Annotated in this window: 47 protein-coding genes; 32 read left to right on the top strand and 15 right to left on the bottom strand. The window is 68.7% G+C overall.

Going from position 1 to position 56,056, the window contains the following annotated elements; all coding sequences use genetic code 11:
* Nucleotides 1–452 precede the first annotated feature (452 nt).
* A complete protein-coding gene (locus J7E89_RS35305) occupies nt 453–1,667 on the top strand; it encodes a dipeptidase (protein WP_214979766.1) in 1,215 nt (404 codons plus the stop codon).
* A 177-nt stretch (nt 1,668–1,844) separates the two neighbouring features.
* On the opposite strand, the gene J7E89_RS35300 is transcribed toward J7E89_RS35305, so the two are convergent.
* A complete protein-coding gene (locus J7E89_RS35300; RefSeq protein WP_214979764.1) occupies nt 1,845–3,191 on the bottom strand; it encodes a UDP-glucose/GDP-mannose dehydrogenase family protein in 1,347 nt (448 codons plus the stop codon).
* Between the two features lie 178 nt (nt 3,192–3,369).
* On the opposite strand from J7E89_RS35300, the gene J7E89_RS35295 reads away from it, so the two are divergent.
* On the top strand, nt 3,370–4,527 hold the full coding sequence (locus J7E89_RS35295; RefSeq protein WP_214979762.1) for an acyl-CoA dehydrogenase: 1,158 nt from the start codon (nt 3,370–3,372) through the stop codon (nt 4,525–4,527).
* Between the two features lie 199 nt (nt 4,528–4,726).
* Here J7E89_RS35295 and J7E89_RS35290 read toward each other — a convergent pair whose 3' ends face one another.
* Nucleotides 4,727–5,902, bottom strand: coding sequence for a site-specific integrase (locus J7E89_RS35290; RefSeq protein ID WP_214979760.1), 1,176 nt, complete (start codon nt 5,900–5,902; stop codon nt 4,727–4,729).
* A 138-nt stretch (nt 5,903–6,040) separates the two neighbouring features.
* On the opposite strand from J7E89_RS35290, the gene J7E89_RS35285 reads away from it, so the two are divergent.
* The 13 genes from J7E89_RS35285 (at nt 6,041) to J7E89_RS35225 (ending at nt 17,564) form a co-directional block, all read left to right on the top strand.
* Nucleotides 6,041–6,583 (top strand): hypothetical protein, encoded by a 543-nt coding sequence (locus tag J7E89_RS35285; protein WP_214979758.1) that lies wholly within the window; start codon nt 6,041–6,043, stop codon nt 6,581–6,583.
* 89 nt (nt 6,584–6,672) lie between these two features.
* Complete coding sequence (locus J7E89_RS35280; RefSeq protein WP_214979756.1) at nt 6,673–6,831, top strand: helix-turn-helix domain-containing protein; 159 nt, start codon at nt 6,673–6,675, stop codon at nt 6,829–6,831.
* A gap of 888 nt (nt 6,832–7,719) precedes the next feature.
* On the top strand, nt 7,720–7,941 hold the full coding sequence (locus tag J7E89_RS42535; protein WP_214979754.1) for a helix-turn-helix transcriptional regulator: 222 nt from the start codon (nt 7,720–7,722) through the stop codon (nt 7,939–7,941).
* A gap of 48 nt (nt 7,942–7,989) precedes the next feature.
* On the top strand, nt 7,990–8,340 hold the full coding sequence (locus tag J7E89_RS35270) for a hypothetical protein (protein ID WP_214979752.1): 351 nt from the start codon (nt 7,990–7,992) through the stop codon (nt 8,338–8,340).
* Between the two features lie 14 nt (nt 8,341–8,354).
* Nucleotides 8,355–9,266: a hypothetical protein gene (locus tag J7E89_RS35265; RefSeq protein ID WP_214979750.1), complete on the top strand. Its 912-nt coding sequence runs from the start codon at nt 8,355–8,357 to the stop codon at nt 9,264–9,266.
* Nucleotides 9,267–9,765: 499 nt separating this feature from the next.
* Nucleotides 9,766–10,575 carry a histone-like nucleoid-structuring protein Lsr2 gene (locus J7E89_RS42190; protein ID WP_214979748.1) on the top strand — a complete coding sequence of 270 codons (810 nt, stop codon included), beginning with the start codon at nt 9,766–9,768 and terminating at the stop codon, nt 10,573–10,575.
* Between the two features lie 397 nt (nt 10,576–10,972).
* Nucleotides 10,973–12,331 (top strand): DUF3987 domain-containing protein, encoded by a 1,359-nt coding sequence (locus J7E89_RS35255; RefSeq protein WP_214979746.1) that lies wholly within the window; start codon nt 10,973–10,975, stop codon nt 12,329–12,331.
* 125 nt (nt 12,332–12,456) lie between these two features.
* On the top strand, nt 12,457–13,698 hold the full coding sequence (locus J7E89_RS35250) for a helix-turn-helix domain-containing protein (protein WP_214979776.1): 1,242 nt from the start codon (nt 12,457–12,459) through the stop codon (nt 13,696–13,698).
* A 195-nt stretch (nt 13,699–13,893) separates the two neighbouring features.
* Complete coding sequence (locus J7E89_RS35245; protein WP_308315707.1) at nt 13,894–14,208, top strand: hypothetical protein; 315 nt, start codon at nt 13,894–13,896, stop codon at nt 14,206–14,208.
* Nucleotides 14,205–14,435: a hypothetical protein gene (locus J7E89_RS35240; RefSeq protein ID WP_214979742.1), complete on the top strand. Its 231-nt coding sequence runs from the start codon at nt 14,205–14,207 to the stop codon at nt 14,433–14,435. Before J7E89_RS35245 ends, J7E89_RS35240 begins: the two co-directional genes overlap by 4 nt.
* Nucleotides 14,436–14,624: 189 nt before the next feature.
* A complete protein-coding gene (locus J7E89_RS35235; protein WP_214979740.1) occupies nt 14,625–14,957 on the top strand; it encodes a hypothetical protein in 333 nt (110 codons plus the stop codon).
* Between the two features lie 864 nt (nt 14,958–15,821).
* Complete coding sequence (locus J7E89_RS35230; protein WP_214979738.1) at nt 15,822–16,340, top strand: hypothetical protein; 519 nt, start codon at nt 15,822–15,824, stop codon at nt 16,338–16,340.
* Nucleotides 16,341–16,403: 63 nt separating this feature from the next.
* Entirely contained in the window at nt 16,404–17,564 is a 1,161-nt protein-coding gene (locus tag J7E89_RS35225) for an amidinotransferase (protein WP_214979736.1), read from the top strand.
* A 22-nt stretch (nt 17,565–17,586) separates the two neighbouring features.
* On the opposite strand, the gene J7E89_RS35220 is transcribed toward J7E89_RS35225, so the two are convergent.
* Entirely contained in the window at nt 17,587–18,870 is a 1,284-nt protein-coding gene (locus J7E89_RS35220; RefSeq protein WP_214979734.1) for an LCP family protein, read from the bottom strand.
* Between the two features lie 108 nt (nt 18,871–18,978).
* On the opposite strand from J7E89_RS35220, the gene J7E89_RS35215 reads away from it, so the two are divergent.
* Nucleotides 18,979–19,533, top strand: a complete 555-nt coding sequence (locus J7E89_RS35215) for an acyl-CoA thioesterase (protein ID WP_214979732.1) — start codon at nt 18,979–18,981, stop codon at nt 19,531–19,533.
* 61 nt (nt 19,534–19,594) lie between these two features.
* Here the strand turns inward: J7E89_RS35215 and J7E89_RS35210 are convergent, their stop codons facing one another.
* Complete coding sequence (locus J7E89_RS35210; RefSeq protein ID WP_214979774.1) at nt 19,595–20,956, bottom strand: LCP family protein; 1,362 nt, start codon at nt 20,954–20,956, stop codon at nt 19,595–19,597.
* A gap of 191 nt (nt 20,957–21,147) precedes the next feature.
* Between J7E89_RS35210 and J7E89_RS35205 the strand changes: the two genes are divergently transcribed.
* Nucleotides 21,148–22,164 carry a glycosyltransferase family 2 protein gene (locus J7E89_RS35205; protein WP_214979730.1) on the top strand — a complete coding sequence of 339 codons (1,017 nt, stop codon included), beginning with the start codon at nt 21,148–21,150 and terminating at the stop codon, nt 22,162–22,164.
* Nucleotides 22,165–22,247: 83 nt separating this feature from the next.
* Here the strand turns inward: J7E89_RS35205 and J7E89_RS35200 are convergent, their stop codons facing one another.
* The 5 genes from J7E89_RS35200 to J7E89_RS35180 form a co-directional block, all read right to left on the bottom strand.
* Complete coding sequence (locus tag J7E89_RS35200; protein ID WP_214979728.1) at nt 22,248–22,472, bottom strand: hypothetical protein; 225 nt, start codon at nt 22,470–22,472, stop codon at nt 22,248–22,250.
* A 285-nt stretch (nt 22,473–22,757) separates the two neighbouring features.
* Nucleotides 22,758–24,440 (bottom strand): LCP family protein, encoded by a 1,683-nt coding sequence (locus J7E89_RS35195; protein ID WP_214979726.1) that lies wholly within the window; start codon nt 24,438–24,440, stop codon nt 22,758–22,760.
* A 50-nt stretch (nt 24,441–24,490) separates the two neighbouring features.
* Nucleotides 24,491–26,239, bottom strand: a complete 1,749-nt coding sequence (locus tag J7E89_RS35190) for an LCP family protein (protein ID WP_214979724.1) — start codon at nt 26,237–26,239, stop codon at nt 24,491–24,493.
* Nucleotides 26,240–26,456: 217 nt separating this feature from the next.
* Nucleotides 26,457–27,740: an LCP family protein gene (locus J7E89_RS35185; RefSeq protein ID WP_214979722.1), complete on the bottom strand. Its 1,284-nt coding sequence runs from the start codon at nt 27,738–27,740 to the stop codon at nt 26,457–26,459.
* Between the two features lie 152 nt (nt 27,741–27,892).
* The gene (locus J7E89_RS35180) at nt 27,893–28,657 is read right to left on the bottom strand and encodes a TIGR03089 family protein (RefSeq protein ID WP_214979720.1); all 765 of its coding nucleotides are present in this window, start codon (nt 28,655–28,657) and stop codon (nt 27,893–27,895) included.
* A 139-nt stretch (nt 28,658–28,796) separates the two neighbouring features.
* Between J7E89_RS35180 and J7E89_RS35175 the strand changes: the two genes are divergently transcribed.
* The 3 genes from J7E89_RS35175 to J7E89_RS35165 all read left to right on the top strand — a co-directional run bounded on the left by J7E89_RS35175 (nt 28,797) and on the right by J7E89_RS35165 (nt 32,491).
* The gene (locus tag J7E89_RS35175) at nt 28,797–30,203 is read left to right on the top strand and encodes a peptidoglycan recognition protein (RefSeq protein WP_214979718.1); all 1,407 of its coding nucleotides are present in this window, start codon (nt 28,797–28,799) and stop codon (nt 30,201–30,203) included.
* An 85-nt stretch (nt 30,204–30,288) separates the two neighbouring features.
* Nucleotides 30,289–31,371 (top strand): NDP-sugar synthase, encoded by a 1,083-nt coding sequence (locus J7E89_RS35170; protein ID WP_214979716.1) that lies wholly within the window; start codon nt 30,289–30,291, stop codon nt 31,369–31,371.
* 94 nt (nt 31,372–31,465) lie between these two features.
* Nucleotides 31,466–32,491 (top strand): DNA-3-methyladenine glycosylase, encoded by a 1,026-nt coding sequence (locus J7E89_RS35165; protein ID WP_214979713.1) that lies wholly within the window; start codon nt 31,466–31,468, stop codon nt 32,489–32,491.
* A 506-nt stretch (nt 32,492–32,997) separates the two neighbouring features.
* Here the strand turns inward: J7E89_RS35165 and J7E89_RS35160 are convergent.
* From J7E89_RS35160 to J7E89_RS35150, 3 genes are read right to left on the bottom strand one after another with little or no spacing between them, the layout of a single operon-like run.
* Complete coding sequence (locus tag J7E89_RS35160; RefSeq protein ID WP_308315705.1) at nt 32,998–34,431, bottom strand: coenzyme F420-0:L-glutamate ligase; 1,434 nt, start codon at nt 34,429–34,431, stop codon at nt 32,998–33,000.
* Nucleotides 34,428–35,384 carry a 2-phospho-L-lactate transferase gene (gene cofD / locus J7E89_RS35155; RefSeq protein WP_214979711.1) on the bottom strand — a complete coding sequence of 319 codons (957 nt, stop codon included), beginning with the start codon at nt 35,382–35,384 and terminating at the stop codon, nt 34,428–34,430. Before cofD ends, J7E89_RS35160 begins: the two co-directional genes overlap by 4 nt.
* A 13-nt stretch (nt 35,385–35,397) precedes the next feature.
* Complete coding sequence (locus J7E89_RS35150) at nt 35,398–35,934, bottom strand: cysteine dioxygenase family protein (RefSeq protein ID WP_214979709.1); 537 nt, start codon at nt 35,932–35,934, stop codon at nt 35,398–35,400.
* A gap of 715 nt (nt 35,935–36,649) precedes the next feature.
* Here J7E89_RS35150 and J7E89_RS35145 point away from each other — a divergent pair.
* The 3 genes from J7E89_RS35145 to J7E89_RS35135 all read left to right on the top strand — a co-directional run bounded on the left by J7E89_RS35145 (nt 36,650) and on the right by J7E89_RS35135 (nt 42,477).
* Nucleotides 36,650–36,913, top strand: a complete 264-nt coding sequence (locus tag J7E89_RS35145; RefSeq protein WP_028810740.1) for a WhiB family transcriptional regulator — start codon at nt 36,650–36,652, stop codon at nt 36,911–36,913.
* A gap of 258 nt (nt 36,914–37,171) precedes the next feature.
* On the top strand, nt 37,172–40,936 hold the full coding sequence (locus J7E89_RS35140) for a glycosyltransferase (RefSeq protein ID WP_214979706.1): 3,765 nt from the start codon (nt 37,172–37,174) through the stop codon (nt 40,934–40,936).
* Entirely contained in the window at nt 40,933–42,477 is a 1,545-nt protein-coding gene (locus tag J7E89_RS35135) for a DUF5719 family protein (RefSeq protein ID WP_214979697.1), read from the top strand. Before J7E89_RS35140 ends, J7E89_RS35135 begins: the two co-directional genes overlap by 4 nt.
* A 30-nt stretch (nt 42,478–42,507) precedes the next feature.
* On the opposite strand, the gene J7E89_RS35130 is transcribed toward J7E89_RS35135, so the two are convergent.
* Nucleotides 42,508–42,984 (bottom strand): metallopeptidase family protein, encoded by a 477-nt coding sequence (locus J7E89_RS35130; RefSeq protein ID WP_214979695.1) that lies wholly within the window; start codon nt 42,982–42,984, stop codon nt 42,508–42,510.
* Nucleotides 42,985–43,305: 321 nt separating this feature from the next.
* Here J7E89_RS35130 and J7E89_RS35125 point away from each other — a divergent pair, with 321 nt between their 5' ends.
* The 6 genes from J7E89_RS35125 to J7E89_RS35100 all read left to right on the top strand — a co-directional run bounded on the left by J7E89_RS35125 (nt 43,306) and on the right by J7E89_RS35100 (nt 49,618).
* Complete coding sequence (locus J7E89_RS35125; RefSeq protein WP_214979693.1) at nt 43,306–43,680, top strand: DUF3499 domain-containing protein; 375 nt, start codon at nt 43,306–43,308, stop codon at nt 43,678–43,680.
* 60 nt (nt 43,681–43,740) lie between these two features.
* A complete protein-coding gene (locus J7E89_RS35120; protein WP_214979691.1) occupies nt 43,741–45,114 on the top strand; it encodes a phosphomannomutase/phosphoglucomutase in 1,374 nt (457 codons plus the stop codon).
* Nucleotides 45,115–45,792: 678 nt separating this feature from the next.
* Nucleotides 45,793–45,975 (top strand): Trm112 family protein, encoded by a 183-nt coding sequence (locus J7E89_RS35115; RefSeq protein ID WP_214979770.1) that lies wholly within the window; start codon nt 45,793–45,795, stop codon nt 45,973–45,975.
* Between the two features lie 193 nt (nt 45,976–46,168).
* Nucleotides 46,169–47,302: an SIS domain-containing protein gene (locus J7E89_RS35110; RefSeq protein ID WP_214979684.1), complete on the top strand. Its 1,134-nt coding sequence runs from the start codon at nt 46,169–46,171 to the stop codon at nt 47,300–47,302.
* Nucleotides 47,303–47,379: 77 nt separating this feature from the next.
* Nucleotides 47,380–48,552 carry a mannose-6-phosphate isomerase, class I gene (gene manA / locus J7E89_RS35105; protein ID WP_214979682.1) on the top strand — a complete coding sequence of 391 codons (1,173 nt, stop codon included), beginning with the start codon at nt 47,380–47,382 and terminating at the stop codon, nt 48,550–48,552.
* Nucleotides 48,553–48,649: 97 nt separating this feature from the next.
* Entirely contained in the window at nt 48,650–49,618 is a 969-nt protein-coding gene (locus J7E89_RS35100; RefSeq protein WP_214979680.1) for a cation diffusion facilitator family transporter, read from the top strand.
* An 85-nt stretch (nt 49,619–49,703) separates the two neighbouring features.
* On the opposite strand, the gene lepB is transcribed toward J7E89_RS35100, so the two are convergent.
* Entirely contained in the window at nt 49,704–50,528 is an 825-nt protein-coding gene (gene lepB / locus J7E89_RS35095; protein ID WP_308315704.1) for a signal peptidase I, read from the bottom strand.
* Between the two features lie 340 nt (nt 50,529–50,868).
* Here lepB and ahcY point away from each other — a divergent pair, with 340 nt between their 5' ends.
* Complete coding sequence (gene ahcY / locus J7E89_RS35090) at nt 50,869–52,326, top strand: adenosylhomocysteinase (RefSeq protein WP_214979678.1); 1,458 nt, start codon at nt 50,869–50,871, stop codon at nt 52,324–52,326.
* A 106-nt stretch (nt 52,327–52,432) separates the two neighbouring features.
* Nucleotides 52,433–53,047, top strand: a complete 615-nt coding sequence (locus tag J7E89_RS35085) for a hypothetical protein (protein WP_214979676.1) — start codon at nt 52,433–52,435, stop codon at nt 53,045–53,047.
* A 541-nt stretch (nt 53,048–53,588) separates the two neighbouring features.
* Here the strand turns inward: J7E89_RS35085 and J7E89_RS35080 are convergent.
* Entirely contained in the window at nt 53,589–54,584 is a 996-nt protein-coding gene (locus tag J7E89_RS35080) for an RDD family protein (protein ID WP_214979674.1), read from the bottom strand.
* A gap of 131 nt (nt 54,585–54,715) precedes the next feature.
* Between J7E89_RS35080 and J7E89_RS35075 the strand changes: the two genes are divergently transcribed.
* A complete protein-coding gene (locus J7E89_RS35075; protein WP_214979672.1) occupies nt 54,716–55,723 on the top strand; it encodes a stage II sporulation protein M in 1,008 nt (335 codons plus the stop codon).
* Nucleotides 55,724–56,056: the final 333 nt, after the last annotated feature.

The raw sequence follows: 56,056 nt of genomic DNA, 5'->3' as shown, positions 1-56,056 counted from the left end.
GATCTTCAGCGGCCTTCTAGGCAGGTCGGGCGCGGCGCTGGGGCCGGTGCGGCGGCGGGGGTGCCTTGTACGGGGCTCTGGGGTCGGTGCCGCGCCGGGGCGTCTCCTCGGGCGTCGAACGTTCGGGTAACGCGTTGTTCGTTCGGGCTCGTTGCATTCGACGCCCTGCGGGGAGCGCCCCGGCACGTCCCCTCCTGGCACCGTGCCAGGTGAAGCCGGGTGGTGCGAGCCCTGGCGGCTGCCGCTCTGCGGGGCAGCCAATTCAGCCCCTCCGGCGTTTGAGGAGCGGAGTCTGGGGCTGGCCCCGGTTCGGGAAGGGGCGGGGTGGGGAAAAGGCCCCGCGCAGCGGCCCGCACCCCCACCCCCGTCCCCCGAACGCACCACCCGCCGTGAACCCTCGCCGCTCCCGTGTGACCGTGGCCGTACCGCGTCCATGGATTCGGAGCCCCGTCATGGCAGACCTGCAGGACGACCCGCAATCTTCGTCCACCGCTGCGGTCGGCGAGCTCGACCGAATATCGCGCACGGCTGTCCCGAAGCACATCAAACCCGCGCCGGTGGAGTACGGGTCCCAGCCGACGCCGGCTGCAGAGCTCACCGAGCCGGAGCTTGCTCAGCTGGTGGTCGAGCCCGAGCTCGCCGACCAGCAGCCCGCCGAGCCCACCGCGCCCCAGGACAGCCTCAGCCGCGCCCGCGCCCTTCTCGCGGCGCACCCCGTCGCTGACGGGTACAACCGTCTCGCCTGGACCCTCGGCCAGCGCCAGTGGCACGACCTCGAACTGGGCGAGAGCACCCTGGACACCGACATCCCGCGCCTGCGCACCGGCGGCGTAGGCGCCCAGTTCTGGTCCCTGCTCGTCCCGGCGGAGTACGCCGGCGACCGGGCCATCAGCGCCACCCTCGAACAGATCGACCTCGTCAAGAGGGTCGTAGCGGCCTACCCCGAGGGCTTCCGCCTGGCCCTCACCGCCGGCGACATGGCCGACGCCCGCAACTGCGGCCGCATCGCCTCCCTCCTCGGCCCCGTCTCGGGACACGCCCTCGGCGAATCCCTGGGCACGCTCCGCGCGTACCACGCACTCGGCGTACGCAGCGTCGCGTTCGCCGGCACGCGCTGGGCGGGCGCGAAGGGGGAGGGGCTGACCCCCTTCGGGCAGGAGGTCGTACGCGAGATGAACCGCCTCGGCGTACTCATCGACCTCACCGGCGCGCCGCGCGAAGCCGTGCAAGGCGTGCTGTCCGTCAGCCGGGCCCCGGTCCTGCTCTCCCACTCAGGCGCCCGCGCCCTCACCGACACCCCTGTGAACGCCTCCGACGACGTACTGCGCGCACTCGCCCCCGACAAGGGCGTCTGCATGGTGGGCTTCGCTCCCGAACAGACCGTGCGCCGGGTGGCGGACCATCTGGACCACGTCCGCGAGGTGGCGGGCCCGGAGTGCGTGGGACTCAGCGGGATGTACGGGGCCGACGTGGCGGACGTACCGCACGCGGACGACCTCCGCGACGTCTCCTGCTACCCGCATCTCATCGCGGAGCTGCTCGACCGGGGCTGGGACGAGACCGACATCGCCCTGCTGACGTGGGGGAACGCGGCCCGAGTGGTACGGGACACGGAGTTCACGTCCCGCGCCACCCGCCGGCGCCGCCCCATCCCCACCGCATCGTGACACCAGAACGGGTGCCCGGCAGGGCCTTCGCCGACCCCGCCGGCGGTACGAACCCGGGCGCCGCCTGGAATGCCGGAGGCGTCCCCGCGCGACGGCACCACGCGAAAGGCGCCCCCCGCGCGCCGGCCGAAACCCGCACTCCAGAGGACGCCCTCACCAAGCCCAACCGCCAAACCGCTACGCCTTCGGCCGCCCCATGGCCCGGTACGTCCAGCCCGCCCCACGCCACAGCTCCGGATCCAGCGCATTGCGCCCGTCCAGGATCAGCCGTACGGAAGCCACCTCACCCAGCGACTCAGGGTCCAGCTCCCTGAACTCCCGCCACTCCGTCAGGTGCAGCACTACATCCGCGCCGCGCACCGCGTCGACGGCGGTCGGCGCGTATCCCAGGGTCGGGAAGAGACGCTGCGCGTTTTCCATGCCCTTCGGGTCGTACACGGTCACCTGGCCACCCTGGAGGTGGATCTGCCCGGCGACATTGAGCGCCGGCGAGTCCCGTACGTCGTCCGAGTCCGGCTTGAACGTCGCGCCCAGCACCGCGACCCGCTTCCCCAGGAAGCCGCCGCTGCCGCCCACCGCCTCGCGCGCCAGCTCGACCATGTGCCCGCGCCGCCGCATGTTGATCGAGTCGACTTCGCGCAGGAACGTCAGCGCCTGGTCGGCCCCGAGCTCACCCGCACGCGCCATGAAAGCCCTGATGTCCTTGGGCAGACACCCGCCACCAAAGCCGATCCCCGCCCGCAGGAACTTCTTCCCGATCCGCTCGTCGTGCCCGATCGCCTCGGCCAGCTTCACGACGTCACCGTCAGCCGCCTCGCACACCTCTGCCATGGCATTAATGAACGAGATCTTGGTCGCGAGAAAAGAATTGGCAGACGTCTTCACCAGCTCCGCTGTCGGGAAGTCCGTCACCACGAACGGTGACCCTTCCTCGATCGGCCCGGCGTACACCTCGCGCAGCATCTTCTCCGCGCGCTCGCTCTCCACGCCGGCGACAATCCGGTCCGGATGAAGCGTGTCCCTTACGGCGAACCCTTCCCGCAGGAACTCCGGGTTCCAGGCGAGCTCCGCGTCCGCCCCCACCGGCGCCAGGTCCGCCAGCAGACTGGCGAGCCGGGCCGCACTGCCGACCGGGACGGTCGACTTGCCGACGACCAGCGCCGGCCGGGTCAGCTGCGGCGCGAGCGAGGCGAAGGCGGAGTCGACGTAACTCATGTCGCACGCGTACTCACCGTGCTTCTGCGGCGTGTTCACACAGACAAAATGAATGTCACCGAAGGCCCCGACCTCCTCCCAGGAGGTCGTGAAGCGCAGCCGACCGCTCGACCCCTCGATCCCCGCGACATGCTTGCGCAGCAGCTCTTCAAGCCCGGGTTCGTACATCGGGACCTTGCCGGCGGCCAGCATCTCGATCTTCTCGGGCACGACATCGAGCCCGAGCACGTCGAATCCGAGCTCGGCCATGGCCGCGGCGTGGGTGGCGCCGAGGTAGCCGGTGCCGATCACGGTGATCTTGAGGGCCATGTGGTGAGCTCCAGGGAGGTACGGGCAGACATTCGGGCCCGAGCATAGTCGGGCAAGCCGGAGCGGACCTTTCCCCAGGCGACCCCCTGTCGGCAAGCTCACGTATCCCTATAGGCGCCCTGCCCCCTAAAATTGCGGTTACTTAACGGTAGTTAGCATCCTTGGGGAGTGAGAGACCTTGGCAGGCTCGCCTGATTTCGACATGTACCGCCCGTCCGAAGAGCACGACATGCTCCGTGACGCGGTGCGCTCGCTCGCCGAGGCGAAGATCGCGCCGTACGCCGCCGAGGTCGACGAGGAGTCCCGCTTCCCGCAGGAGGCGCTGGACGCCCTGGTCTCCTCCGACCTTCAGGCCATCCACGTCCCGGAGGCCTACGGCGGCGCGGGCGCCGACGCGCTGGCCACCGTCATCGTCATCGAAGAGGTCGCGCGCGTCTGCGCCTCGTCCTCGCTGATCCCGGCGGTCAACAAGCTCGGCTCACTCCCGGTCATCCTCTCCGGCAGCGAAGACCTGAAGAAGAAGTACATGACGCCGCTCGCCAAGGGTGAGGGCATGTTCTCGTACGCCCTGTCCGAGCCGGACGCGGGCTCGGACGCGGCGGGCATGAAGACGAAGGCAGTCCGCGACGGCGACTACTGGGTCCTCAACGGCGTGAAGCGCTGGATCACCAATGCCGGTGTCTCCGAGTACTACACCGTCATGGCGGTCACCGACCCGACCAAGCGCTCCAAGGGCATCAGCGCCTTCGTGGTCGAGAAGTCCGACGAGGGCGTTTCCTTCGGCGCCCCGGAGAAGAAGCTCGGCATCAAGGGCTCGCCGACCCGCGAGGTCTACCTAGACAACGTCCGCATCCCCGCCGACCGCATGATCGGCGAGGAGGGCACCGGCTTCGCCACGGCGATGAAGACCCTGGACCACACCCGCATCACGATCGCGGCCCAGGCCCTCGGCATCGCCCAGGGCGCCCTCGACTACGCCAAGGGCTATGTCCAGGAGCGCAAGCAGTTCGGCAAGCCGATCGGCGACTTCCAGGGCGTGCAGTTCATGCTCGCGGACATGGCGATGAAGCTGGAGGCCGCCCGCCAGCTGACGTACGCGGCCGCCGCCAAGTCGGAGCGCGTCGATGCCGACCTGACGTTCTTCGGCGCCGCGGCCAAGTGCTACGCCTCCGACGCGGCCATGGAGATCACCACGGACGCGGTCCAGCTCCTCGGCGGCTACGGCTACACCCGCGACTACCCGGTCGAGCGCATGATGCGCGACGCGAAGATCACCCAGATTTACGAAGGCACGAATCAAGTTCAGCGGATCGTGATGGCCAGGAACCTGCCGTAGAGCCTCCGTAGCAGGTCAGAGGCCATTTCGATGGTTTGAAGGAACGCTCTCAGCTTCCTGCCTGATGCAGCCCGATTCGGGCCGTTCATGGGCGTCAAGCTGGGGGAATCCTGGGTGGATGCTGAGCCGAAAACGGCCACTGACCAGCACAAACAACACAGCCCCCGGCGCGATGCCGGGGGCTGCTGTCGTACGTGGATCAGGCGACCTCTGACGCCTCCGTGGGGTCGTCCGCGCCGGGCGTCAGCATCGTTGCGATGGCCGCGCGGCCACGCTGCTCTGCCCCTTCGAAGATGTAGTGGTAGTGCTCCCTGAGCACGTCCGTACTGCTGTGGCCCATCCAGTCCGCTACGTCGTTCTCGGGGACACCGGCGTACAGCAGCCGCGACCCGTAGTAGTGCCGGAGTGAGTGGGCCTTGCAGTACTTCACCTGGCCCTTGCCCAGGGCCTCCATCCAGATCTTCGGGTAGAAGTACGACGCGTAGAGGTAGCCGGTCCGCGTCACATTGGGGAAGAGGAGCCGTTCCGGTCCCCATACACCGTGGTTCTTGATGTGCCGCCGAAGCTCGAAGGCGACGTTCGGCGGGAGGGGGACGGTGCGCCCTGGCTCACCCTCGTCACGGGCCTTGATGTGCCGACGCTGGATCGCGCTGTTCTTGCCCGACTCCGTGTCGCCGTCCTCCGCAATTTGGAAGTCGACCCGAAGCGTCTCGGCCTTGAAGTCGATCTGGTCGCGGGATACGGCCATGGCCTCTCCCAGGCGCAGCCCGCAACCGGCCATCAACCACAACATCGCGCGGTAGCGCGGGGGAGCGGCATCGAGCATCGCTAGTACTTCCCGCGTCGTGAGCCGCCGGGCGGTGCTCTTGTGCTCCCGGATCTCCTTGGCGCGGCTACCGGCACCCTTGACCTTCTTGCACGGGTTCCGGCCGATGATCTCGTTGACCACAGCCCAGTCCATCATTCCGGAGAAGAACGAGAACCGCTGACGACGTGTGCGAGCGGACAGCTTCCGGTCCTGCTCCATCCACAAGAGCCACTGCTCAACGTCAGCGACCTTCAGGGACACGATGGAACGGGCCTTGAAGAACGGCTCAATGGTCGTCTTCTGGATGGACCGGTACTGCTTCTTGGTGCTGTTCTCCAGCTTCCTTTGATTCGTCCACTGCTCCCACACGGCCGTCACGGGCTGCTTGCCCAACCGGTCGTCCAGGTAGGTCCCGGCGTCGAGTTCCTGTTCCTTTCGCTTGCGCTGGTCGTCGGCCCGCTTCTTGGTGTCGAAGCTCTTCTGCCTCTGCTTCCCGTCCGGGTCGTACCAGTACGTCGTCCACTTCTTCGGATCGTCCTTGGACCGCGCGACCCATGCTCTTGCCACTGAGGCAGCCCCTCCTGTTGGTGACGCACGGACCTGCCCGGCGTCGCGCCGGTCGTCCGGCATGACTCAGTCTGCGCATGGTCCACCCTGGAATGTCAACCCAGGGTGGACCACCCTGGGTGGTGCTACTCTGAAGACATGCGAGTAGACGAGAGCGGATTCGAGATCAGCCAGCAACACGGAGGCTGGGTGGTCCGGATGTGGTGGCCGACGGGGCCGGTGACGGGTGGCCCGCAGCGCATGACTGTGGAGCCAGCCGAGGATGCGACCCCTCGTGACGTAGTGCGTGGCATCTCCACGACCGTGCTCCGCAGGCTGGATATCGCAGCAGCGGTGAACGTGGCCAAGGTGGCCCCCGAGGCGCAGCGCACCTTGGAAGACGTTGCACGGAAGCTCAACCAGTCGGGGGAGGCGGCCGGGCTGCTGCTGACTAACGAGGGTGTTTCTGAGCGGTACTTGGCGATGCTTGCGGCGACGTACACGGGCATGGCCGACAGTGGGGCCCCGGCTCCCGTTCCGTGGCTGGCTCGGTTGATCGACCGTCGCCCGGAGACGGTCAAGGACCACTTGAAGAAGGCGCGCCGGGACGGGTTCCTGAGCACGCTGGCAGGAAAGGCCGGAGGTGAACTGACCGACAAGTCGAAGGCGGTGCTGGAAGCCATGACCAGCGCGGGCAGCTAGCGAGGCCTCATTCCAAAATTTCTATTCCAATGACCCCCGAGGAGGCTCGGGGGTTTTCTTTTTTACCGGAGGACAAATTGACCAAGCTCATGACCGTTGATGACGTGGCCGACTACCTGGCCAAGCCCCGTAGTTGGGTGTACGAGAACTGGAAGCAGCAGAACATTCCGTTCCGGAAGCTAGGGCAGGCGCTTCGATGCCGACCGAGTGACCTTGACCGGTGGCTGGACGAGCAGGGGGCCGAGTGAGTGAGACCAAGGCCCGCCGGTTGCTCACCGCCACCTACGACGTGAAAGAGGAATGGAGTCGTGCGCTCGTCGAAGGGTTCGGCCCCGGTGGGCTGATCGCCACAGAGGCTGACAATTTTCGACGGGAACATTTGCTTTGGGCTCTGGTCCAGCTCCGGTGCGTGAATGGTCGCACCGGAGAGATGTTCACGGGAGATACGGAGATAGCCCAACGGCTTGGCTACAACACCAAGGACCACCCTGGGAAACGATGCCGAGATGTGCTGACACAGATGGGCTTCTTCACACAACACGGCAAGAGGGGTAGGGCGGCGAATCTTCGCCTCTCTGCCCCGACTGAAGTTTTGAACGAGTATCCCACCTTGGCGGGTGCAGCCTTCGGTGAAGTCTTGACCGTCACGGACACCAACCCACCAAAGGCAAAGGGAGGCCGCAAGCCTCTGCCACCTACACCCAGGGCGGCACCATGGGATTCCCCTTCGCTTACCTGGCAGCGAGATAACCCATTTGGTGATACCCACTTCCCCGGTGGAACGGGGACTTAGTTAGTAGCTCATAGAGCGTAGATAGTAGTTGGTAGAGAGTGGGAGGCTCCTCTCTAAGGGGCCTCCTGTCTCTTAATTACTTCGCAAGGGAGGACCTTTGGGGGTCCTGAACCCGCCAAGGTAACAGGAAGAGTTTTTGTTCCGCCCCGGCCTGTGTGATCCGGCTCTCACTTTCTCGCCGTCGCATCCGACCTGCCCCCAGAGGACACGTACATACACAGTGAGAGAACTATTCAGGAGTCTTCTCAGGTTATGGCCCTGGCCTCCCCTTACCTCTGGGAGGCCAGGGCCTTCCCCTTTAGGTCAGAGATTCGCATTAGGGCAACAGCCCGCAAGGAGAAGCATGTTCAATCGACATCACTTCACTGCTCGTCGCATCGCTCTGGGCCTCTCCGTTGAGGAACTTGCCGATGAGCTTCAGGTATCCCCTTCGACTATCTATAGGTGGGAGTCCGGGGCCACCTGCCCTAGCCTGCGCATGCTGGTTCCTGTCACCCGGCATTCTTTGCGTCCCACTCCTTGCCCTGGTACAGGACGACGGTTCGGAGGAGCGGCGCACTGCTGAGGCACTTGATTCGTTGCTTCGGACTGACATGCACAAGGAGTTTGCAGCGTGAGCGAAATCAACACCGCACCGGAAACGCCAGAGGCGCAGACAGAGGCGGTACCCGACCCGGCCGAGGAGGTTCGGGCGGGGATTCATCGCGAGAATGCCGGGAAGCTGGCACAGGCGGAATTGAAGGCTCAGGCGGCGCAGGCTGGCATCAAGCTCCCCGACGGATACACGGATTACCTCGACACCTCCAAGCTCCTTGGGGAGGACGGGAATCCATCGGCCGAGTCCATCGGCGAAGCCCTCAAACCATTCGAGCCGAAATTCCCTCCACTTGCAGGGACTCTGCACAATCGCGGCTCCGCGCCTCTCGTCCACCATTTCTCTCTAGATGCACGACGCCGTAAGTAAGAAGGAGACACCCTATGGCTCTTCCGTACCAGCACGCTGGCACAAACACGTTTGTGCCTGAAATATTTGACGCCGAACTGATCGTTCAGTTTGACCCCCTCCTGCTCGTCTGGGCTTCCCGCCTGGTGAGTAACCGCAAGTACGAGGGGGAGATCAGAAAGCGGGGCGACGTTGTCCACATCAACTCGCTACTGCGCCCCACAGTGGGCGATTACAAGTTGCCGGATGGGATGACTGCTCAGCGGCCGGAAACGGTTGATCAGGAGCTTCCGATCACCGAGGCGAAGTATTTGCAAATTTTGATCGAAGATGCCGAGCGGGTGCAGCTTGCTTCAGATGACTTCAATTCTCCGATCAATACGCAGATGATTAGGGCCATTGCCCGTGCGGCTGACACGTTCATGGGGAACGTCATTTCCAGCAGCGCTACAGCGCTTCCGGACGTCGCTCCGGCCTCCGGGAACATTCCCGCGAGCCTCTACGGGACGATTCTCGACATGATGCTCGCCCTGGACGATGCGGACGTTCCGGGTGGGCGTTATGTGATTGTCTCTCCGAAGGTAAAGCGGTATCTCATTGAACACCCCTCCGTCGCTAATGCTGCGGCCTACGGTGATAGCGGCGTGACTGCCAATGGCGTTGTGGCGCGCCTTGCAGGGTTCACGGTTGCCTCTACAACTGCCATGCCTGCCGGGGTTGATATTGTGGCTGGCCACTCTGATTTCAGCACCTTTGCGAGCCAGTTCACGGGGTTCCGTGAGGGTCAAAGCGAAAAATTCCGAGCCGATTACATCGACACCCTGCACCTCTATGGAGGCAAGGTGATTCGTTACCCCGGTATGGACACGAAGAAGGCTGACAATGCCTGGGACGAGGCACTTCCGACCAAGGGAATTGTAAAGGCAGCCGTGGACTGGCCTGCCTGATATTTGGTGACACTGATTCGGGCCTCCGCCATGTCGGCGGAGGCCCGTTTTCTTTTTGCCCCTTCAGGAGACCCCATACGTGTCCTTGTGGCGAAAACGGGACGCGGACACGAAAAACTGTGACTGTGGTCACCGAAATGACCTCTCGAAGGGCCATTTTCTGCCTACCGGGGTGGTCCAAGTGCGCTTGAGCGCCCGCTTTTAGGGTTCCAGTCACCCTCACGACACGCTTTTCACCGCTTTTCAGAAATAACGAAACCCGTACACGACGAAAGGAGGGCGCCCCTGCGGTCCTCCATTCTTTTCTAAATTCCACATTACCCCGCCCTAAATGAATATACGTTACCATTTCGAAATCTTACATATACCGTTCCGTGATTGGTGATGAGCAGGATGGAGTGAGTTTCAAGAGTCCGCTACAGAGGCGGGGCGGGACGCCGTAGAGAGCGAATCTCCGGCGGACCGTGACTCACTCGACCTAATCAACCAAGGGGGGACCGTGCGCACGACGGTTCAGGTCATCAGCTACGTCGAAAAGGTCGTGTGTGATGGGTGCCTGTCGAAAGACGGAACGCAGACCGAGGCGACCGACACCCTGAACCTGGGTGAGCGTTCCTGGGACTTGTGCCTTGAGCACTCCGTGCGCTTCTCCCGATACCTGGTTGATGCGTTGGGGGCCGGTCTGCCGTCCGACGCGCTTGAGGCTGAGCCGGTTGAGTCCGTCCCCGAGTCTGTGACCGTAGAGCCTGAAACGGATGTCCAGGGGGATGCTCCGGCCGTTGAGGAGACCGAAGAGCCCACCGCTGAAGCCGACTTGGCCGACTACGTCTCACGGATCAGGGACAACCGTAAAGCTCGCAACGGCAAGCCGCTGGACGCGAACTCTCAGGCTGCACGGGCTCAGTGGTCCAAGCACCGTGAGCGTCTGGCAGCGCTCCCCGAGAAGGAGCGGGCCGACTACGTGAAGTGGTGTGCCGCAGAGGGCAAGGACGCCCGCCTGTCGGCCTCGCATGTGGAGTTCCGGGGTTTCATGTGGTCCAACTTCCCGCACATGGCGCGGGCCTACGCAGACGCCATGCGTGGTACGTCTCAGCAGCAGGAGCAGACCGCACCGGCTGAGCCGGTGACGCCGGACGCGTGCCACTTGAGCGACCGTGAGCGCAACAAGGCCGTACGCCAATGGGCCCGTGAGAACGGGTTCGACGTACCAGCACGGGGCCGTATCCCGATGGCTGTAAGCCAGGCGTACCGGCTCGCTCACGAATCACGAGAGTCTGCGGACGCCAAGGAGTCCCACACAGCAGCGTGAAAGCTGAGCCGACCGTGACTGTTCGTCGGCGCGGTCGGCACCCCCGCCCGAGTGATCACAAGGTCTGGAAGCAGACCAAGGGGTACGGGGCTGACTCTCGGGTCTCTCGGGTGGACTTCGCCCCTGGCTCGTGGGTCAAGTGGACCGACGCCAGAGGCCGGACGCGTACCGGAGTGATCTCCCGTGATGCGTTCACCATCGCTGCGATTCTCCGCACCGTGCCTACTGGCAGCAAGACATGCCGTGCCCTGGTGGTGCCCGCTGATGGCGGGGAGGCTCTTCCTGTCTCCCTCAGAACTTCCAACCGCCCGGACACCTTGGCCAAGGAGACCAACGGCCGTTGGTGCTGTCTCACTCCCGCTCATTACCAACCGTCTCTGATGGAGGCTGAAGCAGCATGACCATGCCCGACGTTCGCACCATGGCCACGGGTCGACTCGGGGCCGTGGTCTCCTCTCTGGCCCCCCACGTCGAGTGGTCCCCGGTCGGTCTGCTCGGGGGTCTGCTGTGCGCGTTCTCCGCGATGCTCCCGGACACCCGCGTACAGCGCGGTTCCGGCTCCATGCCGCTCATGCTCCACGTGCTGTTGTGCGGCGGCACGGGTGAGGGCAAGGGACAGTCGTGGGGCATCGCGGAAGCGGTCGCCCGGGACGCGAACCGCACCTTCATGTCCGGCAACGTCATCCACGGTGTGGTGGGCGGAGCCGGACTCATTCAGGCCGTTGCCGACTGCGGCGAACACGCCCTGATCGTCGATACCGAGTACGCCCGCGTGCTGCGGGCCGGACGCCGACAGGCCAACCTCTCCCAAGTGCTCCGCGACCTCTGGGACGGTGCCCCGGTCGCCACGTCCAGGGCGAAGGACCCCGTCCAGGTGGACGCTCCCAGGGTCGCGATCATGGGCCACATCACCCCGGAGGAGTTCCAAGCGAACCTCTCCGGCACCGACAGGGACGGCGGCTCGTACAACCGGCTGTTGACCCTGCCCGTTTCTCAGGTCCGGTGGCTGAGCGAGCGGGAACGCATGCCCGCGCACCTCATCCCCGAAGCGGGTGAACTCTTCGCTCGGGCCGTCCGGTTCGGACAACGGGTCGGCACGGTCACCCTGGCTGAGGACGCCTACGACGTGGCCGACACCATCCGGCACGACCTGCTGAGCAAGGCCCGTGAGTCCGAGGATCTCAAGCCGTTCGCCGCGCGCTGCAATGAGCAAGTGCGCCGTATCGCCGCCCTGTTCGCGCTCTTCGACATGCGGACCGAGATCACGCCTGATGATCTGCACGCGGCGGCATCCCTGATCACCCACGCCATGGACACCGTGGAGACCATCGCCACCGGAAGCGGCAGCAAGACCAGCAAGCGTCAGCCGCTCAGCCTCACGGAGAAGGTACGGGCCCGATTGGAACTGTTCGGCGGCTCCGCCCGGTCGTCACAGCTCTTGCCGTACGTCGGTGCGTCCGCCGCTGAGGTCAAGGCACTGCCCGGAATCGTCGTCACCGAAGAGCGACAGGGGGTCGGCCGTCCGGCCGTGGTGTTCTCACTCGCCGACGACAGTTCCCGTGACGCAGCGTGCCCGGAACCGGAGAAGCCCGCAGCCGGCCAGCGGGCAGAACCGGACGGGAACGGAGCCAAGATTGTTTCGATGGAGAACTACCGACCTACGAAACCCGAGACCGTGAGGACCGTACGTCCGTCGGCCCCCATGGCTGAGCGGCCCGCACCGCTCAAAGAGAACCCGTTCCGCGCGCTGCTCTAACAAACCAACGAATCGGCCCCGTTCCTGATGGACGGGGCTTCGTTCGTCTCCGGGCCGTTGGCTGGACGGCAATCCGCGTTGCTTAGGTACGCGGCGGGCATACGCTTGACGGTGAGGTGGTGCTGATGTCCACGGGTTTGGCTGACAACGTCAGGAAGTACCGGCGCACGGCCGGACTGAACCAAGAGCGGTTGGCGGAAGCGGCTGACCTGTCACTCAGCACGGTCCGCAAGGTGGAGCAAGGCGGGCACGTCAGCATGGACACCCTTGCTGCTCTCGCTGGTGCGTTGGGGGTCTCCACTTCCGACCTGTTCGCCAGCGAAGCGCCTAGGTCCGTGGTCGGCGCGCAGGATGAAGCGAACCGCCGTTACCTCGCTGAGTTGAGGCGCGCTCTCATGCCTCCAATCGGGCTCTCTGTGACCCTGTCAGAGCCTGGTGAAGCCGAAGAACCGTCAGTCATCAGGCAAGGCGTGCAGGACGGCCATGCGCTCTACCAAGCCGACCGGTACGGGGCGGTGGCGAAACGTCTTCCGTCGCTGCTCCGTAGCTCTGAGGCTGCTGTGTCCTCCCTTGAGGGCGAAGAACAGCAGCACGCCGTGATCGCGCGTGCTCATGCGCTGTTGCTTACGGGCAAGTACCTCACTCAAGTGAGGCAGTACGACATGGCCTATTACGCACTCGCTGAGGCAATTCGACTTGCTCGTGGGAGTGGCCAAACTCAGTTGGCAGCAACAGGAGTTGTGGGTCTGGGCTGGTTGCTGCTCCGGCAAGACCGATTCGACGAAAGCGAACAGCTGGCAGCACAGACAGCAGCCGAGATCGAACCGCGCATGTCTTCGGCGACACCCGCACAGCTTGCTGTCTGGGGTGAGCTGTGGCTCAGGGTTGCCGCTGCTGCCCGGAGGAACAACCGGCCCGACGTGGCGCAGCATGCCCGACGCATGGCGGCCACTGCTGGGGGTGCCCTGGAACGGGAACACACGGAATTCCCGTCACATTGGAGCGCGTTCGGTCCCGTAACCGCTGAGGCAAAGGCCGTTGAGGACCTTGCCCTTGTCGGTGACGCGCGTGGTGTTCTCTGTCGCGCTGACGATGGCCCCCTCAGCGCTAAAGCCGTGAAGAGCTTCGGTCGGTTGAGCACGAACAATTGGGGCCGTCACCGGCTGGATGTTGCCCGCGCTCACGTCCTGCTCGGGTCTCACCAAGACGCCATGGATGAGCTTGTGAACCTCCGCGACACCGCCGATGTGTGGCTGACTCATCAGCCCATGGCACGGCGCGTGATGGAGGACATCCTCAAGACCCGCAAGCGGACACTGACCGAAGACATGCGCAGCATGGCGGCTCATCTTGGGATCGCCGGATAGGTAACACGGAGCGTGGTAGTTCGGCGTGCGGCTCTGCTGAACTACCGCTCTGTGCACGTGGGTTGAGGCTCTGACGGTTCGTAGGTTCGCTCTACCGGTAACACGGCAGAGAGGACCGCAGGCATGCAGAGAACGGACGCCGACCGACAGCGACGGCTTCACCTTGCTGATGCATCGTCAGGGAGCCCGCCCCGGTTGCTGCCCTGGACGACGGAAGACGGCAAACAGTGCCTGCTGAGCACGGGCGACGAAGGCGGGCTTCTGTCCTGGCTTGCTGACGACTTTGAGGCCGTGCAGCTTGGCATGGGGGCGGACGTGCTCAGCGCCACGCGCAAGGTGCTGGACAACCCGCTGTCGCCTTACGCCGAGGTGCGGTACGCGGCCCTGCGTCTGTCGGAGTGCCTGACTGACGCTCTGCGGATCGCTGAGAGCCGGGGACTGCGCCTGTCTGCCCCGGACATCGAAGAGGACGACAGCGACAGCGAGAACGACCCTGAGAGCCCCGCATGACACGCGCGGTCATCCGGTTCGCCGAGCACACGATCAAGCGCGCGCCAGAGGGCGGAGTCGTCTGGGAAGCGTTCTGCATGGCGTTCGAGTGTGAGGACACGTCCGGCCCCAAGGACGCCCAGGAAGGGGCGCAGGACTGGTGTCTTCGGCACACGGGCCGGAACCCCACTCATGACCTGTTCCGCCGCGTCGTGACCGACTACGCCCGCGTGGCGCGGGACGAATGATCCCGGCGCGTTGAGCGACGGCGAATCAAGGCTCAGCGTGTCGGCCGCCCCGTCTGTGCGTTGCTCCCCCGTGGCGCATAGGCGGGGCTTCCACATGTTCCCGAACCATCAAAACAAAAGCGCCCCGACAGACCGATTAGGCCCGGTCCATCGGGGCTTGCCGATCAGCTGAATAGGAGCTGAACGACCGTGCGTGATGCTATCGCCCGCACCCTTGTCTGGATGCTGTCCGTCCTCCCTTGGTCTCGCCGGACCACCCCCGGACGTCACTCCTCCGACTACCTTGCCGACCACAGCGAACCCGACCGCGTAAGCCCGTGGGCCCGCCCATGGACCGGACCGACAAAGCAGGAGGCCCAAGAGCTGTTCCGGCAGCAGGCAGAAGCGACACTCGAACTGAACCTGACACAGGAACGACGACGGGCCGCCGCACTGGCCACGATGGGCATGGACTACCCGTACACGTACGAAGGTGCGCCGTTTCCTGCCTCCGCGTTCGCCACGGCGAAGGTGTCCGTATGACCATGAACGTCGTTCCTACGCCTGTCCGTGGGGCCGTGTGCTGTCGCTGCGGCTCACGGACCCCGACCGCTGTAGCGGTCCGCTGGATTGAGCGGGCGAGCGGCCCCGGAGTGACCGTGTACGCCTGCCCGGATCACGCCCCTGAGCTGACCCCCGGAGAGAGGGAACCGGGCGCCTAACGGGGTTCCTCGCTGGTCGGCCACGTGACCAGCGCATGACCAACAGCAGCCGGGAACGGCCCCCTGCAGTGGCCGGGCGGCGGACCTTGATCCGCTTGACATTCAGACGTCAAGAAGCCCCCTGCCCGATACGGCCTGCAGGGGGCCTCTCGCTTAGAAGGGGGACTCAAGCGGCCATTGCTTGCTTGACCTGAGCCAACGACGGGTTGGTCATCACGGACTCAGTGCCAGCGGTGGCCCGACGTGCTGAGACGCGAAGTCGATCATGGGGAAATCCTGGGGGAGCCCCCTCAGGAGTGGGTGTATGTGCAGGTCAGAGCTGCATGAGCCGTAAAGACCCAGGATCTACGAAGGCACGAACCAGGTCCAGCGGATCGTCATGGCGAGGAACCTGCCGTAGAACGGCTTTCTCTGAACCGCTCGAAGCACCATACGAACGCCCCTGCCAGGAAACGGCAGGGGCGTTCGGTCTCCGCCATGACGCGCCTCCTGACCGGATCGCCGTACGGGCAGCCTATGGACGCCTCGCCGGGCGCGCGATCGGAGCGCGTTTCGCTCCGGTCGGACAGGGGACTCGGCGACCGCGGTCGCCGGATCGGGTGATTCGGCGGGGCGCCTCGCGTCGCGTTCCCCGGCGACCGGGTGGGTAGACCAGCCGCCCGACCCCAGTGGAGAGGTGATCGGCATGACCGCCGTCCAGCTGCCGTCCCCGCGGCCCAGCTTCGCCGACATCAACACGGACCTCGCCGCCGCCTGGTGTCACACCCCGTGGGCGGCCACCGACCTGAGCTTCGACGGCGAGGCGTACCACGGCATCTACGACGTGGATCTCGCTGCGGACGTCAGCGACCGGGCGCCCTACCGGCCGGTGCTGCACGGGTCGGTCCTGGCGCAGATCGTCTCGTACCACACGCTCGCGTCGATGCTGTGCGCGTACACCAACGGCGACCCCGTCTTCGCCGCGTTCCCGAAGGTGGGCCCGGCCGAGGTCCGCAGGCGCATCCTGGTCACGTCGCTCCAGCTGTCCCTGCACCGGCAGGTATCGGAGAGCCGGGTGCCGCTGAGACTGGCCGTGGACAGGTACACCGACAAGTGGGAGAGCCACCGGATGATGTTCGCCGCCGTGTCCGTCGACATCGCGGGCGGCAAGCACACCGCCAAACTGGAAGGCTGCTTCAACTTCCGGGACGGCATCGAGATGTGATCACCGGAGCCGGCCGGCTGGATATGGTGAATTACTGACTTCTGCAATCGGAAGTGGTTGAGCATGGCGATAGTGCAGAGGCCCGGCATTCTGAAGGCAGCGGCAGAAAATGATGCGGCCACGACTGCCAACGCTGCGGAACCCCTCGTTTCTCCGGTCAATTCACACAACGAGTGGGACCCGCTGGAGGAGATCATCGTCGGGCGTCTCGACGGCGCGACGATCCCCTCCAACCATCCGGTCGTCGCCTGCAACATCCCGCCATGGGCGGCGCGGTTGCAGGGGCTCGCCGCCGGATTCAAATATCCGCGCGTCCTGATCGAGCGGGCGCAGCTTGAGCTCGATCAGTTCATCGCTCTCCTGCAGTCCCTCGGCATCACGGTCAGGCGTCCGGACCCGGTCCAGCACAGGCAACCGTTCGGCACGCCCGACTGGTCGTCGCGCGGCTTTTGCAATACCTGCCCGCGTGACAGCATGCTCGTGATCGGCGACGAGATCATCGAGACTCCGATGGCATGGCCGTGCCGATATTTCGAGACCCATTCCTATCGCGCGATCCTCAAGGATTACTTCCGGCGCGGCGCGCGATGGACGGCGGCACCGAAGCCGCAGCTCACTGACGAACTCTTCGAGGCGGATTTCCGTGTCCCCGAGGCCGGCGAGCGCATGCGCTACATCCTCACCGAGTTCGAGCCGGTGTTCGACGCGGCGGATTTCGTGCGCGCGGGACGCGACCTTTTCGTTACGCGCAGCAACGTCACCAATCAAATGGGCATCGAGTGGTTGCGCCGCCATCTCGGACCCGGCTATCGGATCCACGAGATCGAGAGCCGCTGCCGCACGCCCATGCACATCGACACGACGTTCCAGGTGCTCTCGCCCGGCAAGGTACTGGTCAATCCCGAATACATCGACGTCGACCGCTTGCCCGACGTCCTGCGCTCTTGGGACGTCCTGGTCGCCCCGGAACCCAACCAGATCGACGAGCGCCTGCTCAAGGTCACCTCGATGTGCGGCAAGTGGCTCAGCATGAACATTCTCATGATCGACGACAAGCGGGTGATCGCGGAGCGGCACCACACCGACATGCTGCGCGCGCTCGAAAAATGGGGGTTCGAGCCGATCCCGTCCGACCTGCTGCACTACGCGCCGTTCGGTGGCTCATTCCACTGCGCCACACTCGATGTCCGGCGTCGCGGCACGCTCGAATCGTATTTCGACTGAGTCGGCCCCCCCATCACAACCGCTAGTTGCCCTTGACCGTGACCTTTTCGTCGTTCTTGAGCTGCTGCACGAGCTGCGCGACCTTCGCCTTGTCCCAGACCAGGTTGCCGCCGCTGCTGCCCGAGATCGGGATGTTCATCGACGTACCGTCGCCGCCCGTGACGCCCTTCATCGCGAAGAACATCTGACTCAGGGACCACAGGCTCATGTCCTTGTCGACGATGAGCGTGTCCAGACCGGCGCCCATGGTCGGGTAGAGCTTGAACGGGTTCAGGACCGTGCCCGGCGTTGCCGTCTGGCTTGCCAGGGCCGCCAGGAACTTCTGCTGGTTCTTCGTACGGTCCAGGTCGCTGCCCGCGAAGGCATAGCGCGTACGGACGAAGGCCAGGGACTGCTCGCCGTTGAGGGTCTGCTTGCCGGCCTGGAAGTCGGCGCCCGACTTCTCGTCCTTGAACGCCTTCGGGATGTCCATCTCCACCCCGCCGATCGCGTCCACGATGTTGGCGAAGCCGGCGAAGCCGATCTCGACGTAGTGGTCGATGCGGAGGTTGGTGTTGTGCTCGACGGTACGGACCAGCAGCTCGGGGCCGTCCTCGGCGTACGCCGCGTTCAGCTTCACCCGCCGCCCCTGCCCCGGGAACGTCTTGCCGGACTCCGATCCCACGAAGGACGGGATCTCCACGTCCGAGTCGCGCGGCAGCGAGATGAGGGTCGGGCCGTTGGAACCGTCGTGCAGGATCATCATCGAGTCGGTCCGCTTGCCCTCGGCCGACCCTGTGTGCAGCTTCTTCTTGTCGTCGGCCGTCATGCCCTCGCGGCTGTCGGAGCCCACGATCAGGTAGTTCGTGCCGTCACCGGCCTCCGGCCGCTCGATGACCTTCGCCAGGTCGACCTCGCGCTTGAGCTTGCCGTCCGCCCAGAAGTACGTACCGATGGAGACGGCGAGGAGCACGACGACCAGCGTCAGTGATCCGAGCTTGATACGGCGTCTCCAGTCCGGCGCCGGGCCGACGCGCGGCGCGCGGGGCGGCCGGCCGCCGCCGGGAGGTGCGGAGCGACCGCCGCCGTAGACCTGGCCGGTGTTGTAGCCGTCGCCGTAGCCGCCCTGGCCGTAGCCGTCGTCGTAACCCGGCGACTGCTGAGGCACCGGGCCGCGTACGGGAGGCACCGGGGCCGGGCCCGCGGGCGGCGGGACCTGGCCGCGCTGCACATGCCTCATCACCCGCGCGCCCTCGGGCTGCGCGCCGCCGCTGCCGCGTCCGTGCGGGTCGCTGCGGTCGTTCCATCCGTCCGGCCAGTCGCTCATGCGGAACAGTGTGCAGGTAAGAGGCGGGTGCCTTACAGGGCGGGTAGGAAATCGGGGCAGGGCTGTTGCAGAGCTGATGCAATGTGCGCCGCGCATAAGGTGGAGGGCATGACAGACCAGCCCCAGCATCCGGAAGAAGGCATTCCGGGCAAGCCCACCGCAGCCTCCCGCACCACGCTCAGCCACATCATGACGGGCAGCGACACCAACCTCCTCGGCACGGTGCACGGTGGCGTGATCATGAAGCTGGTCGACGACGCGGCGGGCGCCGTCGCGGGCCGGCACTCCGGCGGGCCGGCCGTCACCGCCTCCATGGACGAGATGGTCTTTCTGGAGCCGGTCAGGGTCGGGGACCTGGTCCATGTGAAAGCGCAGGTCAACTGGACGGGCCGGTCCTCGATGGAGGTCGGCGTACGCGTCCTGGCGGAGCGCTGGAACGAGTCGACCCCGGCCACACAGGTCGGCAGCGCCTACCTCGTGTTCGCCGCCGTCGACGCGGACGGAAAGCCCCGCCGCGTCCCGCCGGTCGTACCCGAGACGGAGCGCGACCGGCGCCGCTACCAGGAGGCCCAGATCCGCCGCACGCACCGCCTCGCGCGGCGCCGCGCGATCAAGGAGCTGCGGGACAAGCGCGCCGCCGAGGGCCTGGACATGGAGAACTGACGCAGTCCGTCACGCCCCGTTGCTACGGCCAGTCGTTACGGGCGGTCGCTACCGGGAGTCGTTACGGGCATACGACCTCGTCGCCGGTGACCGCGCCGAACTCGCCCTGGTACGGATCGTCCGCCCGTACCGCCCGTACGCCATTGAAGTCCGTACCCGCCAGCACCTTCAGCAGCGCCCCCTGCCCCTCCACCGCCCGCAGCTCGCACCCCGGCAGCGCCGCCTGGAGGGACTTCGCCGAGCGGTCCCAGCGCGGGTCGTACGTGACGAGCGTGCGCCGCACATCGTCGCGGTCCGCGTCCTTGGGGGAGCGGGTGGTCTTGAAGCCGGTGGACCGCAGCGCGTCGTCCACGCGTTTGCCCAGGCCCCGGGTCAGCGTCCCGTTGTAGACCTGCACGGCGATCCGCTGCGGTGCCACGTCGACCGGCGTCGCCCTCTTCTTGGGGCGCGGCGGCGCGAGCGGCTTGTCGTCGCGCAGGTTCTGGAACAGCTTCTCGGACTTCGCCTCGTCCCACTTCACGGTCGAGCCGATGCCCTCGATCGGCGGATTGACCCCGGCGACCGGTACGGAACTGAACTCCGACGACGCCGGTGTGAACCCGCGCATCGCCTGCCCCAGGGCGAGGATCTCCTCCGTACCGAAGCCCTTGTCCGCGCGGACCGAGCTGAGCAGTGTGGACGTCACCTGCCGGAACTTCACCGGGTTCAGCAGGACGCCGCTGGTGCCGGCCTTGGCGATGAAGGCGGCGAGGAAGCGCTGCTGGCGCTGCATGCGGCCGAAGTCGTCGGCTCCGTCGATGTGGCGGGAGCGGACGTACTGGAGGGCTTGGCCGCCGTTCAGCTGGTGGGTGCCGACGGGCAGGTCGAGGCCGGTGTGGTTGTCCTTTAGCGGGCGGACCGTGCAGACCTCCACCCCGCCGATCACGTCCACCGTCTTCATGAAGCTGGTGAAGTCGACCTCCAGATAGTGGTCGATCTTCACCTTCGTCATGTGCTCCACGATCCGCACCGTGAGCCCGGGGCCGCCTTCCGCGTACGCCGCGTTGATCTTCGCGGGGTGCGCGTTGTGGTGCTTGCCCGTGGACTGGTCGGTGTGCTCGGGCACCTCCGCGTAGCTGTCGCGCGGCAGGCTCACGATGCTCGCGCGCTCCTTGTCGGCGGAGAGGTGCACCACCATGATCGTGTCGGTGCAGTGGCAGGGGGCGCCGCCCAGCCGGTACTTCCGCTTCTCCTCCGGCGTGATCTTGTCGCGGCCGTCGGTGCCGACGAGCAGGATGTTCGTGCCGTCGCCGGCCGCCGGACGGTTCTTCATGTCCTTGAACGGGTCGACCCGCTCGATGCCCGTTTCCATCCCGGTGACCACCGCGTGACCGATGCCACCGGCGCACAGCACAAGGACCGAGATCGTGGTGAACAGGCGCATCGACCACTGCGGGCGCTCGTCCTGCCTTCGACTGCGGCCCGGCTGTGGACGGGACGGCTTGGGCACGTGGGACACCTCCGCGAAGGCAAGGGGGGATCAGCAGCAACGTAGGCCCATACGATCAACGACCCGGGCAGCGACGCGGCCGCCGTGCGTCCGTGTCCCCCATTCGCGGTAACGTGACCCCCGATATGAACGCCACACTCGCAGTCTCCGTGATCATGCCGGTCCTCAACGAGGAGCGGCATCTGCGCAACTCGGTCCGTCACATCCTGGAGCAGGAGTACGACGGCGAGATGGAGGTGGTGATCGCGATCGGCCCGTCCTCGGACCGGACCGAGGAGATCGCCGCCGAGCTGGTACGGGAAGACCCCCGTATCCACACCGTCCCCAACCCCACGGGCCGTACCCCCGCAGCGCTGAACGCGGCCATCAAGGCCTCCCGGCACCCCATCGTGGTGCGGGTCGACGGCCACGGGATGCTCTCGCCGAACTACATCGCGACGGCCGTCCGCCTCCTGGAGGAGACCGGCGCGCAGAACGTCGGCGGCATCATGCACGCCGAGGGTGAGAACGCCTGGGAGGACGCGGTCGCGGCCGCGATGACCTCCAAGATCGGCGTCGGCAACGCGGCGTTCCACACGGGCGGCGAGGCCGCACCGGCGGAGACCGTGTACCTGGGTGTCTTCCGCCGCGAGGCCCTCGAACAGCAGGGCGGGTACAACGAGGAGTTCATCCGCGCCCAGGACTGGGAGCTGAACTTCCGCATCCGCGAGGCGGGCGGCCTGATCTGGTTCTCGCCCGAGCTCAAGGTCCAGTACCGCCCCAGGCCCTCCGTCAAGGCCCTGGCCAAGCAGTACAAGGACTACGGCCGCTGGCGCCACGTGGTCGCCCGCTACCACGCGGGCTCCATCAACCTGCGATACCTCGCGCCGCCGACCGCCGTCTGCGCGATCGCCGCGGGCATCGTCGTCGGCGCGGCGCTCACGCCGTGGGGCTTCGTGGTCCCGGCCGGCTACCTGGCCGCGATCGTGGCGGGCTCGGTCCCGGCGGGCAAGGGCTTGTCGCTGAAGGCCCGGGCGCAGATCCCCGTCGCCCTGGCCACCATGCACATGTCGTGGGGCTTCGGCTTCCTGACCAGCCCGCGCTCGCTCGCGAAGAAGGTCATCGCGAGCCGCCGCCCGGCGGTCCGTACCACGAAGGTCTGACGACCGAAGTGCTGCCGACCACGGGTCGGCAGCACTTGGTCAGCCACGGGGCCGGCTGGGGGCCGGCCTCGATCAGCTTTGGATCAGCCGTGGAAGTACCCGGAGTACGGGTTGCGGTCCTGGAAGTACTCGCGTCCCCCGCCGGCCGGATACACGGTCAGCTCGGTGAAGATGCACTTGCCCTTCGCGTAGATCTTCACGGGGCCCGCGTAGTACTTGTAGTAGCCCGAATCGCCGTCGATCGCGTCCGGCGTGCCGAGTGAAAGGTCCATCCGGCTGCTGGTCCCGTCGTACGAACCCTGCTTCACGGCGACGACACAGTTGTTGCCGCCGCCGGGGCCGCGGTGGCGACGGGCGACACGAAGCCGAGGCCGAGCATGACGGCCGCGACTGCGAGCCAGCGACTGAACTTGTGCTTCTGCGTGGGTTTTTGCCCCGGTTCGACGGGTCAGCAGACCTTGGAGGTCGACCCGCCCTTCGAGTGGGTGTTGCGGTACTGCTCCCACACGTAGATGTAGGCGTAGTTGTAGCCGCAGCCGGCGGGGGTGCTGGCGGCGGCGGAGGGGGCGTTGACGAGGCCGAGGCCGGCTATCTCACCAAGTGAAGCCTTCCTGGACCTTCATGCAGGCCTTGGTGTTCGCGCCGTTCAGCGGGCGCGCGTTCTCCGGCGTCTTGTTGTTGTCGTCCTTCTGCTTCGGGAGCTTGTCGCCCTCGCGCCAGTCGGCGCCCACGATCACGCTCACGCCCGTGACATCGGTGGACTTCTTCACCGAAGAGAAGGGAATGCCCAGGGCCTTGGCGACCGCCTGGGCGTCGCCCTCCAGCTCGACGCTCGGGTACTGGACGACCGTTCGCTTCTGCGGGTTGGGCTGCGTGTCCGCCGTCGCCCGCGTGAAGCCCTGCTTGGTCAGCGCTCCCGCGATGTCCGTGGCGCGGCCACTGGCAGCCCCCAGCTCATCGGTGTACGTGCCGTTCTGCACCATTACGCCGATCTCACCGTCGGGCGCTGCCGGGTCCTTGGACGGGGCCGGTGCTTTGCGCTTGGAGGCTTTTCCGTCCAGCGGGATGTCCTCACGCACCATCCGGAACAGCTGCTCGGCGTCGCCCGGCTCGGGTTCCACCCGCTGTGGGAAGCGCGTCGAGTAGAAGTTGGGCATCGTGGTCATGGTGATGCGCTCGGTCGGGACCTGCTTGAGGTCCTCCGCCAGGTCGTAGAGGCTCTTCACCGTATCCAGACCCTCGTCCACCGTGAGCGCGGCCGTGGCAGCCTCCGCGAGCTTGCGCAGCTTGTTCGGGTCGGTGAGCTTGGTGTTCTTCTTGAGTTCGCGGACCATGGAGTTCATATACATGTGCTGACCGTGCGTACGGGCGAGGTCGGTGCCGTTCTCGAACCCGTACCGGGTGCGCAGCCATTGAAGAGCCTGCTCCCCCTTGATCGGATGGGTGCCCGCTCGAAGTTTCAGACCGGAGCCCTTGCCCTCGCGATTACGGGATTTGATGTTGTCCGTGACGCAGACGGGTACGCCCCCGATCGCGTCGGCCATGGAGACGACCCCGGCGAAGTCGACCATCATGAAGTGGTCGATGGTGATGCCGGTCAGCTCGTACCAGGTGGCCACCGTGCACCCCGGGCCGCCACGGCTCAGCGAAGCGTTGGTCTGGCCCCAGGCCTTGGCCAGGAAGACCTCGCCGGTCTTCTTGTCCTTGCACTCCGGAATTTTCAGCATCGTGTCGCGCGGCATGCTGATCACCGACATGTTGCTGCGATCCGCCGAGACGTGCACAAGCATCTGTACGTCCGCCAGCGGTGGCCCGTCGAACGTCTCCTTCGCGCCGCCAAGTGCCTTGTTCGCATCGGTGTTACGGGCGTCGGAGCCGATCATCAGGATGTTCAGCGGCGTCTGGCCGGCGGGATTCGCCTTGTGCTCGGCCATCCTGTTCTTGCCGAGATTGAGGGCATCGCTCTTGATGCTGTTGTTGAGATGCCGGTAGTAGAGGTATCCGGCGCCGGCCGTGCCGAGTATCAGCAGGGACAGCACGGAGGCGACCCAGCGCAGTACCCGCCGCTTACCGCGTCTGCCGCGCCGGTGCGGGCCACCGCGCCGCCGGGGCGGCCCGGTGCCGTCGGAGGCCGGATTCGCCGGAGTCAGCGGCGTACCGTCCCTGTCGCCGGCCCCCTCCGGCCCGCCCTCGTGCAGGCTGTCGTCCCAGCCTCTTCCGTCGGCGGCTCGGACGCCTCCCCGCGTCCGTGCCCCACGCACGGTGTTCTGTCCCACCCCTGGCCCCCCTGTTGTTCAGGCGCGCCGCATAATCCGGTGACCCGGTTTCACTTGGCGCAGATCTTCTGGTCTGCTTGGACCTTCTCCACCTCGGGCGGCTTCACCGGACCGCTGATGGGCACCCCCTCGCCCTTGAAGTCGGCGCCGAGAGTCAGGACCATCGGCTCCATCTCCCCTGCGTCGGCGCTGCCCTTCTTGAGCGCCGCAGCGGGCAGGCCCATCAGGTCCGCGAGCTTGCGCGCCTGGTCGGCCTGGTTCGGTGCGTACTCAAGACTAGTCTTAGCGATCTTCTCCGGGGCATTGCTCTTGTTCGTGGACTTGAGCACGCCCTTCTCAACCTGCAGCCAGTTGAGGGTCTTCTGCGCGGCCCCGGCGGTGTCGCTGCCGTTGTAGACGTCGACACGAACCTCGGAGGCTTCGGCCCTGGGGCCCTTGAGCAGTGCGGCCTGCTTGCTTTTGGCGGCCTTCTCCTTCTTCTTCACGTCGGTGAAGGAGACGTCATTCTGCAGCGCGTTGAACACCTGCGGGGCCTTGACGGGGTCCAGAACGACGGTCGCCTTGACCGTCTCGGCGGGGTTGTCTCGCACGGGGATCGTCGTGAAGGCGATGTTCTTGATGTTGATCCGGCCGAGCTCCTCGGCGAGGGCCTTGAGCTTCGGGATGTCCCCGATCTCCTTGTTCACCGTGAGCGCCTTGGTGGCCGCGTCCGCGAGGTCGAGCATCCTCTTCGGATTGCCGAGGGTGTCTTCCTTCATCTTGCGGATCATCGAGGCGATGAACTGCTGCTGCATCTTGATGCGGTCGAGGTCGCTCTCGTTGCCGAGGCCGTGCCGGTTCCTGACGAACGCGAGCGCGTCCTCGCCCTGGATGCGGTGGTCACCGGCCGACAGGTTGAGCTGGGAGTACTTGCTGTCCTTGATGGGCTCGGTCAGACAGACGTCCACGCCGCCGATCGCGGTGGTCAGCGTCTTGACCGCGTTGAAGTCGGCCATCATGAAGTGGTTGATCGGAAGACCGGTGATCTTCTGGACCGTACGCATGGTGCAGCCGGGATCCCGGCCGTTCACGCCGAGGCTCTCGTTGAACCTCGTGTACGGCGTCCCCGGGATGACCTTCTTCGAGCCGTCCGCCTGCGCGGTGAGGCAGTCGGGGATGTCGGTCTTCAGATCGCGCGGGATGCTCAGAGCGGTCGCGTTTGTACGGTCTTCCGACACATGGAAGAGGAACGTCGTGTCGGCGTGGCCGGTCGAGTTCTTCTTGTCCCCGTAGCCTTCGTTGCCCGCGCCGGTGCGCTTGTCGGTGCCGATGATCAGGATGTTCATCGGTCCGTCCGTGGAGGCGCCGCCGTTGGCCGCGTCACCGACGTCGACCGAGTTGATGTTCCCGTTGAGGCGGTCGTACACGACGTACGCGCCGACCGATACGCCGACGAGCACGAAGCCCATGACGCCGCCGGTCCACAGCAGCGCCTTCTTCTTGCCGGACTTCTTCGCCTTGCGCTTGCGCCGGCCGGCCTGCGGCGCGCCGCCGTCGCCGCCGCCGGAATCGCGCGAGCCGCCCGCGCCCCGGGAGCCGTTCGCGGCCCGTCGGCTGCGCTGGACCGGGACTTCGCGCCGGGGGCCGGCGGTCCGCTCACGGGTGTTCGTTCTCGACGAAGTCCTCCGGGGAGGGGCCGCCGCAGGCGATCGCCCAGCGGATTGGTCCAGTCGCAATTCGTAATGACCGGTGTCCGGGTTGAGAACCCACTGGTCTGCGGGGTCGATTTCTTCCGCCCGCCCACGGTTTTGCGCATCCACGGTTGCTTGAGTCCTCCGTCGGGTGCCACATGAGGCGCCTCCCCCAGGCCCTCTGGCGTTCGTTCCAGCAGTGCGACCTCAGGGCCGGAAGCACCGGATCGCGTCACACTATCTGCCCAGTTCAGCGTGGGGCGACGTCCGTGACAAATTCCACTGGCCTTACAACTGGGCAATACGCCCAATCCGTTCCGTTGCTGGTCAGGCTTTGGCTATCGCTTTACTCGCACTCGTCGGTGGCGGCATTGCTGCCGGTGAAAGTCGGCGTCGGAGTCGGGCTCGCCGATCCCGCGTCGTCCGGCTTCTCGTCGGCCGGGGATTTGTCTTTCTTATCCGGCTTTTCGGAGCCCGCCGGTACGACGGAAACGGGCGCGTCCTCGCGCAGTTGCTTGAACAGACGGCTCGCGTCCGGCTCCACGAGCTCGTCCCGGTTCGGGTCCTGAGCGTACGGCTGACGGGGCACCGTCATGAACTGCACCTGTTCGGTGGGGATGTTCCGCATGCCGCGCACCAGGTTGTACAGGTCCTTCAGCGAGTCGAGCCCGGGATCGGTCGTGAGGGACTTCGTCGCCGCGTCCAGCACCGGGTAGAGCCTGGTCGGATTGAGCAGTACGCCGTTGCTCTGCACCTTGTTCACCAGGGCGCCGAGGAACCGCTGCTGGCGTTCCATGCGTTCGGTGTCGCTGCCGTCGCCGATGCTCTTGCGGGCCCGTACGAAGCCGAGGGCCTGCTCACCGTTCAGCTTCTGGCGGCCCTTGTCCAGCCGGAGCAGGGCGTCCTCGTCGTCGATCGGCTCCTTGAGGCAGATCTCGACGCCGTTCACCGCGTCGACCATCCCCTTGAAACCCGCGAAGTCGATGACCATGTGGTGGTCCACCCGGACGGCGGTGAGCCGCTCGACCGTACGGATCGTGCACGCCGTACCGCCGAGCTCGAACGCCGAGTTGAACTGGGTGGACTGCTCCTTCGTGCGCGTGCCGTCGGGCTTCCGGCAGCTGGGGATGTCCACCATCAGGTCGCGCGGCAGCGAGACGGCTGTCGCGCTCTTACGGTCCCCGGCCAGGTGCAGCAGGATCGTCGTGTCGGAGCGCTGGGTGCCCTTGTCGGGCCCGTACTTGCTGTTGCCCTTGCCGGAGCGGGTGTCGGACCCGATAAGCAGGATGTTCCGGGCGTCCCGCGCGATGGGCGTGGGGCGTTCCTTTTCGTACGCCTCCAGCTCGGCGGCGGCGTTGGTGTCCGTGGTGATGTTGCCGTCGAGCTTCCGGTAGAGCCACCAGCCGACGCCGGCCGCGAGGAGGAGCGCGAAGGAGGCGCCGAGGGCGGTCCAAAGAAGCCAGCGCGGATGTCCGTGGGCGTCGGTGTCTTCCCCCTCACCCGAACCCGCACCAGGGCTCAGCTCCTCGTCCGCACCGTCCGTGGCAGCCAGGTCCTTCGCCTCGTCCTCCTCGGCCGGGGTGTCCGGTCCGGAGGGCGTGCCAGCACTGTCGGTCACGTCTGCGTCCATCCTTACGGAGTCGGCGGCGCGCTGTGGCCGCCGGTCGCAGGGGTAGACGGCTGAACCTCGCGCTTGGTTGTGCGGTGCGTACCGTCGATCATCTACCGGAGTTGACCCTGCGGGGGGAGGGCTCGGCAGCCGGTGGGCCGGACGGGTGGCCCTCAGGGGGCTTGTAGTACCGCCGTGTTGGTGACCCGCTCGTTCTCGACGCGCTTGGCGAGGCCCTCTTCGGAGAGCTGACCGAGATTCCGGCACAGCACCACGGAACCGCCGACGGCGAGCGGCGCGAACAGTCCCGAGGACAGCCCCTCCCACGTGTCGTACTCCAGCCCCGACAGCAGCCGCGCCCCGGATCCGAGCCCGAGGCTCGCCGCGTCCGCGCGCGCCCGCTCGACCAGCTGCGCGCCCGTGAGCTCCGTACCGCCGACCCGCAACGCGGGCTCGTCCGGGTCGACGGGGGCGTACGGCGCGAAGCGGTCGCCCTGCCCCGGCACCTCGACGGCGTAGTCCGCGAATCCGGCGGGCGGCTGCGGGAAGCGGCCGCCCAGCGGCCGCAGGGCGAGCGCCACGCGCTCCCCGCCGCAGGCCCGCCCCTCGTCCAGCGTGTCGGGCCCGCTGACCACGAGATCGGCGCCGGCCGGGTCCCCACCCACATCCGCGACCACCCCGACGGACGAACAGGCGAGCAGCCAGACGGCGGTCTGCCAGTGCGCGGGCAGCAGCAGCGCGAGCCGGTCGCCGGGCGCGGCGGCGAGGTCGCCCTGGAGCAGGTTGGCGGTCTTCGCCACCCAATTGGCGAAGGTGGCGACGGACAGTTCTACGCGCTCGCCGGTGGCGTCGTCGTAGAAGGTGACCAGGGGCTGGGCGGGGTCCGCGGCGAGCGCGGATCGCAGCAGGTCGGCGGGGGTGCGATCGGTGGCGTTCACCCGCGCAAGAGTACGCCGGTGCCTTCGCGCGGGGGCCATGCGGCCCGGGCGCGGGAGGGCCGCCCATACACCGGTTCGGCCGACACCCCGTCAATTCCCCAATGGACATATTTATCCACTTATGCCCAAGATCTACTCCATGCGTGCATTCCTTGCTTCCGCGATCGGAGTCGCGTGCACCGCCGCTCTGGTCCTGCCCACCGCTGCCAACGCCGCCCCGATTCCCGCTGTCCCCATGAGTACGGCGCCACCGGGCTCCACCCAGTCGCTGCCACTCGCGCCACTCCCACCACACGAAGCCCCCGGTACCGACCGGGCCGCGGGCACCGCGCCGCAGGGCCGGTCGGAGCACGATGCCAAGCCCTTCTCACTGGTCGGGGTCGTCTGGGACGACGCCGAAGCCGAACTCCACGGCACAGTCCAGGTCCGTACCCGCGCCACCGCGACAGGCAACTGGACCGGCTGGCAGTACCTGGAGACGCACAACCACGAGCACGCCGCCGACTCCGACACGGCCGAGCGCGAGACGGGGAAGGTCCGCGGCTCGACCGCGCCCCTGTGGGTGGGCGACAGCGACGGCGTGGAGGTACGGGTGAGTCCCGAGCGCGCCCCAGCCGTTCGCGCCGCCGCCCCCCTCCCGTCGGGACTGCGCCTCGAACTCGTGGACCCGGGCGACGACCCCCCGGCGGGCACGACGGCAACCGCCAACGAAGCCGACACGGCCGACGACGACGCCGCCGACAACAACGCCGACGACACCGCGGCCCAGACCGCCACCTACGACGACGCGGACGACCCCCGTACCACGGTCATGACCGCGGAGGACGCCGCGGCCTCGGCCGTCAACGCCGACCTGGCACCGCTCGGCGCCACCGAAGTACCGGCCCTGAGCAAGGCGGAGACTGAGGAGCAGACCTTCGTACTCGGCGGCGGCAAGCCCCGCATCGGTCCGCGCCCGCGCATCGTCACGCGCAAGGGATGGGGCGCGAACGAGCAGCTGCGCGAGCGCAACTTCGTCTACACGCACCGCGTCAAGGCGGCCTTCGTGCACCACAGCGCGACCGGGAACAACTACAGCTGTTCGCAGGCCGACTCAGTCCTGCGCAGTATCTACCGCTACCACGTCAGGAGCAGTGGCTGGCGCGACTTCGGCTACAACTTCGCCGTCGACAAGTGCGGAAACATCTACGAAGGCCGGGCAGGGGGTGTGGCAAAGCCCGTCCTGGGGGCGCACACTCTCGGTTTCAACACCAACAGCACGGGCATCGCCGTCCTCGGAAGCTACAGCCACGTAACCCCACCCACCGCCGTCGTCAACGCTGTTGCCCGCCTCGCCGCCTGGAAGCTCGGCCTGTACGGCGCCAACCCGCGCGCCACGACAACGCTCAGGTCCGGGGGCGGCAACCGGTACAAGAAGGGCACCTTCGCCAAACTCAAAGTCATTTCCGGACACCGCGACGGATACGCCACCGAGTGTCCGGGAGGCCGCCTCTACAGCAAGCTCGACGAGGCCCGGGACGCCTCGGCCCGCCTTCAGGGCCGCTGACGGGCCGACCGGGGCGTATCGAACGGTCTGCATACACTGGCCTGCCCGTACCCGGCCGGCCCCAGCAGGAAGCAGAGACGACAAGGTGACTGAAGCGATCCTCCTGGTCGGCGGCAAGGGCACCCGGCTGCGCCCGCTCACCGTGAACACACCGAAGCCGATGGTCCCGGCGGCAGGCGTCCCCTTCCTGACCCATCAGCTCGCCCGCGCGCGGGCGGCCGGAGTCGAGCACATCGTGCTCGCGACGTCGTACCTCGCCGAGGTCTTCGAGCCGTACTTCGGCGACGGATCCGCGCTGGGCCTGCACCTGGAGTACGTAACCGAAGAAGAACCACTGGGCACCGGCGGCGCGATCCGCAACGTGGCGTCGCGCCTCCACTCGTCCCCCGACGACCCGGTCCTCATCTTCAACGGCGACATCCTCACGGGCCTCGACATCGGAGCCCTGGTCTCCACTCACACCACATCGGGCGCGGACGTCTCGCTGCACCTCACCCGCGTCGAGGACCCCAGAGCCTTCGGCCTCGTCCCCACCGACCCCACGGGCCGGGTAACGGCGTTCCTCGAAAAGCCCCAGACCCCCGAGGAGATCGTCACCGACCAGATCAACGCGGGGGCGTACGTCTTCCGCCGCTCGGTCATAGACACGATCCCCGCGGGCCGCCCCGTCTCGGTGGAACGCGAGACCTTCCCCGACCTCCTGTCCTCCGGAGCGCACCTCCAGGGCATGGTCGACTCGACGTACTGGCTGGATCTGGGCACTCCGCAGGCCTTCGTCCGGGGCTCGGCCGACCTGGTACTGGGCCGCGCCCCGTCCCCGGCGGTGCCCGGCCGCTGCGGCGACCGCCTGGTCCTGCCGACCGCGTCAGTGGCGGGCGACGCGAAGCTGACCGGCGGCACGGTGGTGGGGGAGGGCGCGGTCGTCGGCGAGGGCGCCCGCATCGACGGCAGCGCACTCCTGCCCGACTGTGTGATCGGGGCGGGCGCGGTGATCACCGACTCCCTCATCGGCGCGGGCGCCAGGATCGGCGCTCGTACGATCGTGTCCGGCGCGGTGATCGGGGACGGCGCGACGGTGGGGGCGGACAACGAGCTGCGCGAGGGCGTACGGGTGTGGTGCGGCGCATCGCTCCCCGACGCCGCGCTCCGCTTCTCGTCGGACCAGTAACCGCGCGGGCGCGCATCGTCGCCCCGGCGGAACCCGTAGGCTCGAAGCCAACACCGCCACCCACCGCCTCACCGCCCCACCAAGGACCGCACCCGTGTCAGGCCGCTTCGCGCCCCGCCCCGTCACCCGCACCACGGTGCGGGGCGGCGACACGGCGACGCCGCCGACGGTTCCGCACCAGAGCGCACCCACACCGGCCGACGGCGAGACGGCCGCGCGCACCCGGACCTGGACACCATCGGGACCGCTGGACCTGGCCCTGGTACTCGGCCCACTCCGCCGCGGCCCGGCCGACCCCTCTTTCCGCACGACCCCCGACGGCGCCTTCTGGCGTACGTGCCGCACGCCGGCGGGCCCGGGCACCCTGCGGATAGCGGCACGCGACGGCGCCGTGGAGGCGAAGGCCTGGGGCGAGGGCGCCGACTGGCTCCTGACCCAACTCCCACCCCTCCTGGGCTCCTTGGACGACCCGTCCACCTTCGTGCCGCGACACCGCATCGTCGCCGAGACGTGGCGCCGCCGCCCCGGCCTGCGGCTGGGGCGCACCGGCCTGGTCCTGGAATCCCTCATCCCCTCCATCCTGGAGCAGAAGGTCACGACGGACGAGGCGTACCGGGCGTGGCGCCTGCTGCTCCGCAAGTACGGCGACCCGGCCCCCGGCCCGGTGGACGGCCGTATGCACGTCATGCCTTCCGCCCGAACCTGGTCCCTCATCCCGTCCTGGGAGTGGCACCGCGCGGGCGTCGACAGCAAGCGCTCGACGACGATCCTGCGGGCGGTACGGGTGGCGAGGCGCCTGGAGGAGGCGTCCAGGATGTCCCTCGACGACGCCTCGGCCCGCCTGCAACTGATCCCGGGCATCGGCCCCTGGACGGCGGCGGAGACCCTGCAGCGCAGCAACGGCGCCGCCGACGCGGTGTCGGTCGGCGACTACCACCTGCCGAGCACGGTCGGCTACGCCCTGGCCGGCAACCGCGACGCGGACGACGCGGCCATGCTCGAACTCCTGGCCCCGTACGCGGGCCAGCGCCACCGAGTGGCCCGCCTGATCCTCCTCTCAGGCCAGACCCCACCCCGCCGCGCCCCCCGGATGACCCCGCGCAACATAGCGGCCCTGTAACCCCGGCAACCCCTCCCAGTGCCGCCCGCTGCGTCGAGAGGCACAACCCTCCATTGGCCCGTGGCCCACCGTCGGCTCCTGCGGCCCGGTGGTCGCTTCAGATGACCCCGGCGTCGAGGGGGCTGCGCCCAACCCTGCCTCGTCTGTCGCGGTGGCTGGAGGGGACGTGTCGGGGCGCTCCCCGCAGGGCGTCGAATGCAACGGGCCCGAACAAGTCCGGTGCCCGAACGTTCGGCGTCCGAGGAGACGGCCCGGCGCGGCACCGACCCCAACGCCCCGGCGCCCAGGGGGCTGCGCCCTACCCTGCCTCGTCTGTCGCGGTGGCTGGAGGGGACGTGTCGGGGCGCTCCCCGCAGGGCGTCGAATGCAACGGGCCCGAACAAGTCCGGTGCCCGAACGTTCGGCGTCCGAGGAGACGGCCCGGCGCGGCACCGACCCCAACGCCCCGGCGCCCAGGGGGCTGCGCCCTACCCGGACCCGGCCAACGCCACCGCACCGCCCCCACCTCAGCGCACCACCACGAACGCCTCAGCGTCCCGCGCCGGCCGTTCCTTCGGCGGGGTCGCCGCGTGGCCCACCGCCACGGCGCCCATCGGGTCCCACCCCTCCGGCAGCGCCAGCACCTCCCGCACCACCTCACGGCAGAACATCGTCGACGAAACCCACGCCGACCCCAGCCGCTCACCCGCCAGCGCCACCAGAAAGTTCTGCACACCCGCACCGGCCGCGACCACGAACATCTCCCGCTCCGCCGCATCCCGCCGAGCGTCCCCGTACACATGCGAGCCGTCCATCACCAGGCACGGCACCACCAGATACGGAGCCCGCCGCAGCACATCCCCCCGCCGCACGCGCTTCGCGATGGACTCCTCCGACTTCCCGTCGGCCCGCAGATCCGCGACCCACGCGTCCCGCATCGCATCGAGCAGCGCCACCCGCGCCCCCTCCGACTCCAGCAGTACGAAGCGCCAAGGCGTCGTATGGTGCGGCGCGGGCGCCGTGACCGCCGCCGCGACAGCGCGCCGTACCGCCGCCGGATCCACCGGCTCGGCCGTGAAGTCCCGCACCGTACGCCGCAACGTCACCGCTTCCCGCACAGCCTCCGACGTCCCGAGCCGGAACATGTCGTCGGCCGCAGACCGGACCAGCGCCCGCCCGCCGACATCCGCAGCATCAGAGCCACCGTCACCCCCACCCCGACCGCCACCCACGACACGCGAAAGCCCCCGCACCACCGCGACCGGCAGCCCCTGCGCCTTCCCCTTCACCAGATCACCGGCCGCCGCCAGTTCATCCCCGACAGCGACGACAGTGACATTCAGCGGATTGCCGTACGCATCGCTCCCGCCCCGCAGATCATCGAGGACCCGCACCCCAGCCGCCCCGATGGCGACATCAGTCAGCCCGTTGCGCCACGGCCGCCCAAAGGTGTCCGTGACGACGACCCCCACGTCCACGCCCAGCGCATCCCGCAACCCCTCCCGGATGGCCCGGGCCGAAGCATCAGGATCCTCCGGCAGCAACAGCACGGTCCCGGCCGCGGTGTTGGACGCGTCGACCCCGGCCGCGGCCATGACGAGCCCCTGCCGGTTCTCGACGATACGAAGCGTGCCGCGCCGCGCGACCACCCGTATCGTCTCCGCGTCGATGGCCGCCTCGCGGTCGGCCGCCGCCATGACGCGGCCCTCCGCCTTGCTGACGATCTTCGAGGTGACCAGCAGGATGTCCCCGTCGACGAGCCCGGGCCCAGTGGCCGCGATCAGCTTGGCGAGGTCGTCCCCGGCCCGGACCTCCGGCATCCCGCCCAGCGCCCACACCCGAAAGGACGGAGCGGCCCCGAAGCCCGGCCCGGGGTCAGACGCGAAGCCCGCCTCGGGGCCAGACCCGACCCCCGGCTCCGGGGCCGCTGCGGACCCCGCCCCAGACCCCGCCGCACTCACGCCCGTACCTCCTCGGCGAGGACCAACGCCTCCCGGGCCATCGCCGCCGTGGCCTCGACGTCGGTCATCATCAGCGGAACGGCCCGGCACCGGACCCCCGCGCTCTCGACCTCTTCCACCACACCCGCGTCGACGGTGTCGACGAGCCACCCGTCGAGCAGCCCCGACCCGTAATGCCGGGCGACAGCAGCGGCGGTCGACTCGACACCCACCGCGGCCAGCATCTTGTCGGCCATGCCCCGCACAGGCGCGTCGCCCACGATCGGCGAAAGCCCGACCACAGGAACCCCCGCATCGGCGATCGCCTCACGAATGCCGGGCACGGCCAGGATGGTCCCCACGCTCACCACCGGATTTGACGGCGGAAAGAGAATCACGTCGGCCGAACCAATGGCCTCCAGAACGCCCGGCGCCGGCTTCGCCTGCTCCGCCCCCACCGGCACCACGGCCTGCGCGTCCACGGACGCACGCAGCTTCACCCAGTACTCCTGGAAGTGAATGGCCTTCCGCTCCCCGCCGACATCAACAGCGACATGCGTCTCGATACGGTCGTCGGACATCGGCAGCAGCCGCACCCCCGGCTGCCACCGCTCGCACAGCGCCTCCGTCACCGCGCTCAGCGGATAACCCGCGCCGAGCATCTGCGTACGGACGATGTGCGTCGCGAAGTCACGGTCGCCGAGCCCGAACCACTCGGGCCCCACGCCGTACGCCGCGAGTTCGCCCTTCACCTGGAAGGTCTCGTCCGCACGCCCCCAGCCCTGCTCCTCATTGATGCCACCGCCGAGGGTGTACATCACGGTGTCGAGGTCGGGGCAGACCTTGAGCCCGAACAGATAGATGTCGTCACCGGTGTTGCCGATGACGGTGATGTCCGCGTCAGGCGCGGCCGACTTGAGGCCGCGGAGGAAGCGAGCGCCACCAATACCGCCTGCCAGAACCACAATGCGCATGCACAGCAGTCTGTCAGGCCGGTACGACATCCTGGGGCTGGGCAGCCGGCGAGCACTGAGCCGCATGCTCCGAATGCAGCGAGTCCACCGAGTGCATCGGCATCTCGGTGAGCCCGGGGAAGTAGACGTGCAGGCTGACCGCCGGCTCCAGCGCGTCGTTGACGACCTCGTGGACGTACCCGGGCGCGAAGACCCGCTGCGACCCCGCCCCCAGCACCCGCTGCACAGCGCCCGCGCGCTCGGTCAACTCACCGTCGAGCACGGTCAGTACGCCGGACGAGGGCCCGTGGTCGTGCATGCCGCTGCCCTGACCGGGCACCCAGCTGAGCAGCCAGACCTCATATCCGGGTCCGGTACGCAGCCGGTGGTACCAGCGGCTGGTGGCGTCGTACGAGACGAGGTGCTCCCACTGCGCACGGTCGGCGGCGATGGAGCGGGCGAGGCCGGCGAACTCGGCGACGGTGGCCGGGTGCTCACGGGCGGGCTGAAGGAGGTGCTGGACGGCGAGAATGTCGCCGGCGATCTGGAGGTCGCTGTCGCTGCTGTTCATGATGCGGGGGTTCCTCGGCAGGGGTGTCGGGGTGTCGCAAGGAGGGATGTCACAAGACGCAAGACGCAAGACGCAAGCCGTACGACGCGAGACGCGAGACGCGAGACAGAAAGGCGTAGCGAAAAGCTACAGAGAGTCAGCTGGAGCGCGGCGGCTTCAACAGCTGGAACAACAGCAACAGCAACAGAGAGCCTGGACAGCGCAACGGAACCCACGTGTGTGGGTCCCGGGGAGCACTGCGGTCACTGGCATGTGTTCAAGGAGACCTGCTTGCTCACTCCCTGTCAACCTCGTGACCGTTTTGGGGGTAATGTTTCACCTCATCCGGTTAATGGATGCGGAGAAAGGTTTGTGCAGCCGACTCCCCGGAGAAGTGGCGCATCAACCGCGCAAGCAAACGTCGTTGAGGCGTCGCGACCGGACTGTGATCCGGATCGCTTCCGCGGATCAACTGCAACAAGATCAAAGCCCACCGCATCTCACCCTGGTGAGGGGGTGTGGAGGCGGCCGTGGATGCGCCATTGGCATGTGTCACTGTTTTTGGCGATTTGAACACTTTCCGCATAGCTTTGGTTCCGCAGAGTGAATAACCGGCTCAATAGCAGATCTCGGCTTGACTGCCCCGGATCCGCACACTTGTAATTTCACTCGTGTCGTTCGGCCGAAAACGGCAACGACTACATCACGGGGAAGCAAAGACAGACGAGGGGCGCACATGACCGAGCTGTTCCAGCAACTGCTGGTCGAGGACGCGGACGAGGAAATCGGCTGGCAGGAGCGCGCTCTGTGCGCCCAGACCGACCCCGAGTCCTTCTTTCCCGAGAAGGGCGGTTCCACCCGCGAGGCCAAGAAGGTCTGTCTCGCCTGTGAAGTCCGCTCTGAATGCCTCGAGTACGCACTCTCCAACGACGAACGATTCGGCATCTGGGGCGGTCTGTCCGAGCGTGAACGCCGACGACTGAAAAAGGCCGCGGTCTGACTGCCGCGCCCGACTGTCGCCATTGACTGGCCCACCCAGTCGCACGCCAAATGGCCAAATAGCACAAGCGTGCACGTATCAACCGGTCCGTCGCCCGGCCCCAGGCCGCAGGCGGCGGACCGTTGTGTTGCCCAGCCGTTAGTGTGGGGCGCTGTCCGAGACGCATCAAAACCCCCAAGGGTCGCGCGCGTCCACGCAGTCAGACAGCAGCCTTCCGGGGGACGACCCCCGGACCCCGGCCGGAGGGCCCGTACCCCGATGTCCGTGCACAGCCAAACGTCGGCGCCGTACGCGGCGGCCGCTCCCGAGTTCCCCCGGCATGTCGTCACCGCCGTGCTCGTCTCCCACGACGGCGCGCGCTGGCTGCCCGACGCGCTCGCCGGGCTCCTGGGACAGGAACGCCCCGTACAGAACGTCGTCGCCGCCGACACCGGCAGCGCCGACGACTCCGCGCTACTCGTCACCGAAGCGATCGGCGCCGAACGCGTGCTGCACCTCGCACGCCGCTCCGGCTTCGGTACCGCCGTCGACGAGGCGGTCCGTACCGCCCAGGTCCTCACACCCGAGGAACTGCCCTACCTGAAGCGCCCCAGCGGCTGGGACCCGGTGAGCAGGTCGTGGCGCGACGACGCGTACGACATGCCCGAACTCCCGCACGGCGACCCCGTCCAGTGGCTGTGGCTGCTGCACGACGACTGCGCGCCCGAACCCGACGCGCTCGCCGAACTCCTGCGCGTAGCCGACTCCGACGAGCACGCCGCGATCATCGGCCCCAAGCTCCGCGGCTGGTACGACCGGAAGCAGCTGCTCGAAGTCGGCGTCTCCATCGCCAACAGCGGCCGCCGCTGGACCGGCCTCGACCGTCGCGAGCAGGACCAGGGCCAGCACGACCAGGTCCGCTCCGTACTCTCCGTGTCGACCGCCGGCATGCTCATCCGCCGCGACGTGTGGGAAGAGCTCGGCGGCTTCGACCGCAGGCTGCCCCTCATGCGTGACGACGTCGACCTGTGCTGGCGCGCCCACGCCGCCGGCCACCGCGTCCTCGTCGCCCCCGACGCCATCCTGCGGCACGCCGAGGCGTCCGCGCGCGAGCGCAGGCCCATCGACTGCGCCGGGCGCTCGGTCGCCAACCCGCACCGCGTCGACAAGGCGGGCGCCGTCTACGCGATGCTCGTGAACGCGCGCGGCCCCGCCCTCCCGTACGTCATGCTGCGCCTGGTCCTCGGCACCCTGCTCCGCACCCTCGCCTACCTCCTCGGCAAGGTCCCGGGACAGGCGGTCGACGAAGTCACCGGCCTGATGGGCACCTTGCTGCGCCCCGGCAAGATCCTCGCGGCCAGAAGGCGGCGCGGAAAGGGCAGGGTCGACGCGAGCGAACTGCGCCCGCTCTTCCCCCCCACCGGCGCGACCATCCGGGCAACCTTCGAACAGGTCGCGGGCAGCTTCGGCTCCCGCTCCGAGCCCGACTCCGCCTCCGGCTCGCGCCATGGGGTCGTCGAGTCGGGCCCCGGCGGCGACGACGCCGACTACATGGAGATCGAGCAGTTCGCGCGGCTGAAGCGGATCGCCCGCAAGCCCGGCCCGATGCTCTTCGTACTGCTCCTCTTCGTCTCCCTCATCGCCTGCCGCGGGCTCCTCGGCGGCGGCTCCCTGGCAGGCGGCGCCCTGCTGCCGTCCCCCGCCGACGTGTCCGGCCTCTGGTCGCGGTACGCCGACGTCTGGCACCCCATCGGCACCGGCGGCACCCAGACGGCGCCGCCCTACCTCGCCGTACTCGCCGCCCTGTCGGCCGTCTTCCTCGGCTCCACCGGCCTCGCGCTCACCGTGCTGCTGGTCTGCTCGGTGCCGCTGGCCGGCCTCACCGCGTACTTCGTCTCGCGTCCGCTCGTCGAGTCCCGGCTGCTGCGCGCCTGGGCGGCCGTTGCGTACGCCTTCCTGCCCGCCGCCACCGGCGCCCTCGCGACCGGCCGGCTCGGGACGGCCGTTCTGGCGGTCCTGCTGCCGCTCATCGCACGCTGCGCCGTTGCCGCGAGCGGTTTCAGCGCCGGGGGCGCGCGCTCCAGCTGGCGCGCTGTCTGGGCGTACGCGCTCCTGCTGACCTTCGCCATGGCGTTTACGCCGATCGTGTGGCCCATCGCCCTGGTGCTCGGCATCGGCGTACTGGCGGTGCGGCGCGACGACATCACGGCGTACGGACTGCGCTTCCTCGCGGCGCTCGGCACACCCGTGCTGATGCTGGCCCCCTGGTCCCTCTCCCTCCTCACCAGCCCCTCCGGCTTCTTCCGTGAGGCGGGCCTCGACTTCAGTACGGGCCCGGCCGGCGCACTCGACCTGCTCGGCATGAGCCCCGGCGGTCCCAAGGCGGCCGGCGGGCTGCTGCTCATCGGCGTCGTCCTCACGGCGCTGGCGGCCCTGCTGCGCGGCGAGCGGACGTATCCCATCCGCGCGGCGTGGGTCGCGGCACTCGTGTCCCTCCTCTTCGCCGTATTCGCGAACAGCTCTGAAGGCGGCTGGGCCGGTCCCGCGACCCTCGTCTACGGTCTCGCGCTCATCGGCGCCACCGTGCTCGGCGCGGACGGCGCACGTGAGCGCGTCGCCACCCAGAGCTTCGGCTGGCGCCAGCCCGTCGCCGTACTGATCGCCTTCGCCGCGGCCGCCGGACCGCTGCTCGCCGCCGCCGGCTGGATGATCGGCGGCGCCGCGGGACCGCTGGAGCGCCGCGACCCGGTGCAGGTGCCGGCGTTCGTCGCGGAAGAGAGCGGCACCCGCGACCAGGCACGCACCCTGGTCCTCGGCGGTACGTCGGCCGCGAAGGTCTCGTACACGCTCGTACGCGGCTCCGGCGCCCGGCTGGGCGACGGGGAGCTCGCCGAGGCGGGCGGCAGCAGCCCGCAGCTCGACAAGATCGTCTCCAACCTGGTCGCGGGCTCCGGCGCCGACCAGGCCGACCAGCTCGGCGGATACGCCGTCCGTTACGTCCTCGTACGCGACGGGGCCCCGCGTGCGATGAGCCGCGTCCTGGACTCGACGCCCGGACTGAGCCGGCTGAGCCAGCTCGACGGCAGCGCGCTGTGGCGCGTCGACCGCCAGGTCGCGCGGGCCACGATCGTCTCCGGCAAGGAGGGCGGCGAGCCGCTGTCCGTCGCGTCGAGCCCGGTCGAGGCGCACACCAAGATCCCGGCGGGCGAAGCGGGCCGCATCCTGCGGATCGCGGACTCGGCGGCCGAGGGCTGGCAGGCCACGCTCGACGGGACCGTACTGGAGAAGAAGACCGTCGACGGCTGGGCGCAGGGCTTCGTCCTGCCCGCCGACGGCGGCCGGCTCGACCTCACGTACGAGGTGCCCGTCACCCACACCGTGTGGATCTGGACCCAGGTCGGCCTCGCCCTGCTCCTGCTGGTGCTCGCCCTTCCGGGCCGCCGCCGGGAAGTCGACGACGACCTGCCGGAGGAGGAGATCGACGTACCCGCGCAGCCGGTGGCGGGCGAGGGCCGCAGGGCGCGCAGGTTGCGCGCGGCGGCGCAGGCGGAAGCCCCGTACGCCCCCCAGACGGACGCGGACGTCGACGCCGATGTGGACGCGGGGGAGGGGGCCGGGGCACAGTCCCCCGCCCCGCCGGTCGCGGACCCCTACGCCCAGCTTCCCCAGGAGCAGGACCAGACCGCCGCGTACGCGTCCGTACCGGAGCAGCAACAGCAGCCGTACGGCGAGTGGGACGCGCAGTCGTACCCGGGCGCGGAGTACGGCCGGCAGTACGGCGGCCAGGAGCAGCAGCCGTACGCACAGGGCCAGCAGCAGGGCTACGGCGGCGAGCAGTACCAGGCCGACCCGTACCAGGCCGGCCAGTACGGTGGCGGCCGGCAGTACCAGCCGGACCCGTACCAGGAGGGCCAGTACCAGGCGGCTGACCCGTACCAGGAAGGCCAGTACGACCCGTACGGCTACGGGCCGCAGCAGCCGCAGCCCTACGCCGACGAAGGCAACGAGCCCGAGCAGCGTCCCGACGGGAGCAACAACCGATGAACCGCACCACCCTCTCCCTGATCGCCGCCGCCACCGCGCTCGCCGCGGTCACCGGGTTCGCCGTCGTCTCCACGCCGGACGGCGGTACGACCGAGGCCGCCGCCGACGCGACGACCCCGGGGCGGATGCCGGTGGAGCGCTCCAGCCTGCTGTGCCCCGCGCCCAGTGCGTCCGACCTGGCGGAGACGGCGTACACGTCGTTCACCCCGGCAGGAAAGGGCGACGCGGACGCCAAGGCGGGCTCCGCCGAACTCGTCCCGACGGACGCCACGCTGGCGGCCCCCGACGACGGCGGCAAGGACAAGGAGAAGAAGGAGAAGGACGCGGGCAAGCCGGGCGAGAGCAAGCCGGTCATCTCCCTCAAGGAACCGGGCAAGCCCGTGACCGCCGAGGCGAACACCGCCGAGGCCCCGGCCCTCGTAGGCTCCGCCGACGGCCGCCTGGCCCCCGGCTGGGCCGCCCAGCAGACCACCAAGGTCACCGCGGGCCAGGGCCGGGGCGTACTCGGCGTGAGCTGCACCGCGCCCGACACCAACTTCTGGTTCCCGGGTGCGAGCACCGCCGACGAGCGGCAGGACTACGTACACCTCACGAACCCGGACGACACCGCCGCTGTCGCCGACATCGAGCTGTACGGCAAGGACGGCGCCATCGAGTCGGATTCGGGGGAGGGCATCACGGTCCCCGCGAGGTCCAGCGTGCCCGTACTGCTGTCGACGCTGAGCGCCGACAGCGCCGAGAACGTGAGCGTCCACGTCACCACCCGCACCGGCCGCGTCGGCGCCGTGGTCCAGGCCGTGGACGAGGAGGCGGGCAGCGACTGGCTGGCCGCGTCGGCCGAGGCGTCCGGCAGCGCTGTGCTCCCCGGCATCCCGGCGGACGCGACGTCCGTACGCCTGGTGGTGTTCGCGCCCGGTGACGACGACGCCGACCTGAAGGTGCGGCTCGCGAGCCCCACCGGCTCGATCACGCCGGCCGGCCACGAGACCCTGCACGTCAAGGCGGGGATGACCGCGGCCGTCGACCTCAAGGACGTCACCAAGGGCGAGGCGGGTTCGCTGCTGCTGAGCCCGGCCGCGCAGGGCCGGCCGACGCCGGTGGTCGCCGCGCTGCGCGTGGTGCGCGGCAAGGGCGCCGCCCAGGAGGTCGCGTACATCCCGGCAACCGGACAGGTGGGCGAGCGGGCGACGGTGGCCGACAACAGGGCGAAGGGGTCGGTGCTCTCGCTGACCGCGCCCGGCGCCGCCGCCGAGGTCAAGGTGACCGCGTCGGCGGGCAGCGGGGGCGGCGAGCCGGTCGTCAAGACGTACAAGGTCAAGGCGGGTACGACGCTCGCGGTGAAGGCGCCGGTGCCGTCCGGGCTCAAGGGCTCGTACGCGCTGACGGTCGAACCGCAGTCGGGCGGCCCGGTCCACGCGTCGCGCGCGCTCGAACTGCCCGAGGACGGCATCCCGATGTTCACCGTGCAGACGATGCCGGACGACCGGGGGATGGTCTCGGTGCCGGAGGCGGAACAGGACCTGTCGGTACTGGACGACTGACGCCTTTCTTCCGATTTCTTCCGACCGGGGTCAGTCCTGCTCGTCTCCGTACCGGGGATCGACCGACTCCGGTGACAGGCCGAGCAGTTCCGCGACCTGCTCCACGACGATCTCGTGCACGAACATGGCGCGCTCGTCCCGGCTCTTGGTGCGGATCTCGACGGGCCGCCGGTAGATGACGATCCGCGCCGGATGGGCGCTCGTCGCGGCGATCATCCCGCCGAGCGGTACGGACTCGGCGGCCCACGCGCCGGAATCGTCGCCACCGCCACCGCCACCGCCGCCCGCGGGCGGCACGTCGAGCACCAGGAAGTCGACCTCGGCGAGCTGCGGCCACCGCCGTTCGAGGCGCTCCACGGAGTCCTGTACGAGGTCGCCGAAAGCGGCGGCCCGACTGGTCGAGAGAGGCACCTGGGGCGGGGCCACCGGGCCACGCATGCCGCGCCCGTGGCGGTCGCGCCGCCGGGGGCCGGGGCCGGTGGGGAGGGGAGGTACGGGACTGTCCATCACTGACGCAGGGTAGCCCTCATCGGGGCGGTTGAATCGCGGCGGAGGGGCGGCAGCGGGCATGTCGCATATTGAGCATTCCAGCCAAGATTGGGCTCGATTTCACGCCCGTACGCGACCGGCGATCTCGCATCGGTTGACGGCATTTGCCCCAAGTGGCGACTGGTAGCGGTCCGGTCACCGCCTGTGCCCACCGGTCTCCGCGCAGGTCAGAGCAGTTGCGCAAGGGGTCACCGGGACACAGGGGGACCCGCGACACGGTGGAGTGACGTGGGGGAGAGTCGTCGCGGCCCGGTCAAGAGTGCGGTACCGTCCAACATCGTGAGCCCTGTACGTCGCTGTTCGCGCACCGCGTGCGGCCGCCCTGCCGTCGCGACACTGACGTACGTCTACGCGGACTCGACCGCAGTCCTCGGCCCGCTCGCCACCTATGCCGAGCCCCACTGTTACGACCTGTGCGCCGAGCACTCGGATCGGCTGACCGCGCCACGCGGCTGGGAGGTTCTCCGGCTCGTCGACGGCTCGGCCCCGTCCCACCCCAGCGGCGACGATCTCGAAGCGCTCGCCAATGCCGTACGTGAGGCCGCCAGGCCGCACGAGCGCGCGGCGGAGGCCGGCGGCGGGCCACGCACCGCGGACCCGATGGAGGTCGCGCGCCGCGGCCATCTGCGAGTCCTGCGCTCCCCGGACTCCTGAAGCCCGAGTCCCCTACGGGTAGCTTTAGTGCCGACCTACAGGACTTCAGGAGGGCTGGCCGTGGCTGCTGATCTGTCGCAGATCGTCAAGGCGTACGACGTGCGCGGAGTGGTCCCCGACCAGTGGGACGAGTCACTGGCCGAACTCTTCGGAGCCGCGTTCGCGCAGGTGACGCAGGCCGAAGCGATCGTCATCGGGCATGACATGCGGCCGTCGTCGCCGGGACTCTCGCGGGCGTTCGCGCGCGGGGCGGCGGCGCGCGGGGTGGACGTGACGGAGATCGGTCTCTGCTCGACCGACCAGCTTTATTTCGCCTCCGGGCAACTGGGGCTGCCGGGCGCGATGTTCACGGCGTCGCACAACCCCGCGCAGTACAACGGCATCAAGATGTGCCGGGCGGGAGCGGCGCCGGTGGGCCAGGACACGGGCTTGGGGGAGATCCGCGCGCTGGTGGAGGAGTGGTCGGAGACCGGGACTTCGCCCGCGACCGGGACCGCGACCGTGACCGGAACCATCACCCAGCGTGACACGTTGAACGACTACGCGGCCCACCTCCTCTCGCTGGTCGACGTGTCCGCGATACGCCCCCTCAAGGTCGTGGTCGACGCGGGCAACGGCATGGGCGGCCACACGGTCCCCACGGTCTTTGCCTCCCTCCCGCTGACCCTCATCCCCCTGTACTTCGAACTGGACGGCACGTTCCCGAACCACGAGGCCAACCCGCTCGACCCGAAGAACCTCGTCGACCTCCAGGCGAAGGTCCGCGAGACCGGCGCCGACCTCGGCCTGGCCTTCGACGGCGACGCGGATCGCTGCTTCGTCGTGGACGAGCGGGGCGAGGGCATCTCGCCGTCCGCGATCACGGCGCTGGTAGCCGCACGCGAACTGGCGCGCAACGGCGGCAAGGGCATGATCATCCACAACCTGATCACGTCGTGCTCCGTCCCGGAAGTCGTCCGGGAACACGGCGGCACGCCGGTCCGTACCCGCGTAGGCCACTCCTTCATCAAGGAAGAGATGGCCCGCACCGGCGCGATCTTCGGTGGCGAGCACTCGGCGCACTACTACTTCCGGGACTTCTGGAACGCGGACACCGGCATGCTGGCCGCCCTCCACGTCCTGGCGGCCCTGGGCGGCCAGGACGGCACCCTCTCGGCCCTGGTTGCCGAGTACGACCGCTACACGGGCTCCGGGGAGATCAACTCCACGGTGGACGACCAGGCGGGCCGCATGGCGGCGGTCAAGGCGGCGTACGCCGGCCGCGACGGAATCACCATCGACGAACTGGACGGCCTGACGGTCACGGCCGACGACTGGTGGTTCAACCTGCGCCCGTCCAACACGGAGCCGCTGCTGCGCCTGAACGTCGAGGCAAGGGACGAGCCCACCATGACGAAGACCCGAGACGAGGCCCTGACCCTGGTCCGCAGCTAGCGAACCGTGCCAGGTCTCCGCCTGCCTGCGGGGTGAACGCCCCATTCGCCTCGCGGTAGGCCGGTCCGCTCGGCGGGGCCATGTCTGCGTCGGGGACCGCCCCATTGGCCTGCGCCGCGCCCTGCCGCGCCTGCGGCGGCGTGCCGGCCAGCCCCGAGTCGCGCCACGTCGTCCCGGGACAGGCCCCACGGCTTGGGCCGCGCCACACGGGTCGTTCCGTCCGAGGCCGCGCCGCACGGGTCGTCCCGTTGCGATCTGGCCAGCGACGTCCTGTGCCGTGCTGGGCCGTCCGTGCCGGCTGCGCCGCGCCGGAACGGTCCCGCCGCGCCGGCCGGGCGCGCCCCGCCTCCGCGCCTGCGGCGCGAAGCTGCCGCATCCAGGTGCGGGGTGCACCGCCTCCACCCACCCGGGGTCTGGGGGCGTGCCCCCAGTTTCGGGAAGGGGCGGGGAGGGGACAAGCTCCGCGCAGCGGCCCCTACACCCACCGCACCCCGCCCCACCGCACCCCGCCCCGCCATCCGCCGCGTCTCGCCCAACCCGCAGCGATCCACCCGCCAACCGCTCCTCCTCACTTGCCAGGAACACCTCGCCCCGCCAGCCCGCGCCGCTCCCCACCCGGCGGTAGGCTGACCTGGCCCAATCCGTAGCCGTATCCGCATGTTCGAAGGGACCCGCCCCATGCCGCTCGAAGCCGGCCTTCTGGAGATCCTCGCCTGCCCCGCCTGCCACGCGCCCCTCAGCGACGCGTCCGCCGCGGACACTCCCGAGCTGATCTGCACCAGCAAGGCCTGCGGCCTGGCCTACCCAGTACGGGACGGCATCCCGGTCCTCCTCGTCGACGAGGCCCGCCGCCCCGCCTGACGCAGGCGACCCGCACACCTGAACGCAGGCCCGCACTCACGCGGCGGCCCGCAAGCAGCCCGCCGCAAGCAAGCCCGCACCGCACCACACCGCACGCGACCAAGCCCAAACCGCACGAACCGCCCGCACTCCCCACCACCCCCGCGCAGCGCCCCACCACAGGCCAAGCGCCCGGCGATCGGAGGCCCGCAGCATGCTCGACGAGTCGTTGCTGGACGACCCGGAGTCCCTGGCCCGCGCCGACCGCCGCGGCCTGCTGCGCGGCGCCGCCGAGGCCGGCGCCCGCGTACGCACCGCCGCCCGGCACGCCACAGAGGCCGGCCTCGCGGAAATGAAGCCCGAGGGCCGGCCCCGCGCCGTACTGATCGCGGGCCCCGGCACCGCCGCGAACGGCGTCGCCGACCTCCTCGCCACCCTCGCCGGCGCCGCCTGCCCCGTCACCCGGCTGCACTCCACCGGAGTGGCCCCCGCCGCCGGCGCCCTGCGCTGGGCGCTCCCGGGCTGGGCGGGCTCAGTGGACCTCCTCCTCCTCGTCACCCCCGACGGCGCCGAACCCGGCCTCGCCGTCCTCGCCGAGCAGGCGTACCGCCGCGGCTGCACGGTCGTCGCCGTGGCCCCGCAGCGTTCCCCGCTGAGCGAGTCCGTCAACGGCGTACACGGCCTGGTCGTACCGATGGCGACGGCCCCGTACGAGGAGTACGACGAGGGCACCGCCACCGGCCCCAGCGCGCTCTGGGCGCTCCTCACCCCCCTCCTCGTCCTCTTCGACCGCCTCGGCCTGATCACCGCACCCCCGGACACCTTCCGGCTCGTCGCCGACCGCCTCGACCGCACCGCGGAACGCTGCGGCCCGGCCATCGCGATGTACAGCAACCCGGCCAAGACGCTCGCCTCCGAGCTCGCCGACTCGCTCCCGCTCATCTGGACGGAGGGTGCGTACGCCGGCCCCGTCGGCCGCCGCTTCTCCGCCGTACTGGCCGAGCTGGCCGGCCGCCCCGCCCTCGACGCCGAGCTTCCGGAGGCCCTGCCCGCCCACGGCGTTCTCCTCTCCGGAGCCTTCGCGGCCGGCGCCGACCCCGACGACTTCTTCCGCGACCGCGTCAACGAGGCACAGGCACTGCACGCCCGCGTGGTGCTCCTGCGGGACCGCCCGACCGGCGGAATGACCGCGGCCCCCGCCGCCCGGGAGCTCGCGCTGAGCCACGACACGGCCATCAGCGAGATCGAACCGGAAGACGGCAGCGACCTGGAGAACCTCGCCGAGATGCTCGCCATCACGGATTTCGCCGCCGTTTACCTGGCGCTCGCTTCCGCAGGCCGATCATGAGCGCCAGCACCTGACGGCGACTCCAGGTCGCACGGGGGGCACCACACTCAAAAGCCACCACACGCAGGGGAAGCCTCATGGACCGCCTCTCGAACACCGTGCGCCCCTACGCCTGGGGCTCCACAACAGCCATCCCGGCCCTGCTCGGCACCGCCCCCACCGGCGAGCCCCAGGCCGAGCTGTGGATGGGCGCCCACCCGGGCGCCCCCTCCCGCATCAACCGCGGTGGCACGGGCGGTGAACAGCCCCTCTCGGCAGTCATCGACGCCGACCCCGAAGCCGAACTGGGCGAGGCCGCGGTAGCGAAGTTCGGCCCCCGCCTCCCCTTCCTCCTCAAAATCCTCGCGGCCGGCGCCCCCCTCTCCCTCCAGGTCCACCCCAACCTCGAACAGGCGAGAGAGGGTTACGCCGCCGAGGAGCGCGCCGGGGTCCCCATCGACGCCCCGCACCGCAACTACAAGGACGCCAACCACAAGCCCGAACTGATCTGCGCGCTCACCCCCTTCGAGGGCCTCTGCGGCTTCCGCGCCCCCGCCGAATCGGCCGACGTACTCGCCGCACTCGAAGTCGACTCCCTCAAGCCGTACGTCGACCTCCTGCACGCCCACCCCGAAGATGCCGCCCTCCGCGAGGTCCTCACCGCCGTACTCACAGCGGACCGCGCCGAAATGGCGGAGACCGTGACATCCGCCGCGGCCGCCGCGGACCGCCTGGGCGGCGCGTACGCCCCGTACGCGACCCTCGCGCACCACTACCCCGGCGACCCGGGCGTCATCGCCGCCATGTTGCTCAACTACGTACAACTACAACCCGGCGAGGCCCTCTTCCTCGGCGCCGGCGTCCCGCACGCCTACCTCAGCGGACTCGGCGTAGAAATCATGGCGAACTCGGACAATGTCCTGCGCTGCGGCCTCACCCCCAAGCACGTGGACGTCCCCGAACTCCTCCGCATCGTCCGCTTCGAGGCCCGCGACCCCGGCATCCTGCGCCCGGAGGCATCGTCCTCCACCGGCGAAGAGCTGTACGACACCCCGATCGACGAATTCCGCCTCTCGCGCCACGTCCTGGCGCCGGGCGCCGCACCCCGCACCCTCCCGTCCGCCACCCCGCAGATCCTCCTCTGCACGGCAGGCGAGGTCCGCGCCGGCGAACTGACCCTCGCACCGGGAGAGTCCGCCTTCACGCCAGCAGGCGAATCAGTCGAATTGTCCGGTACGGGCACACTCTTCCGCGCAACAGTGGTCGCCTGACGTACCGTCCGCACGGACTGCCGCGGCAAGCTGCAACAATGACCGGCCGTAGGGCGGCGCCAGGGCCGCGGCACCAAGGAAGGGACATCCGGCACCCATGAGTGCGTCAGGCGGAACCAAGGCGATCGTGGCGGCACTCGCCGCCAACCTCGCGATCGCAGTAGCCAAGTTTGTGGCGTTCCTCTTCAGTGGCTCGTCCTCGATGCTCGCGGAGAGCGTGCACTCGCTCGCCGACTCGGGCAACCAGGGCCTGCTGCTGCTCGGCGGCAAGAAGGCCAAGCGCGAGGCAACGCCTCAACACCCCTTCGGCTACGGCCGCGAGCGCTACATCTACGCCTTCCTGGTCTCCATCGTGCTCTTCTCCGTCGGTGGCATGTTCGCCATCTACGAGGGCTACGAGAAGATCAAGCACCCGCACGACGTCGAGGCGTGGTACTGGCCGGTCGGCGTCCTCGTCTTCGCGATCATCGCGGAGACCTTCTCCTTCCGTACGGCGATCGTGGAGTCCAACCAGACCCGCGGCAACCTCTCCTGGAAGGAGTTCGTGCGCCGCGCGAAGGCCCCGGAGCTGCCGGTCGTCCTCCTTGAGGACCTCGGCGCGCTGGTCGGTCTGATCCTGGCCCTCGTCGGCGTAAGCCTGGCCATCGTCACGGGCGACGGCGTCTGGGACGGCATCGGCACCCTCTGCATCGGCGTCCTGCTGATCATCATCGCGATCGTCCTGGCGGCCGAGACGAAGTCGCTCCTCCTCGGCGAGGCGGCGGGCACAGAAGACGTCGACAAGATCCAGGCAGCTCTCGTCGACGGCACCACGGTCACCCGCGTCATCCACATGCGTACGCTCCACCTCGGCCCCGAGGAACTCCTCGTCGCAGCCAAGATCGCGGTCCAGCACGACAACACGGCCGCGGAGGTCGCCCACGCGATCAACGCGGCGGAGGACCGTATCCGCGCGGCAGTCCCGATCGCCCGCGTGATCTACCTGGAGCCGGACATCTACAGCGAGGCGGCGGCAGAAGCGGGCACGAACCCGGCAGTCACCCCCGGCGACCCGTCCGCACACTGACGCCCGTACGCCCCGCACGACGTAGGCCCCCGCCACCACAGGCGGGGGCCTTTCAGCTACGTCAGCCTCGTACCTCTGCCCTCCGCTACTTGCCCGGCGGCAGCGTGGGCCAAGGCGGCACCGGGAGAACCGGGAACCTCCGGCGCTCCGCCAAGGCAGCCGCCCCGAGCCCCACCCCCACCAGGAAGACCACGACGCCGGTCACTCCGGCCAGCACGAACAGGACCGGAAGCGTCCAGTCGTCCACAACCCGGCTCCGCACGGCGCTGACGGCGACAGTGCCGGACTGCTGGTCAAGGAAGAAACGCGAATCGAGCGAGTTCTCGCGATTGTCCCCGAGCACGAACATCCGCCCCTCGGGCACCCTGACGTCGAACTCCTCCCCGAAGACGCCGGGAACGCCGCCCCTGACATACGGCTCGTCGAGCGGCCGGCCGTTCAGCATCACCGCCTTGTCCCCATGCCGATAGGCCACCCGGTCACCGCCCACGGCCACGACCCGCTGGAAGGAGAGCCCCTTGGGGACCCGCTCCGGAGCCGAGAAGAGGATGACGTCGCCACGCCGGACGTCCCCGCCGCCTATTTCCTCGGCAACGATCCGGTCGCCCTGCGAGTACGTCGGCTCCATGTTCCCCGCGGCGACCTCGGACGCCTGATACCCGCCCCGCCCCATGACAAGACCGACCGCCACGAGCGGCGCCCCCACCAACAGCAGCACGACCGCCGCGACCACCAGCCCTCTCCCCGGACGCCGCCCACCCACCACTGATGCCTGCCGCATGGTTCCCTGGCCTTCCCACCCCGGAATGTGCTCGCACATGCTGGAGAGCACGTCGGTACGGACACCGACGGCCCCACCCGTACCAACTACCGAACCGCGCTTGCGCGAGAGGTTCGCAAGGACCCGCACCCGCAGATGCTCGTCGCCAGAGGCAGCCGCGCGAGCGCGACCCTACAAGCCCGTCGACGTCAGTACGTACACGAGCCGACCACCAGCCGACCACCGCCGACCAGAGCAAAGTCCGCAAAGCCCGCTGCTGACCAGGGCGGCTGGGGATCACTGGGCCGATCGGTGTAGATTCGTGACCTAGCCAGACGTCGCTGCTGATGGCGGTCGGGCGGTCCCGTGGGCCGGCCGAGGGAGAGAGGGCCTCCGACGGACTGCGCTGCGAGCGCCCGGGCACTCGTATGCCCGCCGCCGCAGAGTCAGCCGTACCCACCTCGACCCGTATCCACGAGGAGCAGCCCGCATGACGACTGTCGCCACCGGCCAGGACTTCAAGGTCGCCGACCTCTCCCTCGCCGCCTTCGGCCGCAAGGAGATCACTCTCGCCGAGCACGAGATGCCCGGCCTGATGTCGATCCGCAAGGAGTACGCCGCCACCCAGCCGCTCGCCGGCGCCCGCATCACCGGCTCGCTGCACATGACCGTGCAGACGGCCGTGCTCATCGAGACGCTGGTCGCCCTCGGTGCCGACGTCCGCTGGGCCTCCTGCAACATCTTCTCCACCCAGGACCACGCCGCCGCCGCCATCGCGGTCGGCCCGAACGGCACCCCCGACGCCCCCGCCGGCGTCCCGGTCTTCGCCTGGAAGGGCGAGACCCTGGCGGAGTACTGGTGGTGCACGGAGCAGGCCCTGACCTGGCCGAACACGCCCACCGGCGGCCCGAACATGATCCTCGACGACGGCGGTGACGCCACCCTCCTCGTCCACAAGGGCGTCGAGTTCGAGAAGGCCGGCGCCGTCCCGGACCCCTCCACCGCGGACAGCGAGGAGTACGCCCACATCCTCACGGTCCTCAACCGCACCCTCGGTGAGAGCCCGCAGAAGTGGACCCAGCTGGCCTCCGAGATCCGCGGCGTCACGGAGGAGACCACCACCGGTGTCCACCGCCTCTACGAGATGCACCGTGACGGCACCCTCCTCTTCCCGGCGATCAACGTGAACGACGCCGTCACGAAGTCGAAGTTCGACAACAAGTACGGCTGCCGCCACTCCCTGATCGACGGCATCAACCGCGCCACCGACGTGCTGATCGGCGGCAAGGTCGCCGTCGTCTGCGGCTACGGCGACGTGGGCAAGGGCTGCGCGGAATCGCTGCGCGGCCAGGGCGCCCGTGTGATCGTCACCGAGATCGACCCGATCTGCGCACTGCAGGCGGCGATGGACGGCTACCAGGTAGCGACGCTGGAAGACGTCGTCGCGACCGCCGACATCTTCATCACCACGACCGGCAACAAGGACATCATCATGGCCGCGGACATGGCCAAGATGAAGCACCAGGCGATCGTCGGCAACATCGGCCACTTCGACAACGAGATCGACATGGCCGGCCTCGCCGCCGTCCCCGGCATCGTCAAGGACGAGGTCAAGCCGCAGGTCCACACGTGGAAGTTCCCTGACGGCAAGGTCATCATCGTCCTGTCCGAGGGCCGCCTGCTGAACCTGGGCAACGCGACCGGCCACCCCTCGTTCGTGATGTCCAACTCCTTCGCGGACCAGACCCTGGCCCAGATCGAGCTGTTCACCAAGCCCGAGGAGTACCCGACCGACGTCTACGTGCTGCCCAAGCACCTCGACGAGAAGGTCGCCCGCCTCCACCTCGACGCCCTCGGCGTCAAGCTCACGACCCTCCGCCCCGAGCAGGCCGCCTACATCGGCGTCAAGGTCGAGGGCCCGTTCAAGTCCGACCACTACCGCTACTGAGCCCAAGCTCAACCCGCAGCAGTAGCAGCAGTAGCTGTCAGGCAGGCCCCCGCACCCCCGTGCCGGGGGCCTGCCCCATGTCGGACCCGAAGAACCGGACAGACTCATGCCCCGAGGCCGCTACTCACTCCACGACCTTCACGACCACACCCCCCTCGGCGAAGAACACTTCCACTGCGCCCCCGGTCCTTCCGGCTGGCGTTACGTCTCGCAGATCATCACCCCCTCCGGCGACCACGCCGGCTCCGTAGACCTGGCCATCGACGAACTCGGCCGCCCCATCCGTCTCGAACTGCACGCCTCAAGCTGGCAGGTCCGAGGCGCAGCCATCGACGGCGTCACCTGGGTCCGCACCGACCCGACCGGCACTCACGCCACCGAAGGCAACGTCGCCGCCCACACCTTCACCGGCACATCCCCCGCCTTCCTCATCGCCACCACCCGCCTTCTCCGCCTCACCCCCGCTTCCCCCGCCACCCGCGTCCGCCTGGTCGCCTTCACCGACCCGGTCCTGGCGCCCCGCACCGTCGACCAGTCCTGGGCCTTGCTGAAGAGTGAAGCGCATGCCACTGACAACGGCCCCCTGATGGTGGACGAATACCAGGTCAACGCCCTGGACACCGGCGAACAGCACCAGATCCACATCGCAGGCGACGTAGTCCTCTCAGCCCCCGGCATCGAACTGGAACACCTGGAAACCCCACCCTCAACCTTCCCCTGACGCAACGACCTGCCGACGGGCATGCGCAAGGTCAGCCGAGCGGTGCACCGAGGTTCGCCAGTTCTCCATCCGAAAGTACGGAGAACCCAACCCGCGCGGTCGGCAGTACCCTCGCCCCCGCCCGAGCGGAGAAACCTCAACCATCGCCGATACACCCGGCCCCAGGACCCAGAGCAGCTCCACCCAGTACGGCTGCTACGCCCAGCCCTCCGAGCGGGCCGACTTCACCAGTGCGGCTGGTACGCCGTGCCCCTTGAGTGTGCCAATTTCAGTGAGTGCGCTCGTAGGCCCAGCCCTCTGAGCGGGCTGGCTTCAGCGAGTGCGCCGGTACGCCCGGCCCCCCGACCGGAGCGTTTCCCGCCGATGCGGCGGCCGGTACAACTACCTGGCCCTGAGCCGAGTGAGCGGCTTCAGCCGGCCGGGCGAAACATCGGCTACCCGCAGCCGAGCAATTCCAGCCTGTCCGGCGTTTGAGGACCGGGGCCCGGGGCGGAGCCCCAGTTACGGGAAGGGGCGGGGTGGGGAAAAAGAGCCCGCCGCCCTAAGCCGGCGGCGCGAACCCAGTCCCGGACGAAGCGGCCCCCGCCTCCGACCCAGCGCTCACCCGCACCGAACCGTCCACCGAACCGTCCACCGAACCGTCCACCGGAGCCGGAGCCGGAGCCGGAGCCGGAGCCGAACCCGGAGCCGAACCCGGACCCGCACCCGGAGCGGGAACAGGAGCCGCCACCGAACCCCCTGGAGCCGGAGCGGGACCCGCACCCCCACTCACCGCACCAGATCCAGAAGCCCCCACAAACGCCCGCCGCGCGTCCCGCGCCTGCCGCTCGTTCACCACAGCCGCCAGATACGCCGCCGCCGGCACCTCCCGCGGAGCCGGCGCCCCCGTACGCGCCGCCAGGTCCCCGGCCAACCGCCCCGCCATCGCCGCACCCACCTGCGGATCCAGTTGCCCCATCCGCGTCAGGTACTGCCGTATCGCAAGCCAAAGCCCATCCGGCACCCCGGACAGGTCGAGCCCGGCGAACCGCCCCACCAGCCACGGAGGCGGAGGCGGCACAACACCCACCCGCCCTGCGGACACCCGCTCCCGTACGACGAGAGTCCCGGCGAACACATCCCCAATCCGCCGCCCCCGCTCAGAAATGAGCGAAGCAATACACGCAACGACCCCGAACGTCATCAGGATCTCCACGACCCCCACCGCCCCCCGAACCAGCGCATGCCGGAACCGGATCGGCCCCCCGTCGTCCCGCACCACCCGCAGCCCACAGGCCATCTTTCCCAGCGACCGCCCATGCGTGAGCGTCTCCACCGCAATGGGCGCCCCGACCAGCACCAACACAAACGACGCAACCGCTATCGCCATGCCGGCCGCCTCGTCGAGCGAGGCAGTCGCTATCGCCAGCCCAACCGACACGCTCAGATAGACCGTCCACACCACCGCCATGTCGATCGCCAGAGCAAGCGCCCGGCTGGGCAGCCTCGCCGGCCGCAGCCCCAGTACAACCGCGTCGCCCGTAACAAGCTCACTCACCGGAAACCCACCCTCCGCCGCCCATGGCCGCCCTTCCCTGCCCCTTGGATCCCCAGTCTGCCAAGCTGGCCCGCAGCGCGCGCCGCGCAGTACGGACCGTACGGACTTAGTGCCTGGAGCAGCAGCCGACCATGGACCTCGACGTCTTCGTCACCGCCCACCACGCTGAGTGGGACCGACTGGACCACCTCCTGCGCCGCGGCCGCCGCCTCACCGGCGCCGAAGCCGACGAACTGGTCGCTCTCTACCAGCGCACGGCCACCCACCTCTCGCTGATCCAGTCCAGCGCCCCCGATCCCGCCCTCACCGCGCGGCTCACCCAGCTCGTGGCCCGAGCCCGAGCCACGGTGGCGGGTACCCGCCGCGCGTCCTGGCGCGACGCGACCCGTTTCCTGGCGTCCGGCTTCCCCGCCGCGATGTACCGCACCCGCCACTGGTGGGTCCCCACGGCCCTGCTCTCCATCGCCGTGGCTGCCGTGATCGGCTGGTGGATCGGCACCCACCCCGAGGTTCAGTCAGCCATCGCGGCCCCGGCAGAGCTACGCGACATGACCCGCCCGGGCGGCCAGTACGAGACGTACTACTCCAGCCACCCCGCAGCGTCCTTCGCCGCCCAGGTCTGGACGAACAACGCCCAAGCGGCAGCCATGTGCCTGGTTCTGGGCGCCTTCCTCTGCTTCCCGGTGCTCTGGATCCTCTTCCTCAACATGCTGAACCTCGGCGTCGCCATCGGTCTGATGTCCTCGGCCGGCCGCCTCGACGTCTTCCTGGGCCTGGTCATCCCGCACGGTCTGCTGGAACTCACCGCGGTCTTCGTAGCTGCCGGTACGGGCCTGCGCCTCGGCTGGACCCTCATCGACCCCGGCCCCCGCACCCGCCGCGCGGCCCTCGCGCGAGAAGGCCGAGCCGCCCTCGGCATGGCGATCGGCCTTGCCCTGGTCCTTTTCGTCTCCGGCCTGATCGAAGGCTTCGTTACGCCGTCGGGCCTGCCCACCTGGGCCCGCATCGCCATCGGCGTCGTCGCCGAGCTGGCATTCCTTGCGTACGTCTACATCCTGGGCGGCCGAGCAGCTCGAGCCGGCGACCGCGGCGACGTCGAGCAGGCCGACCGCAGCGCCGAGCTCCCCACCGCCGCGTGATGTGCGTACGACCCCTCTGACCTGGTACTGTCCTGTCCGCCCACAAAAACCGTTGACACGGCTGGCGTGGGGAGGTAAATTTAAACGGTTGAACCGGGTGGACGTATCCACTCGCAACGGTTAGTATCTGTCTCGCCCTCCAGGAGATCATCTCCTCAGGGCCTCTCGATACACATTGGAATCACGAAGCCGATTAGCTCGGCGGAAATGCTTCTGATAATGTCGGGGACAAGCCGAAAGGCAAAGGCCACTCCAGCGGCCACCAGAAACAAACCCCGAACCGGAAACGGAACGGAAAACGGATCTGGTAAGGTTGGAAACACGAAATACCGA

This window comes from Streptomyces sp. ISL-100 (assembly GCF_018614615.1).
Classification (GTDB): Bacteria; Actinomycetota; Actinomycetes; order Streptomycetales; family Streptomycetaceae; genus Streptomyces.
The sequence above is the reverse complement of the archived record's forward strand: the minus strand, read 5'-3'. Positions and strand labels throughout refer to the sequence as shown.

Coding starts and splice junctions, on each gene's coding strand:
- J7E89_RS35255 (WP_214979746.1), top strand. CDS start 10,973: ATGACCATGCCCGACGTTCGCACCATGGCCACGGGTCGACTCGGGGCC.
- J7E89_RS35145 (WP_028810740.1), top strand. CDS start 36,650: ATGACCGAGCTGTTCCAGCAACTGCTGGTCGAGGACGCGGACGAGGAA.
- ahcY (WP_214979678.1), top strand. CDS start 50,869: ATGACGACTGTCGCCACCGGCCAGGACTTCAAGGTCGCCGACCTCTCC.
- J7E89_RS35210 (WP_214979774.1), bottom strand. CDS start 20,956: ATGCGCCTGTTCACCACGATCTCGGTCCTTGTGCTGTGCGCCGGTGGC.
- J7E89_RS35225 (WP_214979736.1), top strand. CDS start 16,404: ATGGCGATAGTGCAGAGGCCCGGCATTCTGAAGGCAGCGGCAGAAAAT.
- J7E89_RS35220 (WP_214979734.1), bottom strand. CDS start 18,870: ATGAGCGACTGGCCGGACGGATGGAACGACCGCAGCGACCCGCACGGA.
- J7E89_RS35285 (WP_214979758.1), top strand. CDS start 6,041: ATGCGAGTAGACGAGAGCGGATTCGAGATCAGCCAGCAACACGGAGGC.
- J7E89_RS35115 (WP_214979770.1), top strand. CDS start 45,793: ATGCCGCTCGAAGCCGGCCTTCTGGAGATCCTCGCCTGCCCCGCCTGC.
- J7E89_RS35215 (WP_214979732.1), top strand. CDS start 18,979: ATGACAGACCAGCCCCAGCATCCGGAAGAAGGCATTCCGGGCAAGCCC.
- J7E89_RS35085 (WP_214979676.1), top strand. CDS start 52,433: ATGCCCCGAGGCCGCTACTCACTCCACGACCTTCACGACCACACCCCC.
- J7E89_RS35265 (WP_214979750.1), top strand. CDS start 8,355: ATGGCTCTTCCGTACCAGCACGCTGGCACAAACACGTTTGTGCCTGAA.
- J7E89_RS35250 (WP_214979776.1), top strand. CDS start 12,457: ATGTCCACGGGTTTGGCTGACAACGTCAGGAAGTACCGGCGCACGGCC.
- J7E89_RS35175 (WP_214979718.1), top strand. CDS start 28,797: ATGCGTGCATTCCTTGCTTCCGCGATCGGAGTCGCGTGCACCGCCGCT.
- J7E89_RS35100 (WP_214979680.1), top strand. CDS start 48,650: ATGAGTGCGTCAGGCGGAACCAAGGCGATCGTGGCGGCACTCGCCGCC.
- J7E89_RS35305 (WP_214979766.1), top strand. CDS start 453: ATGGCAGACCTGCAGGACGACCCGCAATCTTCGTCCACCGCTGCGGTC.
- J7E89_RS35185 (WP_214979722.1), bottom strand. CDS start 27,740: ATGGACGCAGACGTGACCGACAGTGCTGGCACGCCCTCCGGACCGGAC.
- J7E89_RS42535 (WP_214979754.1), top strand. CDS start 7,720: ATGTTCAATCGACATCACTTCACTGCTCGTCGCATCGCTCTGGGCCTC.
- J7E89_RS35300 (WP_214979764.1), bottom strand. CDS start 3,191: ATGGCCCTCAAGATCACCGTGATCGGCACCGGCTACCTCGGCGCCACC.
- J7E89_RS35230 (WP_214979738.1), top strand. CDS start 15,822: ATGACCGCCGTCCAGCTGCCGTCCCCGCGGCCCAGCTTCGCCGACATC.
- J7E89_RS35130 (WP_214979695.1), bottom strand. CDS start 42,984: ATGGACAGTCCCGTACCTCCCCTCCCCACCGGCCCCGGCCCCCGGCGG.
- J7E89_RS35110 (WP_214979684.1), top strand. CDS start 46,169: ATGCTCGACGAGTCGTTGCTGGACGACCCGGAGTCCCTGGCCCGCGCC.
- J7E89_RS35150 (WP_214979709.1), bottom strand. CDS start 35,934: ATGAACAGCAGCGACAGCGACCTCCAGATCGCCGGCGACATTCTCGCC.
- J7E89_RS35240 (WP_214979742.1), top strand. CDS start 14,205: ATGACACGCGCGGTCATCCGGTTCGCCGAGCACACGATCAAGCGCGCG.
- J7E89_RS35075 (WP_214979672.1), top strand. CDS start 54,716: ATGGACCTCGACGTCTTCGTCACCGCCCACCACGCTGAGTGGGACCGA.
- cofD (WP_214979711.1), bottom strand. CDS start 35,384: ATGCGCATTGTGGTTCTGGCAGGCGGTATTGGTGGCGCTCGCTTCCTC.
- J7E89_RS35135 (WP_214979697.1), top strand. CDS start 40,933: ATGAACCGCACCACCCTCTCCCTGATCGCCGCCGCCACCGCGCTCGCC.
- J7E89_RS35140 (WP_214979706.1), top strand. CDS start 37,172: ATGTCCGTGCACAGCCAAACGTCGGCGCCGTACGCGGCGGCCGCTCCC.
- J7E89_RS35205 (WP_214979730.1), top strand. CDS start 21,148: ATGAACGCCACACTCGCAGTCTCCGTGATCATGCCGGTCCTCAACGAG.
- J7E89_RS35280 (WP_214979756.1), top strand. CDS start 6,673: ATGACCGTTGATGACGTGGCCGACTACCTGGCCAAGCCCCGTAGTTGG.
- manA (WP_214979682.1), top strand. CDS start 47,380: ATGGACCGCCTCTCGAACACCGTGCGCCCCTACGCCTGGGGCTCCACA.